Origin of the sequence: Delftia sp. WSY_16, assembly GCF_043104415.1 — a bacterium.
Taxonomy (GTDB): Bacteria; Pseudomonadota; Gammaproteobacteria; order Burkholderiales; family Burkholderiaceae_C; genus Comamonas; species Comamonas tsuruhatensis.
The window spans coordinates 224,593-279,983 of the sequence record NZ_JBICKS010000003.1; the positions used below are offsets into that span (position 1 = coordinate 224,593).

Genomic DNA, 55,391 nt, shown 5'->3' on the forward strand with positions numbered 1-55,391 from the left:
CAGCGCCGCCTGCCCGTGGCCCTGGCCATGGTGCTGGCCGGCGCCTTCGCGCTGTTCCACGGATACGCGCATGGCGAGGTCTTCCCCCACGCGCTGCCCGCAGCCGTGTTCTGGGCCTACATGGCGGGCATGGTCGCCACCACGCTGGTGCTGCATGCCCTGGGCGTGGCCCTTGGCCGGGCCATGCGCGGCGGCACGGCTTCGGCCTGGGCCGCACGCCTGGCAGGTGTGGCCGCCATGGGCTACGGTGCCGTGGCGCTGGCAGGCTGAGCGCGGGAGCCGCACATGACCGAGCGCATCACCCCCGGCGAGCTCCTGGCCGAGCCCGGCGAGATCCTGCTGAACGCAGGCCGGCCCGTGCAGACCCTCACGGTCACCAACACCGGCGACCGGCCCGTGCAGGTGGGCTCGCACTTTCACTTCTTCGAGGTCAACGAGGCCCTGCACTTCGACCGCGCCGCCGCACGCGGCTGGCGGCTGAACATCGCGGCCGGCACGGCCGTGCGCTTCGAGCCCGGGCAGGAGCGCACCGTGGAACTCGTGGAAATCTCCGGCGACCGCATCATCTTCGGCTTCAACGCCAAGGTGATGGGGCCTCTCTGAAAGGGAACATTCATGGCAAGCATCACGCGCCAGGCCTATGCCGAGATGTTCGGCCCCACCGTGGGCGACCGCCTGCGGCTGGCCGACACGGCCCTGGTCATCGAGATCGAGAAGGACCACACGATCTACGGCGAAGAGGTCAAGTTCGGCGGCGGCAAGGTCATCCGCGACGGCATGGGCCAGAGCCAGCGCATGGCCGCCGACTGCGCCGACACCGTCATCACCAATGCCGTGATCATCGACCACTGGGGCATCGTCAAGGCCGACATCGCCATCAAGAACGGGCTGATCGCAGGCATAGGCAAGGCAGGCAACCCGGACATGCAGCCGGGCGTGACCATCGTCATCGGCCCCGGCACGGAAATCATTGCGGGCGAGGGCATGATCGTCACGGCCGGCGGCATCGACACGCACATCCACTTCATCTGCCCGCAGCAGATCGACGAGGCGCTGACCAGCGGCGTGACCACCATGATCGGCGGCGGCACGGGCCCGGCCACTGGCACCTTCGCCACCACGGTCACGCCCGGCCCCTGGCACATGGAGCGCATGCTGCAGGCCGTGGACGGCTACCCCATGAACATCGGCCTGCTGGGCAAGGGCAACGCCAGCCAGGCCGCGCCGCTGCGCGAGCAGATCGCGGCAGGCGCCATCGGCCTGAAGCTGCACGAGGACTGGGGATCGACGCCCGCCGCCATCGACTGCTGCCTGGGCGTGGCCGACGAGACCGACACCCAGGTCGCCATCCACACCGACACGCTCAACGAGGGCGGCTTCGTCGAGGCCACGGTGGCCGCCTTCAAGGGCCGCACCATCCACACCTACCACACCGAAGGCGCGGGCGGCGGCCACGCGCCCGACATCATCAAGGTCTGCGGCGAGGCCAACGTGCTGCCCTCGTCCACCAACCCCACGCGGCCCTACACGGTGAACACGCTGGACGAGCACCTGGACATGCTCATGGTCTGCCACCACCTGGACGCCTCGATTGCCGAGGACATCGCCTTCGCCGAAAGCCGCATCCGCCGCGAGACCATCGCCGCCGAGGACGTGCTGCACGACCTGGGCGCCTTCTCCATGATCTCCAGCGACAGCCAGGCCATGGGCCGCGTGGGCGAAGTGGTGCTGCGCACCTGGCAGACCGCGCACAAGATGAAGGTCCAGCGCGGCAGCCTGCCGGGCGACAACGCGCGCCACGACAACTTCCGCGTCAAGCGCTACGTGGCCAAGTACACCATCAATCCCGCACGCACGCATGGCATCGCCCATGCCGTGGGCTCGGTGGAGGTCAGCAAGCTGGCCGACCTGGTGCTGTGGCGGCCGGCGTTCTTCGGCGTCAAGCCCAGCCTCATCCTCAAGGGCGGCAGCATCGCCAGCGCCGCCATGGGCGACCCCAACGCCAGCATCCCCACGCCCCAGCCCGTGCACTACCGCCCCATGTTCGCGGGCCAGGGCAGCGGCGTGGCGGCGGCCAGCCTCACCTTCGTCTCGCAGGCCGCCCAGCAGGCCGGCGTGGCCGACCGCTACGGCCTGCGCAAGCGCACCGTGGCCGTGGAAAACTGCCGCAGCGTCAGCAAGCGCGACATGGTGCACAACGACTGGCAGCCCGACATCAGCGTCGATCCCGAGACCTACCAGGTCGTGGCCGACGGCCAGCTGCTGACCTGCGAGCCCGCCACCGAGCTGCCGATGGCGCAGCGGTATTTTCTTTTTTAAGGGGGAGCAATGGGGTCAGCGGGGCAAGGGCGCACTGTGCTCACGTATCCAGAGGGCGAACCCGGCCTCGTCCAGTTCGCCTGCGGCCAAGGCCACCATGGTCAGCACACAGGACTCGTCACCCGCCGTCAATTCCCAGCCATTGAGATGGAGAAACAGCTCGGTCGCCACAAAGGCTGTGCGTTTATTGCCATCCGCAAAGGGATGGTTGCGCGCGATGCCAAAGCCATAGCTGGCTGCCAGCTCGGCCGCATCAGGCGCCCCATAAGCGGCCAGATGGCGTGGCCTGGCCAGGGCGGATGCCAGCAACCCGGCATCACGCACGCCCGCCGGGCCACCATGCTCGGTCAGTTGCTCTTCGTGAACAGCCAGCATGACGGCCTCGCTGAGCCAGACCCAAACCTGCATGTTCCCGGTCATTTCGCCAGCTCACGCAAAACACCACGCCGCTTTTTCATGATCAGGCGCGCTGCATCCATCTGCTGCCCGAAGTCCTCGTCATACGGAGAAAGCTTGATGCCACCGTCGGCAACCTCGGTCAGATACACCGTGTCGCCTTTGCCCAGGTTCAGCTTCGCCAGAATCTCCTTGGGCAGGATCAAGCCCACGGAATTGCCGACCTGGGTGAGTTTGAGAGTGGTCATGATGGAATCTCCAGGGAAGTCATTGACTTCGCAATGTTATAACGAACGTTAATACGAAACAATTCATGCTCACCGTCAACAAACACATGCCCCAGGGCGGCGGCCTTGCCGCCGTGCTGGTCAGGCGCGCCGCCACGCTGGAACTGGACTGGGACATGCGCCAGAAGAGCCGCTTTGCGGCCATCGATTCCACGGGGCGCGAGCTGGCCGTGGTGCTGGCGCGCGGCAGCGTGCTGCGCGGCGGCGACGTGCTGGTGGCCGAGGATGGCAGCCTGGTCGCCGTGCGCGCGGCGCCCCAGGCGGTGTTGCGCGTGACGGCGGCCACGCCACTGGGCCTGCTGCGTGCGGCCTACCACTTGGGCAACCGGCATATCCCGGTGGAGGTCACGCCCACGCACCTGCACCTGGAAAACGACCCCGTGCTGCACGACATGCTGCTGCGCCTGGGTGCGCAGGTGGCCCTGGTGGATGCGCCCTTCGAGCCCGAGGCCGGCGCCTATGGCGGCGGCCACCGCCACGGCCATGACGCCAGCTTTGCCGAGGACCAGGCGCTGGCGCAGAGCGTGTATGCGCTGCATGACCATGGGCACGCACACGGCCATTCCCACGGCCATTCCCACGGCCATTCCCACGGGCAAGAACATGGCCACGATCACAGCCATGACCATGACCACAAAGGCTGCTGCGGACACGGGCACGGCCACGACCATCCGCATGGCTGACCTATCGATACAGGGGCTGTGCGCCCTGCTGCACCTGGCATCGCCCCAGCTGCCCGTGGGCGGCTTCAGCTATTCGCAGGGGCTGGAGGCCGCCATCGAGCACGGCCTGGTCACGGATGCCGGCACGGCGCGCACCTGGATTGCCGATGCGCTGGCCCACGGCTTTGCACGCTGCGAGGCGCCGCTGTGGCTGCTGCTGCGCCGGGCCTGGAGCGCAGGCGACGAGGGGGTGGTGCGCGAATGGAACCAGTGGTTCATTGCCAGCCGCGACAGCCGCGAGGCCCGTGCCGAGACGCTGCAGATGGGCTGGTCGCTGCACAGCCTGCTGCGCTCCGTGCCCTGGGGCGGCGAGGCCTTTGCGCCCCGCATCGCACAACTGGGCGCGCTGGTGGACGACCCTGGCCTGGCCTATCCCACGGCCTTTGCCTGCGCCTGCGCCGCCGTGGATGCCGACGAGGACCATGCCCTGCTGGCCTATGGCTTTGCCTGGCTGGAGAACCAGGTGGCCGCCGCCATCAAGGCCGTGCCGCTGGGCCAGGTGGCGGGCCAGAGCCTGCTGCTGGCCCTGCATCCGCTGCTGGAGCAGGCCGTGGGCGAGGCACGCCGCCGCGCCAGCGAGGCGCCGCCCCGGCTGGACACCATGCTGCCCCAATGGAGCGTGCTGCAGGCGCGGCACGAACACCAGTACTCCCGGCTCTTCCGGTCCTGATCACTCACCCCAAGTCCACCATGAACACCCGCACCAAGAAACTCCCCCCGCTGCGCGTCGGCATCGGCGGCCCGGTCGGCTCCGGCAAGACCACGCTGCTGGAGATGCTGTGCAAGGCCATGCGCGCCCACTACGACCTGGTGGTCATCACCAACGACATCTACACCAAGGAAGACCAGCGCCTGCTGACGGTGGCCGAGGCCCTGCCGCCCGAGCGCATCATGGGCGTGGAGACCGGCGGCTGCCCGCACACGGCCATCCGCGAGGACGCCTCCATCAACCTCGAGGCCGTGGACCGCATGCTGCGCCAGTTCCCCGAGGCGGACATCGTCTTCATCGAAAGCGGCGGCGACAACCTGGCCGCCACCTTCAGCCCCGAGCTGTCGGACCTGACCATCTACGTGATCGACGTGGCCGGCGGCGAGAAAATTCCGCGCAAGGGCGGCCCCGGCATCACCAAGAGCGATCTGCTGGTGGTCAACAAGACCGACCTGGCGCCCTACGTGGGCGCCAACCTGTCCATCATGGAAGCCGACACGCAGCGCATGCGCGCCCACAAGCCCTATGTGATGGGCAGCGTGAAAAGCGGCAAGGGCCTGCGCGAGGTGATCGACTTCATCACCGAGCGCGGCCTGCTGCCGCCCATGCCCGATCAGGCCTGAAGTCGGCCGCGCACGGCCTTCAGCGCTGCGGCGTGCCGCTGGTGGCCTTGGCCTTGGGCAGAGTGGCCGCGCTGCTGGAGGACACCAGCGGGTGGCCGGTGGAGGAGGCGGCGCCATCGGTCTGGCGCCAGGCCGAGGGCTTGGGCGCCACCATGGGCTGGGGCGCGGCGGCAGGCGCCCGGCTGCGGTTCCAGGCCGGCAGCAGCACGCGGCGCACAAAGCCCATGTCCAGCGCCAGCCACAGCAGCACCGGGCACAGCGTGGGCACCATCAGCCCGCCCATCTGGTAGGCGTAGACGATGGCCTCCAGCTGCCATGTCTGTATGCCCAGCACGTTGAGGTCAAGCCGCGCCGCAAGGCACAGCTGCATCAGCACCTGCGAGACCACGCTGAAGGTCTGCAAGGGCAGCAGCGCCACATACCCCACCAGGATGCGCCACCACCGGCCCGGCCCCCAGGCCGCCAGCAGCATGGCCACCAGCACCGGCAGGCCGTAGCCGTAGCGGGCGGGATCGACCTCGACGATGGCCTCGGCGCGGCGCCAGCCGGTCTGCTCGTTGGAGACCTGGACCGAGGAATTGACGACCAGGTTGCGGGGCGTCTCCAGGTCCACGCGCTGCACCCAGCCGTTGGCGGCGTTCTCCAGCACCCACTTGCTCATGCCGGACACCGGCACGGCCAGCCAGCCGGCCGCCAGCGTCCAGGCCAGGGTCAGCACCACGATGCCGCCCATGGCCAGGCCCGCGAAGCGCGAGATGGGATTGCGTCCGATCATGGCCTGCTCCTCAGGCGGCCACGGCGGCGGAAGCTGCAGCGGCAGGCGGCAGCGGCGGCTGGCCGCCATCATCGTGCGACGGCGCCTTGCGGCCGCTCCAGCGCACCCACAGCAGCCAGAACACCAGCACGTCCAGCATGATCAGCGCCTGCCAGAGGTACTCATGCGCGAAGTTGAAGGCCGTGGTGCTCCACTGGCCCAGGTAGAACAGGCTGATGACGCGCAGCACATTGATGGCCTGCACGGCCACGAAGCCGGCCAGCAGGCCCACCAGCTTCTGGCGCCATGACGAGGGGAAGGCCATCACGGCGGCAAACAGCACGATGTAGGCCTCCAGGCCGTTGCAGCCGGCCTCGATGGAGACGCCGAAGCCCGTGGCCGTGTTCCACAGCACCTTGCCCGTGGCCGAGGCCGTGCTGTCGAACCAGGTCACCAGCGAGGCGCAGATGTGCGCCAGGAAGGCCGTCCAGGGCAGCACGATGTGCTGCTGCACCCAACTGAGCAGGTTCAGCCCGAACATCGTCAGCTGGATGGCCAGAAAGATCAGAAAGAAACGCAGCATGGCAGGTCTTGGAGTGTTGGTTGCCGGGCTTGCGACCTGGCGGTTGCGAAACAGTGTCCCTCTATAGGCTCGCATTATCTTCGGACCGCTCAAAGACGACAAAGGCCGGTGCGTGAAACACGCCACCGGCCCTTGTCGTCACGGGCGCATCACCGACGCTCGCGCCTGCGCATGGTTCCCAGCGCCATCAGCGCCAGCAGGGACGACATCAGCATCAGGCCCCACTGCGACAGCGTGGGAATGCTGGCCGTGCCGCCCGGCCCCGGCTTGAGCGGCGTGGTGGTCGTGCTCTTGTCGTTGTCGGGATTGCCGTCACCGGGCACCGAGACCGTTGCCGAGTTGACCAGCGGGCGGGCGCCCTTGTAGGGCTTGTCCAGCTTGGTCTCCAGCGTGAAGACGGCCGTGCCGCCCTGGGCCAGCTGCGGCACGCTGCAGGTCACGGTGCGCGTGCCGCTGGCATAGCTGCAGCCTGCCGAGGCCGAGACGAACTCCAGCCCTGCGGGCAACACGTCGGTCACCGAGCCGCCCGCGGGCGACTGCGGATCGCGGCCGTAGTTGGTGACGGTCAGCGTGTAGCTGGCCGTGTCGCCATCGTCCAGCGGGCCGGCGGGGCCCTGCTTGCCGATCCCCAGGTCCACGGCATTGCCCTGGCGGCTGGTGGAGGTGCGGTCGGTGGTGGTGTTGTTGACGATCACATCGCCGCCATTGCTCAGCCATTCCGTCTCGAAGGGCTTGACCGAGGCCTCGTGGTAGATGGTGCCGCCCGATGCCTTGTCGGGCAGGGTCTGGGCGCGCATCTTGAACTTGATGGTCATGCTCTGGCCCGGCGCCAGCGAGGGGATGGTGCACTGCAGAGGCCCGCTGGTCGCGTTCAGCGCCGGCTGCACGCCGCACCAGGATGCGGAGGCGCCGGGAATGCCGGCCAGCGCCAGGCCGTTCTGGTAGCTGAAGGTGGCCGTGGAGCCCGATGCGGGGAACTTGTCGGTCACGACCACCTGGGTGGCGTAGGAGGGGCCGGAGTTGGTCACCGTGATGGTGTATTCGGTGTCCTCACCCAGCACCAGGCCGTCCGCCGTGTGGCGCATGCTGATGTTCACATCCAGCTCGGCACGCTTGAGCCGGGCCTTGGCCTCGGCCTGGTTGTTGGCCTTGGTCAGTTCCTCGGTGGCGGTGTCCACGGCGACCGTGTTGAGGATCTCCGTGTCAGCCGCCAGATCGCCGCGCGAGCGCATCTTGTAGGTCACGGTGTACTGCGCGCCTGTGGGCAGCGGATTGGCCCAGGCGCACTCCAGCGTTCCGCCCTGCACGCCATCGGTGGCAGCCGGAGTGCAGGTGCCGCCGCCGGAGACCGTGGGCGTGCCGATGAAGATGGCGTCTGCAGGCAGCACGTCCTTGAGCGTGACATTGGCGGCCGACGAGGGGCCGTAGTTGGGCACCGTGACCGTATAGGTCAGCGGCTCTCCCGCAGCCGCCACCTTGGGCGAGACCTGCTTTTGCGCTGCGATTTCCGCGATGGCCTGCACGGTGATGCTGGCCGTCGAGGAGTCGTTGCCGGGATCGGCGTCATGGATGTCAAGGGACTGGGCCGAGGCCGCGTTGGCATAGGTGCCGGTGGTGGCGCGCTTGGGGCGGATCTTGACCTCGATCACCACCTCGGCCTCCGGGGCCATGGAGGTGATGTCGCAGGTCAGATCGCGCGTCTCGCTGTTGACGCCGCCCGAAGGAGTGCCGCAGCTGGCGTTGGCGCCGGAGACGATGCGGCTGGAGACAAAGCCGCCGCCCGGGTAGGTGTACGGCACGGGATTGCCGGCCTCGTCCACCGGGTTGCCGCCCACGATGCGCACGCCGTCGGTCTGCTTGACCAGGGACTGCAGCGCGTCGCGCACGCGGACATTCGTCACCGTCGTGCTGGCCGAGTGGTTCTTCACCACCAGCTGGTAGGTGACCTCCTCACCGCTCTTGATGGCAGCCGGCGGCACGGGGTTGACCACGCTCTTGACGATGCCCACATCCACCTTGTCTGCAGACACGGTGACGGTCGCGGAGGTGGTGGCCGATGCATTGTCCCGGCCGATCACGCCAGCGGAGGCGTTATTGGTGAAGTCCAGATGGCCCGAAGCCAGCGTGACCTTGGCCCTGACCTTGATCTGGCGGCTGGCGCCCACGGCCAGGCCCGCGGTCGAGGTGCAGCTCGGGGTGGTGCAGGTCCATTCCCCCGCGCCGGTGCCCGCACCGGACATGCTGACGATGGCCATGCGGCCGTCTGCGGGGTTGTCGGTCACAGTGATCTGCTGATTCGGCAGCACGGGCATGGGGCCGGTGTTGGTCACCGTGATCGTGTATTCGAACTCCTGGCCTGCCAGCACCGGGCGGCCAGGGCCTGCCTTGGCCAGCCTCAGCCGCGCATCGTTGCTGAAGTCCACGGCCGCGCTGGCCGTGTTGTTGGTCGTATTGGGCTCGTTGAGGCCGGGTGCCACCCCGATCACGCCCTGGTTCACCAGCTGCGTGCCGGGTGTCCCGCCCGCAGCCACGACGGCCTTGAAGCGGATGGCCTGCATGTTGGCGTAGCCGGCTACCGGGTACTCGCCCGCGTGGGTGCAGGTGATGGTGCCGCTGTTGTGGCCGCACAGCCAGGGCGCCGTGCTGCCGTCGAAGCCCGTGAAGGTCACGCCGGCCGGCAGGGTGTCGGTGACGGTGAGATCGCGCGGCACGAGGGAGCCGCCTTCGCGGCGCGGCTGCAGCGTGTAGGTGACCTCGGTTGCCTGCAGCGCATCCAGCACCGTGGGCGCCACCTGCTTGCGCAGCGAGACATCCACGAACTCGCTGCCGCTGGAGACCACGGCGGCGCTGGCGGTGTTGTTGCCGGACTGGCCGTCGGGCATCTCCGTGCTGGCGTCCTTGTAGCCCTTGACGCTGGCAGCGCCGGCAATGGTGCCGCTCATGTTGGCGATGGCCGGCACGGTGATGGCTGGCAGCACGGCGCCTGGCAGCACCGGGCCGCCGCGCGTGCAGTTGAGCTCGCCCGAGATCAGCGGATAGCCCGAGGCCGGCGTGCAGCTCCAGCCGCTGCCTGAGGGCACGCCCGTGACCACGGCGCCGTTGGGCACGGGGAAACGCACCACGGTACGGCCACCGGCGGGGACCTCGGACGGGCCCTTGTTCTGCACGTCGATGACGTACTGGAAGGCGCCGCCGTTGGCGACGCTGGCGGGAGCCGCTATCGCGATGGCCAGATCGGCGGCCTCGGTGGTGGTGAAGTTGCGGTCCAGCTGCGTGTTGTTCTGGTCGTTGTCGTAGTCGGGCGATGCCATGCGCGCGCTGGCCACGGCGCGCCAGTTGGTGCCGACGGTCGGCAGGATGACCTCGAAGCCCACGGACTTGAAGCCATCGGCGGGCGCCAGGTTGCCGATGTTGCAGACCAGCGTGTTGTTGCCTGCGGTGAGCACCGTGCCGGCAGCCGGTGCCGTGCAGGTGATGCCGCCCGGGCTGCTGCTGTAGCCCTGGAACACGGCGCCCACGGGCAGCACCTCGGTCAGGGTGACGCCTACGGCGTCGGGACCGATGTTGTTGTGCCTGACCTTGGCCACATAGGTGAAGGTGCCGCCGGCAGGCCCTGCCGATGCGTCCTGTCCGTCATAGAGACCATCCTGGTTGACCAGGATGTCGGTATCGGCCGGCGCCGCCACGGCAGCCGCTGTTGCCAGCAAGCCGCCGGACAGCAGCGCACGCGCCAGCCAGCCCTTTCTCGTGAAAGCCATACAAACCTCTCTTTTGCTTCGTTGACAGCGCCGAATGCCGCAGGCACGGACGCACGGGGTGCCCGGCTGGAACAGCTCTGTCAAAAAGCCGACAACCGGACGCACCAAAGGGAGGCATGATGGTTCTTTATTACCAAAAGTAAATATGATCTGGAATTTTTGACAAAAGTGAGTATTTAGAAGAATTTGTGAGTTTTTCGTGAGTCCACCGACGACTACCGGTTTTCCTCACGGATTGCAGACGTGAAAAAGCCGGTGGCAGCTTGGCTGGCACCGGCTTGGAAGGCTTGTCTGCCGTGCGCTGGCACGACAGTGAGCAGGCACTGAGGCCTATGGAATGCGCCTGGGCGATCCTTGTGAGGAACTCACGCGAGAAGAGCGTTCACGCGCTTGACGTAGGCGGCCGGGTCCTCGGGCATGCCGCCTTCGGCCAGCACGGCCTGGTCGAAAAGGATGTTGGCCAGGTCATGGAAATGCACCGATCCGTCCAGCTTCTTGACCAGCGGATGCTCGGGGTTGACCTCCAGCACGGGGCGGGCGTCCGGCGCCTGCTGGCCGGCCTGCTTGAGCAGGCGCGCCAGCTGCAGGCTCATGCCGCCGTCCTGCACCACCAGGCAGGCCGGCGAGTCGACCAGGCGCGTGGACACGCGCACGTCCTCGGCCTTGTCCTTGAGCGCCTCCTTGAGCTTGGCCAGCAGGGGCTTGAAGGCTTCGGCCGCTTCCTCGGCGGCCTTCTTTTCCTCTTCGTCCTGCAGCTTGCCCAGGTCCACGGCGCCCTTGGCCACGGACTGCAGCGGCGTGCCGTCGAAGTCGGTCAGGTAGCCCATGGCCCACTCGTCCACGCGGTCGGCCATCAGCAGCACTTCGATGCCCTTCTTGCGGAAGACTTCGAGCTGCGGGCTGTTGCGCGCTGCCGTCAGGGAGTCGGCCGTGATGTAGTAGATCGCGTCCTGGCCTTCCTTCATGCGGGCCTTGTAGTCGGCCAGCGAGACCATGGCGTCTTCCTGGCTGGTGGAGGCAAAGCGCAGCAGCTTGGCGATGCGTTCCTTGTTGGCGAAGTCCTCGCCCAGGCCTTCCTTGAGCACGGCGCCGAACTCGGCGTAGAACTGGCTGTACTTGCCTTCCTTGGCCTTGTCCTCTTCGCTGACCACGTCGGTGACGCCGTCCGTGCCTTCGCCGGCCTCGTGGCGATCGTGCTTGGCCAGGTCTTCCAGCATGGACAGCACGCGCTTGGTGGAGCCGTCGCGGATCAGGCGCACGTCGCGGCTTTCCTGCAGCAGCTCGCGGCTGACGTTCAGCGGCAGGTCGGCCGAGTCGATCACGCCCTTGACGAAGCGCAGGTAGCCGGGCATCAGCGCCTCGGCGTCATCCATGATGAAGACGCGCTTGACGTAGAGCTTGACGCCGGCCTTCTTGTCGCGGTTGTAGAGATCGAACGGTGCCTTGGCCGGAATGAACAGCAGCTGCGTGTACTCGGTGTTGCCCTCCACGCGGTTGTGGCTCCAGGTCAGCGGGTTCTCGAAGTCGTGGCTGATGGCCTTGTAGAAGTCCTGGTACTGCTCGGCCGTGATGTCCTTCTTGGGACGCGTCCACAGCGCGCTGGCCTTGTTGATGGTCTCCCACTCGCCGGTCTTGACCATGGCGCCGGGCTGGTCGTTCTCGCCGTCCTTCCATTCCTCCTTTTCCATGAGGATGGGCAGGCTGATGTGGTCGGAGTACTTGCCGATGACCTGCTTGATCTTCCAGGCATTGAGGAACTCCTCGGCCTCGGGACGCAGGTGCAGCGTGATGCTGGTGCCGCGCTGGGGACGCTCGATCTGCTCGACCTCGAACTCGCCCGTGCCGCCGCTGGTCCAGCGCACGCCTTCGGCGGCCGGCAGGCCCGCGCGGCGTGTTTCCACGGTGATCTTGTCGGCCACGATGTAGCCCGAGTAAAAGCCCACGCCGAACTGGCCGATGAGCTGCGAGTCCGACTTCTGGTCGCCCGACAGCTTTTCCATGAAGGCCTTGGTGCCGCTCTTGGCGATGGTGCCCAGGTTGTCGATGGCTTCCTGCTCGCTCATGCCGATGCCGGTGTCGGCAATGGTCAGCGTCTTGGCGGCGGCGTCGAAGGACACGCGCACTTCCAGGTTGGGCTGGTCTTCATACAGCGCGGCATTGTTCAGCGCCTCGAAGCGCAGCTTGTCGCAGGCGTCCGATGCGTTGGAGACCAGCTCGCGCAGGAAGATCTCGGGGTTGGAATACAGCGAATGCGTGACCAGGTGCAGCAGCTGTGCAACTTCGGCCTGAAAAGAATGGGTTTGCTTGCTCATGCAGACAGTGTCCTATGTCCTATGGGTTCACAACAGGGAAAAAATCAGCCCTCATCTCGGGTCGGCGGATGCAATTTCAAGAGCCCGCCGCCCCTGTGGCGACGCAGGCTGTGGACGATTGTTCACTTTCTTGCCCTCTCGGCAGGCCAGGCGCAGCGCTATAACTGCGCCACTTTCCGCCATTCGGCGGGCAGTGCGCGCAGGGCCCGGGCGCAGCGGCGGGCCTGTTTCAGGAGATTTCCCATGCACAGCTCTGTTCAAAAATGGTCCGCAGAATTCCTCGGAACCCTGTGGCTGACCCTGGGCGGCTGCGGTGCGGCCGTGCTGGCCGCCGCCTTCCCGCAGGTGGGCATCGGCCTGGTCGGCGTCTCGCTGGCCTTCGGCCTGACGGTGGTCACCGGCGCCTATGCCTTCGGTCCCATCTCGGGCGGGCACTTCAACCCTGCCGTCTCCGTGGGCCTGGCCATGGGCGGGCGCTTTGCCTGGAGCGAGCTGCCGGGCTACGTCGTGTCCCAGGTGCTGGGCGCCATCACGGGCGCAGGCATTCTCTACGTGATCGCCACGGGCAAGGCCGGTGCCGACATCGGCGGCTTTGCCACCAACGGCTTCGGCACGCATTCGCCGGGCGGCTACGGCATGACGGCTGCCCTGGTCACCGAGGTGGTGATGACGGCCTTCTTCATCCTGGTCATCCTGGGCGCCACGGCCAAGCGCGCGGCAGCCGGCTTTGGCGGCCTGGCCATCGGCCTGTGCCTGACGCTGATCCACCTGATCTCGATTCCCGTGACCAACACCTCGGTCAATCCCGCGCGCAGCACGGGCCCGGCCCTGTTCGGTCCCGAGATCGCCGTCTCGCAACTGTGGCTGTTCTGGGTGGCCCCCATCGTGGGCGCGCTGATCGGCGCCGTGATCTACAAGGCCCTGCTGTCCAATCCGGCCGACGAGTAAGGCCAGGCACGGGCGCAGCAGGCGCCCCGCAGCAAACCCCGGCGGCTGGCGACAGCCGCTTTTTTTCGTCCGGCAGCAGCCGCGTTTTCATTGGACCTTTGGTGAAACACGGTTTTCGTTTGTTGCATGGCGGCAACGCGAAGGACTTTTACCCAGGGCAAACAGGCCAACTTTACGAAGCAGAAACCGAACACTAGTGATTCGCAATAACAATCCGCGGGCTTTCATCGGAGTGAACATGAGCAAAATCCAACAAATCCTCCCCCCCGCGAACCTCACCCAGCTGGCCCTTGCCGCTGCCCTGTGCCTTGCTGGCACCCCGGCCTTTGCGCAGGCCAGCACCACGCTGGGCACCGTGAACGTGACGTCTTCGACCGAAGCGCCCGTGAAGACCGACAACGCCTCCTCGGCCAAGTTCACGGCCCCGCTGGTGGACACGCCCAAGACGGTGCAGGTCATCAACGAGGAAATCATCAAGCAGACCGGCGCGACCAGCCTGCAGGAAGCCCTGCGGTCCACGCCCGGCATCACCTTCGGCAACGGCGAAGGCGGCAACCCCTCGGGTGACCAGCCCTTCATCCGCGGCATGGATGCCCAGGCCAGCACCTTCGTGGACGGCATGCGCGACATCGCGGCCGGTACGCGCGAAGTGTTCAACCTGGAATCGGTGGAGGTCATCAAGGGTGCCGATTCGGCCTATGCAGGCCGTGGCGGCGCTGGCGGCTCCATCAACCTGGTGACCAAGAAGGCCAGGAACGAGAACTTCATCAGCGGCGACGTGGGCCTGGGCACGGACAGCTACCGGCGCGCCACCATCGACGCCAACCGCGTGCTGGGCGAAGGCGTGGGCCTGCGCCTGAACGCCATGGTGCACGACGCCGACGTTCCCGGCCGCAGCGGCCCCGAGAACAAGCGCTGGGGCATCGCCCCCACGGTGACCTTCGGCATGGGCACGCCCACCGAGGTATCGCTGTCCTGGCAGCACCTGCAGACCGACAACATTCCCGATGGCGGCGTGCCCTACCTGTACACCAGCACGGCGGCCGCCGGCCTGCCCGGCGGCAGCGTGGTGCGTCCCACCTACGGCAGCAACCGCGACAACTGGTACGGCCTGACCAGCCGCGACTACGAGAAGGAAAAGAGCGACCTGTTCACGGCCACCGTCGAGCACAAGTTCACCGACACGAACAAGTTCCGCAACAGCCTGCGCTACAGCAAGTCCGAACAGGACTACCTGTGGACCCAGCCCGACGACAGCAAGGGCAATGCCATCAACGGCTATGTGTTCCGCCGCGGCAATGCGCGCGTGGCCGACATCAAGACGCTGCAGAACCTGTCGGAATTCACGGGCAAGGCACAGACCGGCAGCGTGGGCCACAGCTACGCCTTCGGCCTGGAGCTGTCCAAGGAAAAGGCCGAGTCCCGCACCGCCGCGCTGCAGACCACCAACACCACCTGCACGGCCGCCAGCCTGTGGTGCGCCTCGCTGAACAACCCGGACAGCAGCCCGCTGTGGAACCTGCCCGTGACCCTGGGCGACCCCAGCCACAACAAGATCGACACCGTGGCGCTGTACGGCTTCGACACGCTCAAGTTCAACGACCGGTGGCTGCTCAACGCCGGCCTGCGCCTGGACCACTACAAGCTCAGCGCCTCCGGCCCCGCCGGCCGCAACACGCCGGCCTATGACCTGAGCCGTTCGGACACGCTTTTCAACTACCAGCTGGGCCTGGTCTACAAGCCGGCCACCAACGGCAGCATCTACGCCAGCCTCGGCACATCCTCGCGCCCCGGCGGCTCCATGCTGGGCAACGGCAACGAGGACCTGGGCATCTCCACCGACCAGCTGGCCAACCTGGCGCCCGAGAAGACCCGCTCGCTCGAGCTGGGCACCAAGTGGGACCTGATGGAAAAGCGCCTGGCGCTGACCGCCGCGCTGTTCCGCAACGACGTGACCAATGCGCGCATCACCGAAAACGGCGTCACCTACATGGGCGGCAACAAGGTGGTCAACGGCGTGGAGCTGGGCTTCACGGGCAGCGTGCTGCCGGGCCTGAGCGTCTTCGGCGGCTACACCTACATGGACAGCGAGCAGAAGAACGCAGGCGCAGGCAACGTGGCCAACGGCCAGCCCTTCCCCAACACGCCCAAGCACAGCTTCAGCCTGTGGACCAGCTACAAGCCCATGGCCAAGCTGACCGTGGGCCTGGGCATCTATGCCCAGAGCAGCGTGAACCAGAGCTACATCCGCTCCACCGTGGATGGCGGCATCGTCACCAAGGGCGCCAGCGGCTATGCACGCTACGACGCCATGGTGGCCTACCAGATCGACCGCAACCTGACCGTGCAGCTGAACCTGTACAACCTGGGCGACAAGGTCTACTACAGCGGCGTGCGTTCGCCCCACTACGCGACCATGGCGGCAGGCCGCTCGGCCGTGGCCTCGCTCAAGTGGACGTACTGATCTGCTGATCGCCCCGGGCGAACGCGCAGCGGCTTGACGCTGCGCAGATCACCGCAAAGCCCCGCAGGCCATCGCCGCCTGCGGGGCTTTTTTGCGGGACACTCATTGATTCCGCCCCTGAGGACCGCCTGCCATGATGCTCCGCATACCCGCCCTGCTCAGCCCCGACGAAGTGCGCCAGTGCCGCCAGGCGCTGGAGCAGGCCCCGTGGCAGGACGGCCGCGCCACGGCCGGCCCCCTGGCGGCCCAGGTCAAGGCCAACCTGCAGCTGCCGCTGGACAGCCAGGCAGGCCAGGCGATAGGCAACCTCATCCTCGACAGGCTGGGGGCCAGCGCGCTGTTCATGTCGGCCACGCTGCCGCTGAAGGTGCTGCCGCCGCGCTTCAACCGCTACGAAGGCGGCGGCACCTACGGCAACCACATAGACAATGCCATCTTCACCATCCCCGGCACGGCCATCAAGGTGCGCAGCGATGTCTCCACCACCGTATTCCTCAGCGAGCCCGACGAATACGAAGGTGGCGAGCTGGTCGTGGAAGACACCTTCGGCCACCAGAGCGTGAAGCTGGCTGCAGGCGACGCCATCGTCTACCCCGGCACCAGCCTGCACCGCGTCAACCCCGTCACGCGCGGCACGCGCTACGCCAGCTTCTTCTGGACCCACAGCCTCGTGGCCTCGGACGAGAAGCGCCGCCTCCTGTTCGACCTGGACCAGCAGATCCAGCAGTTGACGCTGCGCCACCCGGGCGACCCCGCCCTATCCGCGCTGTCCGGCACGTACCACAACCTGTTGCGGATGTGGTCGCAGGCCTAGTGGCACAGCCGCCAGGCAGCCGCATCAGAACCTGTAGCGGGCCGTGACCAGCACATTGCGCGGATCGCCATACACGCCCGTGCCGTACGAACCCAGGCCCGGCATATAGGTCTTGTCGAACAGGTTGTTGACGTTCAGCGTCACCGACCACTGACGGTCCACGTCGTAGCGCGCCATCAGGCCCACCAGCGCATAGGCACGCTGGTCGGCGCGCGCGTAGGGAGCGGCGGACTGCTGGTAGTAGGTCAGGCTCTGCCAGGCCAGCGACCCGCCCACGGTCCACTGCGGGTTGAGACGGTAGCTGGTGCTGAGCTTGAACAGGTGGCGCGGCTGGTTGGTGTTGACCGCGCTGAGGATCACGTCGGGCTGGGCCGGCGCACGCGAAGTGCGGTAGGTGTAGCCGCCGTAGATGTTCCAGGCCGGCGTGATGCTGCCCGACACTTCCATCTCCACGCCCTTGCTGGTCACGCCGTCGATGGCCGCATAGACCTCTTCCCCGGATTGCGGGTTGGCGCTGACGTACTGCGCGGCATTGCGCTGCTGGATGTGGAACAGCGCCAGCGAGGCGTTGAGCCGGCCGTCCAGGAACTCGCCCTTGACGCCCACTTCGCGGCTGCGGCCCGTGAGCGGCGGCAGCGGGCTGCCGGCAGCGTCCTTGTAGTAGGTCTGCGGATTGAAGATATCGGTCTGGCTGGCGTACAGCGACAGCTGGCGGTTCAGGTCATACACCACGCCCGCATAGGGCACGGTCTTGTGCGCCACGCGCAGCGCGTTGTTCACGACGTAGCTTCCGTTCAGGCCCGTGGTGTCGTCCAGCATGTCGTACCAGCTCACGCGCGCACCCAGGATCACCGACAGATCGTCCGTGGGCCGCAGGCGCGCGGCGCCGAAGACACCCTTTTCCACGATGCGCGTCATGCGGTGGTTGCGCAGCTGGAAATCGGGCCGGGGCACCTGGCCGTCCCACTCGAAGTAGTTGCCCACGGGGCCGTAGGCATTGCTGTAGCCGGGCGCATGGCGGCGCTGGCGCGACCAGCTGGCGCCGAACGACAGCTCATGCTCGCGCCCGAACAGCTGCAACGGCCCGGACAGCGCCGCATTCACGGCCTGCGTGGTGGCATCGGTGGGAATCTTGTTGGACAGCATGTTGATGCCCAGGCCGCTGACCGGGTCCACCATGCCGTGGGCTGCCACGCCGACCTCCACGTCGCGCGACTGGCGCAGCCGGCTGGCAGACAGGTCCATCTTCCAGCCATTGCCGAAGCTGTGCTTGAGTTCGGCAAACACGTTGGTGCTGTCGTTGTCCCAGTACGACCAGCGCGCCGCAGGGTTGAGCGAGGTGGGGAAATGCGTGCGGCTGCCATCCTTGAAGAACAGCGGGATGTGGCCGAAGCTGGCCCCGTTGGCGCGCGTCTGCATGTGGTCAATGCCCAGGCTGGCCACGGTGCCCGGGCCCAGGTCGGCCTCGATGATGCCGTACAGGCTGCGCACGTTGCGGCTGTAGTCGTCCACATGGGACCTGGCGTTCTGCGCCACGGCCACCACGCGGGCGCGCACGCGGCCGTCTTCGGTCAGCGGCGCGGAGATGTCGCCCACGCCGCGCAACCGGTCATGGCTGCCGATGGCCGCCTCGGCCGAGGCCTGGAAGGTCTTGGTGGGCCGCTTGCGCACCAGATTGACCACGGCCGACGGATAGCCCGCGCCCGTGAGCAGGCCTGTGGCGCCCTTGACCACTTCCACGCGGTCATAGATGGCGCTGTCGGCCAGCGAGGTCGTGTACTGGTTGGCCGAGTCCATGGTGTTGGGCACGCCGTCGAACTGGAAATTCTCGATGGCATAGCCGCGCGAGTAGAAGGTGGTGCGCTCGCTGTCGTTGCGGCCCACGGTGATGCCGGGCGTCTTCTCCAGCACCTCCGGCAGGCTGGTCAGGCCCTGGTCGTCCATCAACTGGCGCGTGACCACGCTGACCGACTGCGGCGTCTCGCGCTGCGACAGGCCCAGCCGTGTGGCCGTGCTGGACTGGCGCGTGGCGTAGGAGCCCGTGCCTTCGGAGACCGCGCTGCGCTCGGCAGCGGCCGTCACGTTGACCGTGGCCAGCGCCGTGCCCTCGGCAGCGGAGACCGGCGCCGTCGGCACCGCCGCGCGCCGCAGCGCGTAGCCCCCGCCCTGCCCCGCCTGGGGCACGGCTTCCAGGCCGCTGCCCGCCAGCAGGGCGGCCAGGCCCTCGCGCACCGAATAGCTGCCATGCAGGGCCGCGCCGGTCTTGCCTGCCGTCAGGCTGCCATCGGCGGTCAGCAGAATACCGGCCTGGGTGGCAAAAGCGTTAAGAGCACGGTCCAGCGGCGCGGCAGGCAGATCGAAGCGCTGGGCGGCAGCCGGCGCGGCCATGGTTTGCGCGTGGGCGGCAGTGGCGCTCAGGCCACCGACAGCGCAGGCCTGCAGGGCCATGGCGAGCACGGTTCTGGCGAAGGCAGGCGCCAGCGCGGGAGCCTGTGCAGGAGGTCGGAAGCGGACAAGAGCGCCGGGCACGGGGTGCGGCATGGAGGATTCCTTTCGATGGATGGCGGACATAGCCATTCACTGCAGAAAATGGCTGTTGTCTCTATCCCGAACGAGATCCGGAAAGCGGCACGCCCTGCCGCAAATATTTTTTTGCCGGATCTCAGGCCGGTCCCACCGTGACCCAGAAACGCGTGGTCCGGCGCACGCGCACCGGCAGCGCGCCCTGCAGCGCGGCCAGCGTGGCATCGCTGTCGTCCAGCGAGAACACGCCCGAGACGATCTGCCCGGCCACGGCCGGGTCGCAGCGCAGCACGCCACGGCGGTAGCGCGACAGCTCGGCCAGAAAGTCTTCGAGGCGCATGCGCTCGGCCACCAGCAGGCCGCGTGTCCAGGCGGCATCGCCCTGCGGCGGCAAGACGCCGGCCTGCACCGTCTCGGCGCCGAAGTCTGCCCACTCGCCGGCCTCCACGCGGCGCGACGGCCCCTGCAGCGGAGCGACGGCCACCGCCCCCTCGAATACTTCGACCCGGTCCCGCCCCGCTGCGCCGCCACCGTCCAGACGCACGGAAAACCGTGTCCCCAGCGCCTGCAGCGTGCCCCGGGGAGTCTCCACTATGAAGGGGCGATGCGCGCCGGCCGGATCCGACGCCGTGCGCACATGGATGGCACCCGCTCGCAGCAGCAGGCGGCGTTCCGTGGCCGTGTAGCGCAGGTCCAGCGCGCTGCCTGTGTCCAGCGTGACCACGGAGCCGTCGGCCAGTCGGTGCTCGCGCCGCTCGCCCGTGCCCGTGTGCAGCGCGGCCAGCTGACCGCTGCGCTCCAGTGCGCCATGACCGGCATAGAGCGCCACGCCCGTGCCCGCGCCCCAGGCCAGCACGCGCAGCGCCTTGCGCCTCCCGGCCGCGGGCGCACGCGCCGTGCGCAGCGTGCGCGAGGCCAGCTGCGGCGGCACGGCCTGCAAGCGCTGCTGCATTTGCATCAGCTGCTGCCAGGCCTCCTCGTGACGGGCATCGGCCGCGCGCCACGCGGCCAGGGCCTGGTGTTCGGCCTCGGTGGCGCTGCCCGACAGCAGCACGGCCATCCAGTCGAAGGCCTGGTCCAGGGCCTCGGTCGGATCGGCGGCAAGGAGTCCGGTGGCGGTGTGCGTCATTCCATCAGCGCCTGGAAACATGCCTGCAGCGCATCGCGCATGTGCTTGCGCACCGTGCGCTCGGCCGTGCCCACGCGCGGGGCGATCTCGGCATAGGTCAGGCCCTCGAACTGCGAGAGCATGAACACCTCGCGCACGCGCGGCGGCAGCGCATCCAGCATGGCGTCCACGCGCACCAGGGTCTGCAGCGCAATCGCCCGCTCTTGGGGCGAAGGCGCAAACGATTCGGGCAGCAGCGCCAGCGCCTCCAGATAGGCGGCCTCCAGCCTGCGCCGGCGCAGCAGGTCCACCACCAGTCCCTTGGCGATCTGCACCAGGTAGGCGCGCGGCTCCTCTTCCTGCCGGGGCAGGCGGCGCGAGACGATCAGGCGCACCCAGGTGTCCTGCGACAGGTCCGCAGCGTCGCAGGCGTTGCCCATGCGGCGCCGCAGCCAGCCCAGCAGCCAGGGCTGGTGGGCGACATAGAGCGATTGGATGGGGTCGGGAGCGGAGGGTGATGAGTGAGGCATCGGGGCAAGGCGCCATGGAGTGCCACGGCGCCAAAGACGAATGGTTCTTATTATCCATTCATCCCGGCGCCCTCCGCCCGCGCCGCAGTCGCCTACCAGCGATAGGTCACGCCTGCGGATACGGTGCGCGCCCTGCCGTAGTAGCAGCCAAAGGCGTAGTTGCAGCTGGAGACATAGTTCTTGTCGAACAGGTTCTGGACGTTGATGGTGCCCTCCAGCCCGCGCAGGCTGGCGTCGATCAGGCCCAGGTCATAGCGCAGCGCGGCATCGAAGACCAGGTAGGCCGGCGTGCGGAAGCTGTTGGCGGAGTCGCCGAAGGCGCTGCCCGACCAGCGCGCGCCCGCTCCCACGCTCAGGCCCGCATGCAGGTGGTGGTTGACCCACAGCGAGGCGCGCCAGCGCGGCGTCGAGGCCCATTGCTTGCCGATTTCTTCGGCATCGTTGGACCGCAGGGTGCGCATGTCGGCGTAGCTGAAGCCGCCGGCAATGTCCCAGGCCGCGCCCAGGCTGGCCTTGATCTCCATTTCCGCGCCCCGGGACTGCACCTCCCCGGTTTGCACCGAGTAGCCGGGGTGCTCGCGGTCCGTGGTGGTGAGATTGCGCTGGCGTATGTCGAACACCGCCAGGCTCAGCAGCAGGTTCTTGCCGGGTGGTTGGTACTTCACGCCCGCCTCGATCTGCTTGCCCGTGGTGGGATCGAAAGGCCGGCCATGGAAGTCCGTGCCCACGATGGGCACGAAGGACTCGGAATAGCTCAGGTAGGGCGCCACGCCGTTGCCGACCAGCCAGGTCACCCCCGCACGGCCCGTGAAGGCCTTGTGGTCCTGGCGGGTGCGCGTGGCCTCCATGAGGTCCTTGTTGTCGATGCCGGCCCAGTCATGGCGTCCGCCCACGGTCAGCACCAGATCGCGCCAGCGCATCTGGTCCTGCAGGTAGACCCCGGTCTGATCCACGGTGTTGTCCCAGCGTGTGGTCAGTGTGGGCGCAGCCGTGGGCAGGCCGTAGTCGGGCGCATACAGGTCGATGGGGGCAGAGGCGTAGTCGTTGTAGCCCTCGTACTTGCGCGAGAAGCGGCGGTAATCCAACCCGCCCAGCAGCGTGTGGCTCACGGGGCCGGTGCTGGCCTTGACCTCCAGGTGGTTGTCCAGGCTCAGCACGCTGTTGTGCTGCGCCCAGTCCAGCTTGGTGCGGGTGGCGCGGCCGTAGTCGATGGCTCCCTCGGCGTCGCGCGCAAAGGCGCGCAGGTAAAAGCCCTTCCAGCGGTCACGCACGTCGGTGAAAAGCAGCTTTTGCCGCCAAAGCACACTGTCGTTGAAGCGGTGCGCGAAGTCGGCGCCCAGCACGGCCTGGTTGCGCCAGAAGTCGTTGTAGCCAGGCTGGCCGTTGAAGAAGCTGCGGCTGATCCTTTTGCCGTCAGGTCCCTCGAACAGGCTGCCCACGGCCGGCATGGCCTGGTAATCCCACACGCCCTGGTCGCGCTGCAGTTGCGCATACAGGGTCAGCGAGGTGCGAGCATCGGGCCGCCAGGTCAGGCTGGGGGCCACGAACAGGCGGCTGCTGCGCGTGTGGTCGGCCTGCTGGCCGCCGCCATTGGCCACAGCCACCAGGCGGTAGAGCAGACCGCGCTCGGCATCCAGGGTGCCGGAGAGGTCCAGCGCCGCATCAGCGCGCCCGTGGCTGCCCACGCCCAGCCGCACCTCGCGCAAGGGTTCGGCCATGGGCCGCTTGCTGACCAGATTGATCACGCCGCCGGGCTGGTTCTGCCCGTAGAGCACCGAGGCCGGGCCCTTGAACACCTCGATGCGCTCCAGGCTGTAGGGCTCGATCTGGGCGGCACCTCCCAGGCTGCCCGCATACGGCAGGTAGGCGCCATCGAGGTACAGCGATGCCGGAGAGAAGCCGCGCGAGGCGGTTTCGTCGGCCTGCATGTAGTTCTCGGTATAGCCCGAGGAATCCACGCCCGGCGTATAGCGCAGCGCCTGGGAAACGCTGATGGCGCCCCGCGCGGCGATCTCGTCGGCGGTGACCACGTTGATGGTCTGGGGCACCTCGACGATGGCCGTATCGGTCTTGGAGCCTGCCGTGCTGCGCCGCGCCACGTAACCGGCCACCGGGCCTTCGCCGCCCACCTCCTCGGCGCGCGCGGTGACGATGACGGGCGCCAGCTCCATCCCGCTGCCGGCCGGCAGCTGCCGGACCTGCTCCACGCGCCGCAGCGCATAGCCGCCGCCGGCCTGGCGCACGGCCTGCCAGGCGGTGCCGGCCAGCAGCGCCTCGAAGGCAGCCTCCACCGTGTAGCTGCCGCGCAGTCCCGCGCTGCGCTGTCCGGCCGTCTGATCGGCCGTGAAGATCAGGGCCACGCCGGCCTGGGCGGCCGTGCTGCGCAAGGCGGCATCCAGCGGGCCGGCAGCGACGTCATAGCTGCGCTGGGCCTGGGCCAGCACGGCGGCGGGCATGAGCGCGATGGCCAGCGCCAGCGCGGGGCGGGGCATGAAAAGGGGTTGCATGGTCCTGGGTTCTCCCTGTGTTCCGATATCGAAAATCAAAGCTCTCGGAAACAAGGAAGCGCGGCGCGGGAAATCGGGTCACCCCCGGCGCAAAAAAAGCGAAAAGGAAGAAAAAAGCCTCAGCCGCGCACCTGCGCAGGCTCCACCACCACCCACCAGCGCGTGCGCCAGCGCAGCTGCACGGGCAGCGCACCGGGCAGCATGGCCAGCACGGCGTCCGTGCCATCGATGCCCCCTTCGTCCAGCGGGAACACGCCTGAGAACCGCAGCCCGGCCACGGCCGGATCGGCGTGCAGCCAGCCGGGGCGGTAGCGGTTGAGCTCGGCCAGGAAGTCGTCCAGGCGCTGGTTGTCCACCCACAATTGGCCCCGGCTCCAGGCGTCATCCGCAGGGCCTGCCGGCTGCACCGTGCCCCAGCCCGTGCGCGTGAAATCCATGGCCTCGCCCGCCTGCAGACGCCGTGCGGATGCGCCTGTGCCGGCCGGGCGCAGTTCCACGGCGCCCTCGAACACCGCCACGCGCGCACCTGCCTGGTTGCTGCGCACCATGAAGCGCGTGCCCAGGGCGCGCACGCGGCCGTGGGCGGTCTCCACCACAAAGGGCAGATCGCCCAGCGCACCTGCGGGATGACCGGTGGTAAACAGCGCCTCGCCGGCCAGCAGGCGCAGCCGGCGCTCGCTGCCGTCGAACTGCAAGGCCACGGCGCTGCCGGGGCCCAGCAGCATGTCCGTGCCGTCGGGCAGGCTCCAGCGGCGGCGCTGCGTGCCGGTGGAGTAGTCGGCCGCCATCTGCTGCCACTGCGGCGTGCGGCTGGCCAGCCAGCCCGCGCCCGCCGCCGTGCCCAGGCCCGCGAACAGGCCCAGCAGGCGCCGCCGCGCAGCCCGGGGAGCAGCGGACAGGCCGCGATAGCCCGCGCCACCGGGATTGAGCCCCGTCAGCGCGCCCGTGACGGCCTGCAGATGGGCCCAGGCGCGGCCATGGTCGGCGTCTTCATCGAGCCAGCGCTGCCAGCGCGCCCGGTCGGCGGCCGAGGCCTGGCCCGATTGCAGCAGCGCAAACCAGCCGGCCGCCGCCCGCGCCACGCCGGCCGGCAAGGGCCGGCCCAGCGCCTGGGGCGCCTGGATACTGCTGCCGGGTAGCGGCGCGGCGCTGGACAGGCGCCGAGGATCGGAAGGAGGCACCGGCGCCATCAGGACAGCGCCAGCACGAAGCAGCGCTCATAGCCCTGGGCCAGGTAGCGCTTGACGCTGGTCATGGACACGCCCAGGCGCGTGGCGATGTCCGCATAGCTCAGGCCTTCGAGGTGGGCCAGCAGGAAGGCCTCGCGCACCTTGGGCGCCAGCGCGTCCAGCGCCTGGTCCACGGCCTGCAGCGATTCGAGGGCGATCAGCCGCTCCTCGGGCGAGGGAGCCAGCTCGGCCGGCAGCAGGGCCAGGGTGTCGAGATAGGCGCGCTCCAGCAGCCGGCGCCGGTGCTGGCGGATCACAAGATGGCGAGCCACGGTGGCCAGGAAGGGGCGCGGCTGCTCGATGCGGCCGGCCATGCCCGAGGTGATCACGTTGACGAAAGTGTCGTGCGCGATATCGGAAGCCTCGAACACATTGCCCAGCCTGTGGCGCAGCCAGCCTTGCAGCCAGCCGTGGTGTTCGACATAGAGGGTGTGTACAGGATCGGCCGGTGCGCGCATGAAAAGACGGACGCGCCCCGGACTGGCGTGCCGCAGCGCTGAAGCTCGTTTGAGAATGGTTCGCATTCTAAACACGAGCTGTGCGCTCACTGAAACCGGCGCGGCCCAAGACCAGAGACACCAAGCAAGGGCCGCCCCGCCGCGAGGGTGTCGTCCCCCTCCCCCGCGAAGCGGGTAGAGAGGGGGAAGCGGCGCAAGCCGCTCAGGGGGTGCTAAAAGCCTTCGTGTGCACCCAAATAGCGCCACTGGCCCACAGGCAGATTGCCCAGCGTCACGCGGCCGATGCGGATGCGCTTGAGGCCCACCACGCGCAGGCCCACCAGTTCGCACATGCGGCGGATCTGGCGCTTCTTGCCTTCGGTCAGCACGAAGCGCAGCTGCTCGGGGTTCTGCCAGTCCACCTTGGCGGGCTTGAGTTCCTCGCCGTCCAGCGACAGGCCATGGCACAGGCGTGCCAGCTGCTCGGCCGGGAACACGGATTGCACGTCGATGTCGCGGTCGCCGTAGGTCACGCGTACCAGGTACTCCTTGTCCATCTCCGAGTCTTCGCCAATGATCTGGCGCGCCACGCGGCCATCCTGGGTCATGACCAGCAGGCCCACGGAATCGATGTCCAGCCGGCCGCAGGGCGCCAGGCCCTTGAGCTGCGCGAAGTTGAAGCGCGTGCGGCTGGTGTCCTGGTTCCAGTGGTTCTGGGGAGTGACCAGGACCACGGCCGGCTCGTGGCCATCCTCGGCCTGTCCGCTGACGTAGCCCATGGGCTTGTGGATCAGGATGGTGACCTGCTGGTCCTGGCGGTCACGTGCCTCGCGCTCGACCGTGATGTGGTCGGCGGCCACCACGTTCTGGCCCATGACGGCGAGTTCGCCGTTGACGCGGACCCAGCCCTTGTCCACCCACTCGTCGGCCTCGCGGCGCGAGCACAGGCCCATGTCGGCCAGGCGCTTGTTGATGCGCACGGCGCCCGGAACCTGCTCCTGCACGGGCGCGGGGGCACGCTTGACGGGAATCTCGCGGCTGGCGCCACCGTCGGCGGGACGGTAGGTGCGGATGCCGCTGAGCGGACGGTAGGCGGGTTCGGCCTGGGCCGGCGCATCGCGGCGCGGGCCGCGGGCGTCATCACGGCGGGGACCCCGGGCGTCGTCACGGGGGCGATCACGGAAGCCGCCCTCCCGGGGGCCGTCACGTTGCCCATCACGCGGACGCTCGTCACGCTGGCCATAGGGCCGGTCGCGGCGATCATCCGGGCGGGGCGGACGCGGGGGACGGGAGTCGCGCATGTCGCCCGCATGGCGCGTGTCACGCGCATCACGGGGATCGCGCTGCTCGCGCGGGGCACGGTTTTCGCCGCCGCCCTGGCCACGCCAGTCGCCACGCGGCTGGGAACGGTCCAGGTCCTCGGCACGGCCGAAACCGCTGCTGCGCGGGCGCTGATCACGGGCGTCGCCGCGGGGCGTCGCATCACGGGCATCGCCGCGAGGGCCTGCGTCACGGCGGTCGGAGCGCTCGTAGCGTTCATTGCGCCCGCCGCGTTCATTGCGGTCATTGCGGTCGTTGCGCGGGCCGCGTGCGCCCGCAGATCTGCCTGCGCCACCAGAGGGGCGGCGGGCATCGCCAGCCGGCTCGGCCTGTGGCTTTTCGGGGCGGCGCAGCACAGGGCGCGCGGAGGGCGCTGCCGCCTCGTCGGCGCCGGGCCGGGACGGTTTGGAAGAAGTAGGGGATGACATTAGGCCGCCATTGTCGCGCGGCACGGCCTGCAGCGGCAGCGCCCTGCGGCCAATACGGGCATTGCGCTCGGCTATCGGCCCCGCGCTGCCCCGGCCTGCCGGGCCCCCTGCCCGGCCCCGCAGCGAAGCGCCTGCACGAAGGACGGTACACCCGTTGTGCGAGCCCGATTCCCGTCCATGGCAATGCACCTGGCCCCCAGGCCCATCCCATTCGCTGTATCCGTCGCGATATGCATATTCATATGAATCCCCAATGAAAGATGGATCAGGATGAATCAACTCGCCACGAAAATTCGCCATCCGGCCAATGAGGAGATAACAGCCCATGGCATTGAATATGTAAAAAACTGTATTTCTCACGAGCGCATTCATTCATTTTCCATTGCAAACCAATCCATTGGGCTTGCCATTTCCCATGTATCTCCCCATAGAATGGCGCCCGTCCAGAGACAGGGGCCCTCTTTCGAGACAACAGCCCTGCGCGCAGCGCCCGCTGCGGCATCCAGACCATCACGCCCGGAATCCCGCCTCATTCAACAAGGAAAACCATGAGCGATACACCCAACCTATTGAATTCCATGCCCTTGAAAGAACAATTCAAGGCGCTGCTCATCACCAAAATGGACTTGACGGGAATCGAGTGGTCCGATATGGAGACCGCCATCGGCCCGAATGCCGACAAATACCGTCCGCTGTGGGAGCGCATGGTCGGCGGGAAAAAGGGATTCTTCGCCGCACTCAGTCCCTGCTGGACGGCCATTCCCTTCATGGGCGTGTCCTGGGCCATTGCCCGCCGCGTCTACGCCTATGCCATGGTGGCCTTCATCACCCTGTTGATCATCAACCTGCTGATGCCCGGCACGGGCGGCGCCGGGCGCGTGCTCGGCATCGCGGTAGCCATCTCGTTCACGGTCAAGCGCACCTACCTGCAATGGCTGGTCACGCGCATACAGCAGATCAACCAGAGGGGCCTGGTGGGCGCTGCGCGCGAAGAGGCGCTGCGCCAGATCGGTGGCCTGGACCAGAAGAACGGCTGGATCTCCTTCGGCGTGCTGCTGGCCATCGGCATCGTGCTGGCCGCCTTCTGAAGCGCCAGGCCCGCAGATCAGCGGTCCACGGGCAGCCGGTCGCACAGGGCCACCAACTGCGCCAACTGGGGGCCCACATCCCGGATCAGCGTGCGGGCCGGCATGCGCAGGCCCGGCACGGCGCAGTTGAACAGCAGCCGGCGCGACCCGTAGCGGATGCGCGAGGCCGCGCCCACCGCGCACACGCCCAGGCCGGAGTCGCCCATGTTGACTGCGAAGCCCCGGGCGGCATAGTGCGCCAGGCTTTCGCTGGCGTTGTCCCTGCAGCGCGCATATTCCTCGGGCCGCTGGCTGCGCACGCGGTCCAGGAAGCGCTGCAGTTCCCCGGCATCGAGCTGGGCAAGCCCTGCCCGGCCCATGGCCGTTTCCAGCACGCCGCGAACCGCGCCCACGCCGGGGCGCTTGAGCGTGCCGCCTTCCCAGGCGCAGGTGTCCAGGTAGACCACATCCAGGTCCATGACCACGCCCACCGACACCGCCCCCTTCACACGGTCGGCCAGCGCCTGCATGGGCAGGCGCAGCGGGCCGAGCAAGGGCGTGTTGATCACATAGGGGTAGCCCAGGGCGACGGCGGCCGGGCCGACGAAATAGCGGTCCAGCCGCTCGTCATGGTCCAGGTAGCCCATGGTCTGCAGGCTGCGGCACAGCCTGGACACGGTGGGGCGCGGCAGGCCCAGGCGGCGGGCCAGCTCGCTGTTCGCATGCGGGCGCGGGTCGCTGACGAAGCACTGCAGGATCATCAGCCCCTTGGCCAGCGTGCCTGCGAAATACGGGTCCTGCTCGCGGATGCGGCAGACATCCTGCGAGTCCCTGGGTTGGTGGGCAATGGGGGTGTGGGGCACGTGGCGATTGTGCGGACCACCGCCGCAAAGCCGCAACTGCATTTCAATATTTGAAACTGCATTGCAGCCCTGGTGCCCGCGCTTCCTACAGTGCGGCCCATGAGCCAAGCCCCCACCCCCCATCCCGCCGACGCCCGCCTGCAGGCGTTGATTGCAGACGTCCGCCATTTCGTGCGCCACCGCTGGCATCCGCTGGAGGAGCAGATCGAGCGCGATGACGAGATCCCGCCTGCCGTAGTCCAGGAACTGCGCGACAAGGGCTATTTCGGCTGGAGCATTCCCCAGGCCCATGGCGGCCTGGGCCTGAGCACCGAGGAGCTGGTGCGCTGCGCCTTCGAGCTGTCCCAGGCCTCGGTGGCGCTGCGGGCCCGCGTGGGCACCAACACCGGCATTGGCTCCGAAGCCCTCGTGGCCGACGGCACCGAGGCGCAAAAGCAGCGCTGGCTGCCGCGCATGGCGCGCGGCGAGCTCACGGGTTGCCTGGCGCTGACCGAGCCGGACGCGGGCTCGGAGGCGAGCAACATCCAGACCACGGCGCGCCGCGAGGGCGACCACTATGTGCTCAACGGCAGCAAGCGCTTCATCACCAATGCGCCGCTGGCCGATGTGTTCACCGTCATCGCCCGCACCGGCGAAGGCAGCACGGGCAGCGAGGGGCTGACGGCCTTCTTCGTGGAACGCTCGCCGGGCCTGGTGACGGGCCAGCCCTATCGCAAGATGGGCCAGGCGGGCTCGCCCGTGTCGGACGTGCATTTCCAGGACTGCCGCGTGCCGGCCGACCAGATCATCGGCGGGCGCGAGGGCCAGGGCTTCAAGACCGTGATGAAGGTGCTCAACAAGCAGCGCCTGCACCTGGCCGCGCTGTGCACGGGGCCGGCGATCCGCATGCTGGACCTGGCGCTGGCCCATGTGCGCCAGCGCGAGCAGTTCGGGCAGCCGGTGGCGAACTTCCAGCTGGTGCAGGCCATGCTGGCCGACAGCCGCACCGAGATCTTCGCGGCGCAATCCATGATCCTGGAGGCCGCCCGCGCCCGCGACCGGGGCGAGGACGTGGCGCTGTCCGCCTCCATGTGCAAGTACTTCGCCTCCGAGATGTGCGGCCGCGTGGCCGACCGCGCCGTGCAGATGTTCGGCGGCGCGGGCTATGTGGCCGACTTCAGCCCCATCGAGCGCTACTTCCGCGACGTGCGCCTGTTCCGCCTCTACGAAGGCACCAGCCAGATCCACCAGCTCAACATCGCCAAGCTCATGCTGCGCGACACCGGAGGCCCCCATGACACGCCCCCTCACCTCGAAGCACCTGGCCACCCTGGGCCTGCTGGCCGCGCTGTGTGCCTGCGCGCAGGCTGCCCAAGCGGCACAGACGGCCCAAGCGGCTTTTCCCGATCGGCCCGTGCGCGTGATCGTTCCCTTTCCCGCAGGCGGCAGCACCGACCTCGTGGCCCGAGCGCTGTCGGTGGAACTGGGCAAGGCCCTGGGACAGCCCGTGGTGGTGGAGAACAAGCCGGGCGCGGGCAGCCTGGTCGGCTCGGAACTCGTGGCCCGCGCCGCGCCCGACGGCTACACCCTGCTCATGGCAGGCCTGAGCAATGTCTTCCTGCCCCATGTGCACGCCAACCTCAAGTGGAATCCGCTGACCGACTACGAGTACATCGGCCTGGTGGCGGACCTGCCCAACGTCATCGCCGTCAACGCCAAGACCCCCTACCGCACGCTGGCCGAACTGGTGGCGGCCGACAAGGCCAGGCCCGGCACGCTGTCCTTCGGCTCGGCCGGCACGGCCACGCCCTCGCACCTGGTCTGCGAGATGGTCAACCACCGGCTCGGCACCAAGATGCAGCACCTGCCCTACAAGGGCAACGCCCCGGCCGTCAACGACCTCATGGCCGGCCACATCCCGGTGATGTGCAACAACCTGGGCGGCACCCTGCCCTACATGCAGGGCGGGCAGATCCGCATCCTGGCGCAGACCGGCAAGAGCCGCTCGCCCGCCGCGCCCGACATTCCCACCTTTGCCGAGCTGGGCGTGGCCGGGCTGGACACCGGCCTGTGGGTGGGCCTGGCCGCGCCCAAGGGCACGCCGCAGCAGATCGTGGCCACGCTCAACCAGGCGCTGGCCAAGGCCATGGCCTTGCCCAAGACACGAGACAAGCTGGCACGCCTGGGCGCCACGCCGCTGCCCACGCAGGCGGCGGACTTCCACCAGCGCGTGGCCGAAGACCGCCGCGCCTGGGAGCCCGTGCTGAAGAACGTGGACCTGAAAGGCAACTGATGCAGCGCCAAGGCTATCCGCTGGAGGGTGTGCGCATCCTCGACATGGCCACGGTGCTGGCCGCCCCCTTCTCGGCCACCCTGTGCGGCGACCTGGGCGCCGACGTCGTCAAGCTGGAGCTGCCCGGCGGCGGCGACACGCTGCGCAGCCTGGCCCCCGTGCACGACGGCCACGCCGTGTTCTGGAAAACCGCCAACCGGGGCAAGCAGGGCATCTCGCTGGACGTGCGCAAGGCCGAGGGCCGCATGCTGTTCCTGCGGCTGATCGAGGATTTCGACGTGCTCGTGGAGAACTTCCGCACCGGCACGCTGGACCGCTGGGGGCTGGACCTGGCCACCTTGCATGCCCGCAACCCGCGCCTCATCGTGCTGCGCCTGACGGGCTTCGGCCAGACCGGCCCCTATGCGCGCCGGCCGGGCTTTGCGCGCATCTTCGAGGCCATGAGCGGCTTCGCCCACCTCACGGGCGAGGCGGGAGGCCCGCCCCAGCACATGAACTACCCACTGGGCGATGCCGTGGCCGGGCTGTTCGGCGCCTTCTCCATCGCGGCCGCACTGGCCGAGCGCAATGCAAAGCCTCCAGGCGAACGGCGCGGCCTGGAGATCGACCTGTCGGCCACCGAAGCCATGCTGCGCCTGCTGGACCCGCTGGCGGCCGAGTACCAGCTGGGCGGACAGGCACGCAGCCGCACGGGATCGTGCGCGGGCTACACGGCGCCCTCCAACGTCTACCGCACGCGCGACGGCGCCTGGCTCACTGTGGTCGCCACGGGCGATGCCATCTTCGCGCGCCTGTGCCAGGCCATGGACCGCGCCGACCTGGCCGCCGACCCGCGCTTTGCGGACAACGCCGCGCGCATCCGCCACCTGCAGGCACTGGATGCGCTGATCGTGCAATGGTGCGCAGGCCTGGACTGCACCCAGGCCATGGCCGCGCTGGCCGCGCACGACATCCCGTTCAGCAAGGTCTGTTCGGCCCAGGACGTGCTGCAGGACCCGCATTTCGTGGAACGCGGCAGCTTCATCACCCTGCCCGACCCCGACCTGGGCCCCCTCACCGCCCCCGCGCCCGTGCCACGCTTCACGGGCCGCCAGGCCCCTTCGCCACGCAGCGGCCCGGCCACTGGCCAGGACAATGCACGCATCTATGCGGCGCTGGGCCTGGATGCGCAGCAGCAGGAGAGGCTGCGGCGCGAGGGCGTGATCTGAAGGTGTGCAGTGCTGGCGTCAGATGGCCAGCCATGCGGCCAGCAGGTCCGCCTGCTCGGCGAACTTGCGGGGATGGGACGTGCGCAGTTGCGCCAGGTTCTGCACCTTCCATCGCACGCCGGGCAGGTGTTCGAGATGGGCGATGTCCAGCGCCGGCCAGTCGGGGGCTCCAGCGGCCAGCGACAGCAAAAAGCGCCGCTCACTGGCATCCAGCCCTTGCTGAAGCTCCCGCAGCAACCGCTCGCGTGCTGCGAGCAGAGATTGCAGCGACACAGGCTCGGCCGTCATGCCCCGGAAGTTGTTTTCGAAATCGTGCCGGACATCACGCAAGGGAGGAAACAGCACTTCGTGCAACGGCCGGTTGCTGCAGGCCAGATAGACCACGAACGCGCGCCGGATGCCAGGAGTGATGCCGCCGTGCGCGAACAGCTGCATCACATCGAACAGATCACGCGGGTGCTGCCGGTCCAGGGCGGCCACAAGCTTGCCGCCGTACACGTCCTCTGCCGAGACCACGGGAATCTCCAGGTCGGCCATCAGCACATCGCGCGCAGCGGGCGTAAGCGATGCCCGCCGTACCGGCAGCACCGTGCCCCGCATGACATAGTTCACTTCGATCTTGACCTGCACGGAACCACGGCGCACCAGCAGCTTGGTCTGGCCCGCTGCAGCCACCGGCGCATGGGTCTGGAAGCCCCGCTTCGTCAGGCGTATAGCCGCTTGCCGGATGGCCTCATTGATCCGTTGCAGCGCCTCGTCGCGCGACGGCCTGTGGTCGGGAAACACCAGGTCCAGATCAACGGACAGACGCGGCATATCGCGCACGAACAGGTTGATCGCGGTTCCGCCCTTCAGCGCGAACGTGTCATCCACAAACACCAGCGGCGCGACCTGTGTCAACAGGCGCGCGGTATCGAGATAGGTCTGGTTCATGGCTTGAGCACCAACAGGCCCTCGGCCGACCGGGACACCCAGGGCCTGTCGCTTCCCGTCGGCAGCGAGGCCGTCTCCAGCCTGGCGACCCAGGGCAGCGCCCCCTCGCGCCCGAGTTGAAGGCACAGGCGCACGGTCTTGACGCTGGTGCAGCGCTGCAGAAGTTCACGCAGCACATCGGCGCGCAGGCTGTACGCGCTCTCCACCAGCTCCCTGGCTTCCTGCAGCGGCTGGCGCACGCCCACATCGCTCAGAAGCTCCAGCAGTGCACGCTCCGGCGCCGAGACCTGGGCGGCACCGCTGCGTTGTTCGAAGGGCCCGACATGCAGCAAGGCACCGGGTTGCTCGTCGAACAGCCTCTTGCGGTGGTATTCAGCGGGAAAACGCTCGGTGAACCATGGCGGCAGCTGCCCGGCGGCCCAGCCATACAGCTGCAGCACCGGCTGCTGCGCCACATACTGGCGCATGCCGTACCAGTCCAGCGCCGACTTGCCCCCCACATGCAGGCCCTCCAGGCGGCGCTGCAGCACGCCCAGGCTCGGATGCAGGGCCAGACTGTCGTTGGGCCGGCAGAAGACCCCCCGCATCAGGCGCTTCAGCCAGCCCGCGCGCACGTAGTGGACAGCCAGGTCTGCGGAGATGCCCAGCCCTGCCAGATCCTGCGAGGTGATGGGTGTGCCCGCAGGCAGCTGCGTGTAGAGCGCGTTTAATTTGCTTGCCCCGGTCGTAGTCATGCTGCGATTCAAGCACTTATTCCAAACACGGGCAACTTTGATATTTCCTTCCAATCGTAGTTCTACTACGATTTTCAATACTTTTCAAAATTTCATGGCGACATGCATCGGTACTGGTCCATGCCGATGGGTACGGCGCCAAAGCGGACGCCGCGCATGCTCAGGCCGCCCGCCGCGCCGTCGCAAACAGCCCGCTGCGCAGCGCTTCCAGGTCGAGCACGCGCAGGCCGCCGTACTCCACGACGATGGCGTTTTCGCGCTGCAGCACGGACAGCGCCTCGTTGACGCGCTGGCGCGACAGGCCCACCAGGTAGGCCAGCTCCTGCTGGGTGATGCGCAGCACCTCGCCCACGCCCGGGTACAGCAGCGGGTGAAAGAGCGCGGCCAGGCTGCGGGCCACGCGCAGGTCGGGGTTGGTGAGGCGGTCGATTTCGCGGGCCGAGATGAACTGGCCCAGGCGCTCGTTGAGCTGGCTCATGACGAAGCGGTTGAAGCCGATGGAGTGGTCCAGCAGCCAGTGGAAGGTGTCGATGGGCAGGCCGGCGACCACGCTTTTGCGGATGGCCTGCACGTTGTAGCGGTAGGGCTCGCGCTTGACGGCCGTGCCCTCGCCGAACCAGCCGCCCGGAGGCAGGCCGGCCAGCGTCATGCTGGCGCCATCGGCGCCATCGGTGTTCATCTTGAGCAGGCCTTCGACCACGCCGAACCAGTAGGTGGGCGCGCGGCCGGTGCGGCAGACGTAGTCGCCGGACTGTGCGTCGCCGACGACCAGCGCCTTGTGCGCGCGCTCGCGCTCGGCGGGCTGGAGCAGGGCCAGCCAGGGAATGCCATCGAGTTCCTCGGGTCGGGGCGCACGGCGGCGCTGGTGCAGTGACAGTTCTTGGCTCATGGAGTCGCGGCGAGGGTGCGCGGATGAATCAACAAAACCACCCAAGCATTGCCCGAGGCCAGTGGCTGGCGTGAGCGGGATTTCCAGAAGGACGGCGACCCGCTGCGAACGGGCTGGAGCGCAAGCCCCCCAACGGGCAATGAGACCGTTTTGGCACCATTTGTTACGGCGCGTTTTCCCGATGATGAGTTTCCCGAAGATTGTCGTCAAACAGACACCACGGCGTCAAAGCCAGTCCTACGATGCAGTCCAAGCCGGTGGGTCTCAGCCTGGGCATTTGCACCACGCGGCCACCATCCACGAACAACCAAGGACATGGAATGACGACCACGTTCCCGCACCTGCTGCTCCAGCATGCTGCCCAGCGCCCACAGGCACCGGCGCTGCGCGAGAAGGAATACGGCATCTGGCAGACCTGGAGCTGGAGCGAGGCCGCGCAGACCGTGCGCCACATGGCCTGCGGCCTGGCGGCGCTGGGCCTGGCACGCGGCCAGAATCTGGCCTTCATCAGCGACAACCGGCCCCATGTCTACATGGGCTTCCTGGCCGTGCAGGCGCTGGGCGCCGTGCCGATCCCGCTGTACCAGGACGCGGTGGCGGCCGAGATGCGCTTCGTCATCGAGGATGCCGAGATCGACTTCGCCTTCGCCGAGAACCAGGAGCAGGTGGACAAGCTGCTGGAGGTGCGCGAGAGCGTCCGCGGCCTGGGCCACATCATCTATGACGACCCGCGCGGCCTGCGCCACTACGACCAGCCGGGGCTGATCAGCACCGAGGCGCTGCTGCAAAAGGGCAAGGAATGGGAGGCCGCCCACCCGGGCGCCTGGGATGCCATGCTGGCGGCGCTGTCGCCCGACGACGTGTCCGTCACCCTCTACACCTCGGGCACGACGGGCAAGCCCAAGGGCGTGTGCCAGACCCACCGCAGCTTTGGCGAGTCGGCACGCGGCGGTGTGCAGGTGGACTGCCTGGGCCCTGGCGACAACGTGATCTCCTACCTGCCTCCGGCCTGGGTGGGCGACCACCTGTTTTCCTTCGCGCAGTGGCTGGTGGCGGGCTTCACCATCAACTGCCCGGAGTCGGCCTCGACCGTGTCCATCGACCTGCGCGAGATCGGCCCCAGCTACTACTTCGCGCCGCCGCGCATCTTCGAGGGCATGCTGACTTCGGTGTCCATCCGCATGGAGGATGCCGCGCCGTTCAAGCAGTGGATGTACGGCCGCGCCATGGCCGTGGCGCGGCGCGTGGGATCGGACATCCTGGACGGCAAGAAGGTGGGCGCGCTGGACCGCCTGAAGTACGCGCTGGGCGACCTGTGCATCTACGGCCCGCTGCGCAATGCCATGGGCCTGTCGCGCATCCGCGTGGCCTATACGGCGGGCGCGGCCATCGGGCCCGAGCTGTTCCGCTTCTTCCGCTCCATCGGCATCAATCTCAAGCAGCTCTACGGCCAGACCGAGACCTGCGCCTATGTGTGCATACAGCGCGACGGGCAGGTGGAACTGAGCAGCGTGGGCCAGGCCGCACCGGGCATCGAGCTGAAGATCGCCGACAACGGCGAGGTGCTGCTCAAGGGCGTGTCCGTGCTCAAGGAGTACTACAAGCGCCCCGACGCCACGGCCGAGGTGGTGGATGCCGACGGCTGGTTCCACACGGGCGATGCCGGCGTGATCGACGCTAGCGGCCAGCTGCGCATCATCGACCGCGCCAAGGACGTGGGCAAGACCAGCCGGGGCGCCATGTTCGCGCCCAACTACATCGAGAACAAGCTCAAGTTCTTCCCCCAGATCAAGGAGGCCGTGTGCTTCGGCCACGGTCGCGACCAGGTCTGCGCCTTCATCAACATCGACTACGAGGCCGTGGGCAACTGGGCCGAGCGCCAGGGCCTGCCCTACGGCGGCTATGTGGACCTGGCATCGAAGGCCAAGGTGCTGGAGATGGTGGCCGACTGCGTGGCCCAGGTGAACGCCGACCTGGCCGCCGAAGCCGGTATGGCCGACACGCAGGTGGCGCGCTTCCTGGTGCTGCACAAGGAGCTGGACCCCGACGACGACGAGCTGACCCGCACGCGCAAGGTGCGCCGCGGCTTCATTGCCGACAAGTACGGCGTGCTGGTCGATGCGCTGTACACGGGCAAGCGTGAGCAGTTCATCGAGACCCAGGTCAAGTTCGAGGACGGCCGCACCGGCAGCGTCAGCGCCACGCTGTCCATCATCGATGCCAAAACCCATTCGGTGGCTGCCACCGCCAGGGCCTGACCGGAGCCGCTGACATGACCCACAAGAAGATCGGCGATGTCATCCTCGACATCAAGAACATCAGCCTGCGCTTCGGCGGGGTGAAGGCGCTGACGGACATCTCGTTCGATGTGCGCGAGCACGAGATCCGCTCCATCATCGGCCCCAACGGCGCAGGCAAGAGTTCGATGCTCAACTGCATCAACGGCGTGTACACCCCGTCCGAGGGATCGATCACCTTCCGGGGCAAGACCTTCAGCCACATGAACAGCCGCCAGGTGGCCGAGATGGGCGTGGCGCGCACGTTCCAGAACCTGGCGCTGTTCAAGGGCATGAGCGTGATCGACAACATCATGACCGGCCGCAACCTGCAGATCAAAAGCGGCATCCTGATGCAGGCCCTGCGCCTGGGCCCGGCCCAGCGCGAGGAGATCCGCCACCGCGAGTTCGTCGAGCACATCATCGACTTCCTGGAGATCCAGGCCTACCGCAAGACCCCCGTGGGCCAGCTGCCCTACGGTCTGCAAAAGCGCGTGGACCTGGGCCGCGCCCTGGCCATGCAGCCGCAGGTGCTGCTGCTGGACGAGCCCATGGCCGGCATGAACGTGGAGGAAAAGCAGGACATGTGCCGCTTCATCCTCGATGTGAACGACGAGTTCGGCTCCACCATCGTGCTGATCGAGCACGACATGGGCGTGGTCATGGACATCAGCGACCGCGTCGTGGTGCTGGACTACGGCAAGAAGATCGGCGACGGCGCACCCGACGAGGTGCGCCAGAACGAAGACGTGATCCGCGCTTACCTTGGCACAGGCCATTGAGGGGACTGACATGGGATTTTTTCTGGAAACCTTGTTCGGCGGCCTCATGGTGGGCACGCTGTACGCGCTGATCGCCATCGGCTTCGTGCTGATCTTCAAGGCCTCGGGCGTGTTCAACTTCGCCCAGGGCGCGATGGTGCTGTTCTCGGCCCTGGCCATGGCGCGCTTTTCCGAGTGGATCCCGAAGTGGATCGGCATGGAGCCGGGCTGGTTCACCAACCTGCTGGCCATCTGCGTGTCGCTGGCCATCATGGTGGTCGTGGCCTGGGTGATCGAGCGGCTGGCGCTGCGCCACCTGGTCAACCAGGAGCCCATCACGCTCTTGATGGCCACGCTGGGCATCGCCTACCTGCTCGACGGACTGGGCCCGATGATCTTCGGCAGCGCCGTCTACAGCATCAACGTGGGCATGCCCAAGGACCCCATGTTCATCCTCGACGGCCTGTTCGAGGGCGGCGTGCTGCTGAGCCAGGAAGACCTGTATGCGGCCTGCATCGCCGCGCTGCTGGTGGCCGCGCTCAGCGTGTTCTTCCAGAAGACCAAGACCGGCCGCGCGCTGCGCGCCGTGGCCGACGACCACCAGGCGGCACAGTCCATCGGCATCCCGCTGTCGCGCATCTGGGTCATCGTCTGGTCGGTGGCCGGCGGCGTGGCCCTGGTGGTGGGCATCATCTGGGGCTCCAAGCTGGGCGTGCAGTACTCGCTGTCGCTGGTGGCCCTGAAGGCCCTGCCCGTGGTGATCCTGGGCGGCCTGACCTCGCTGCCCGGCGCCATCATCGGCGGCCTGATCATCGGCGTGGGCGAGAAGCTCTCCGAGGTCTACCTGGGCCCCATGGTCGGCGGCGGCATCGAGACCTGGTTCGCCTACGGCCTGGCCCTGTGCTTCCTGCTCGTGCGGCCCCAGGGGCTGTTCGGCGACAAAATCATTGATCGCGTTTGACCGTTACGGAGAACCTGCACATGTTTTATCGTGAGAACGGTCAATTCAAGACGACCTACGCATCCGACCAGCAGATCTTCGGCGTCGCCCAGGACCGCTGGGCCATCGTGGCGCTGCTGGCCGTCGCCTTCCTGGTGATTCCCTTCAGCGTCAGCGACTACACCTTCCAGGCCGTGCTGATCCCCTTCCTGATCATGTCGCTGGCGGCGCTGGGGCTGAACATCCTGGTCGGCTACTGCGGCCAGATCTCTCTGGGAACGGGCGCCTTCATGGCCGTGGGCGCCTATGCGGCCTACAACCTGCAGGTGCGTTTCGAGGGCATGCCGCTGCTGGTGGCCCTGATCGGCGGCGGCGTGCTGGCCATGGTCTTCGGCGTGATCTTCGGCCTGCCCAGCCTGCGCATCCGCGGCCTGTACCTGGCCGTGGCCACGCTGGCCGCCCAGTTCTTCGTGGACTGGCTGACCAGCCGCGCCGCCTGGGTGACGAACAACTCCTCCTCGGGCTCGGTGAGCGCAGGTCCGCTGTCCATCATGGGCTGGAAGATCGACACGCCCATGGAGAAGTACCTGCTGTGCCTGGGCATCCTGTGCCTGCTGGGCCTGGCGGCCAAGAACCTGGTGCGCGGCGCCATCGGCCGCGAATGGATGGCCATGCGCGACATGGACGTGGCCGCCAGCGTGATCGGCATCCGCCCGACCTACGCCAAGCTCAGCGCCTTTGCCGTGAGCAGCTTCATCGTCGGCGTGGCCGGCGCGCTGTGGGGCTTCGTACACCTGGGTGCCTGGGAGCCTGCGGCCTTCAGTCTGGACCGCTCGCTGCAGCTGCTGTTCATGATCATCATCGGCGGCCTGGGTTCGGTGGTCGGCAGCATCTTCGGCGCGGCCTTCTTCGTGCTGCTGCCGCTGCTGCTCACCCAGGTGCCTCACTGGCTGGGCCTGCCGCTGTCCACGGCCACGGCGACCTACCTGGAGCACATGATCTTCGGTGCGCTGATCGTGTTCTTCCTGATCGTGGAGCCGCACGGACTCGCGAAGCTGTGGGCAACGGCAAGGCAAAAGCTTCGCGTCTGGCCCTTCCCGCATTGATATGACACCCCCTGAGTCGCTTCGCGCCTTCCCCCTCTCTACTCGCTACGCGAGGGAGGGGGACGACACCCTCGGTGCGGGGCGGCCCTTCCTCGGTGTCCCTGACCTGGGGCTCGCCAGTTCCACAGATGGCGCCAGGAAACATGGAATGTTTGATTCTGATCGAGACAGGGCGCCACAGAGTGCCGGATAACCGGGGAATCTTCCCCAGCCAACTAGGAGACAACGTCATGATGTTCAAGAAAGTCGCCATCGCCGCCGCCACCGTCGCAGCCGGAATCGGCGGCCTCGTGGCCGCCCCCGCCGTCCAGGCCCAGGACCAGTTCGTGCCGCTGCTGGTCTACCGCACGGGCCAGTTCGCTCCGCTGGGCATTCCATGGGCCGATGGCAAGCAGGACTACATCAAGCTGGTCAACGCCAAGGGCGGCATCAATGGCGTGAAGATCGCCTACGAGGAATGCGAGACGGCCTACGACACGGCCAAGGGCGTGGAGTGCTATGAGCGCCTGAAGGGCAAGGGCGGCGGCGCGGCGGGCTTCGATCCGCAGTCCACCGGCATCACGTTCGCCGTGACGGACAAGGCGCCCGGCGACAAGATGCCCATCATCACCACGGGCTACGGCCTGTCGCAGTCGGCCGACGGCAAGGTCTTCGAGTGGAACTTCCCGCTGCTGGGCAACTACTGGACGGCGGCCGACTCCATCATCCAGGACATCCTCAAGAAGGAAAAGGGCAGCCTCAAGGGCAAGAAGATCGCCCTGGTCTACCACGACTCGCCCTATGGCAAGGAACCCATTCCGCTGCTGCAAAAGCGCGCCGCCAAGGAAGGCTTCGACCTGACGCTGCTGCCCGTGACGGCGCCCGGCGTGGAGCAGAAGTCCACCTGGCTGCAGATCCGCCAGCAGCGCCCCGACTACGTGCTGCTGTGGTCGGCCGGCGTGATGACGCCCACGGCCGTGCGCGAGGCGCAGGCCACCGGCTACCCGCGCGAGAAGATGTACGCCATCTGGTGGGCCGGCTCGGACCATGACGTGAAGGACATCGGCGCCGGCGCCAAGGGCTACAACACCGTGACCATCCACAACACGGCCGAGCACGACAAGGTGCACGACGAGGTCAAGGCCATGGTCTACGACAAGGGCCAGGGCACGGCCACCGACGCCAAGGAACTGGGCGCCATGGCCCATACGCGCGGCATGGTGATCTCCATGCTGCAGGTGGAGGCCATCCGCACGGCACAGGAAAAATACGGCAAGGGCAAGGTCATGACCTCCGAGCAGGTGCGCTGGGGCCTGGAGAACCTGAACCTCACGCAGGAGCGCCTCAACGAGCTGGGCTTCGGCAAGATCATCCGCCCCGTCAAGACCAGCTGCGACAACCACCTGGGCACCGACTGGTCGCGCATCGCCCAGTGGGATGGCGCCAAGTGGAAGGTGGTCTCCGACTGGTACCAGGCCGACAAGTCCATGGTCGAACCGCTGGTCAAGGAGTACGCGGACAAGTACGCCAAGGAAAAGAACGTAAAAGCTAGAACTTGCACCCCCTGAGGCGCTTGCGCGCCTTCGCCCTCTCGACCCGCTTCGCGGGGGAGGGGGACGACACCCTCGGTGCGGGGCGGCCCTTCCTCGGTGTCCCTGAGTTGGGGCATACCCCGCGCAGAGATGCTTCGAGAGTTGCGGCCCCGCACTCCGCTTTCGTATCAACGCCCATGGACGACGCCATGACCACCGCACCCACCTCCGCCCCGGCCGCCAGCGATCCGCTGCTCGTGGTCAATGGCATCGAAGTCATCTACAACCATGTGATCCTGGTGCTCAAGGGCGTTTCGCTCCAGGTGCCGCGCGAGAGCATCGTGGCCATTCTGGGCGGCAACGGCGCGGGCAAGACCACGACGCTGCGCGCCATCTCCAACCTGCTCAAGGGCGAGCGCGGCGAGGTGACCAAGGGCACGATCGAGCTGGAGGGCGAGCGCATCGAAAGCCTCACGCCCTCCGAGCTGGTGCAGCGCGGCGTGGTCCAGGTCATGGAGGGGCGGCACTGCTTCGCCCACCTGACCATCGAGGAAAACCTCATGACCGGCAGCTACACGCGCACCGACAAGGGCGAGATCGCGGCCAACCTCGAGAAGGTCTACAACTACTTTCCGCGCCTGAAGACGCGCCGCACCTCGCAGGCCGCCTACACCTCGGGCGGCGAGCAGCAGATGTGCGCCATCGGCCGCGCGCTGATGGCCAACCCGCGCATGGTGCTGCTGGACGAACCCTCGATGGGCCTGGCCCCGCAGATCGTCGAGGAGGTGTTCAACATCGTCCGCGACCTCAACAGCAAGGAAAAGGTCACCTTCCTGCTGGCCGAGCAGAACACCAACATGGCGCTCAAGTACTCGGACTACGGCTACATCATGGAAAGCGGCCGCATCGTCATGGACGGCGCGGCCTCGGACCTGGCCAGCAACGAGGACGTCAAGGAGTTCTACCTGGGCGTGGGCGGCGGCGAGCGGAAAAGCTTCAAGGACGTGAAAAGCTACAAGCGCAGAAAACGTTGGCTTGCATGAATACCCCCTGAGTCGCTTCGCGCCTTCCCCCTGAAAGGGGGACGACACCCTCGGTGCGGGGGCGGCCCTTCCTCGGTGTCCCTGGGGTTGGGCCGCGCCGGTTTCGCGGGCCAGGGGCGGCACAAGGATTGTTGGAATCTTTCTTTCACCGCTGGCCGGACTCCATCTGCCCTTTTCCACATACAGGACTAGCCATGAGTGCCTTCTACGACGCGCTGGAGACGCGCACCCCTGACGAACGCGAAGCGGCGCTGCTGGCCGCCCTGCCCCGACAGATCGCCCATGCGCAGCAACAGTCGGCTGCCTTCGCCCGGATCCTGGACGGCGTCGACGCCGCGCAGATCACCAGCCGCGAGGCCCTGGCCCGCCTGCCGGTGACGCGCAAGTACGAGCTGCTGCAGCGCCAGGCCGAGCAGCGGCCCGCGCAGATCTTCGGCGGCTTCAACGCCATCGGCCTGGGCCAGCCCATGCCGCGCCTGTTCTGCAGCCCCGGCCCCATCTACGAGCCCGAGAGCCGCCGCCCCGACTACTGGCGCATGGCGCGCGCGCTGCATGCCTCTGGCTTTCGGCCCGGCGAGCTGGTGCACAACTGCTTCAGCTACCACTTCGTGCCCGCGGGCTCGATGATGGAAAGCGGCGCCCATGCGCTGGGCTGCACGGTGTTCGCAGGCGGCACGGGCCAGACCGAGCAGCAGGTGCAGGCCATGGCCGACCTGCGTCCCGCCGGCTACGTGGGCACGCCCAGCTTCCTCAAGATCATTGTGGAAAAGTCCGTGGAGATGGGCCTGCCCATCCCGTCCGTGACCAAGGCCATGGTCTCCGGAGAGGCCTTTCCGCCCTCGCTGCGCGACTGGCTGGCCGAGCGCGGCATCGCGGGCTACCAGTGCTACGCCACGGCCGACCTGGGCCTGATCGCCTACGAGACCGAGGCGCGCGAAGGCCTGGTGCTGGACGAGCAGGTCATCGTCGAGATCGTGCGCCCCGGCACGGGCGACCCCGTGGCGCCCGGCGAGGTGGGCGAACTGGTGATAACCACCTTCAACCCCGACTACCCGCTGATCCGCTTCGGCACGGGCGACCTCTCTGCCGTGCTGCCCGGCCAGTGCCCCACGGGCCGCACCAATGCGCGCATCAAGGGCTGGATGGGACGCGCCGACCAGACCACCAAGGTGCGCGGCATGTTCGTGCACCCGGGCCAGATTGCCGACGTCGTGCGCCGCTTTCCGCAGGTGGGACGCGCAAGGCTGGTGGTCACGGGCGAGATGGCCAATGACCAGATGCAGTTGCTGGTCGAAACCCGCGAGACCTCGCCGGGCCTGGCCCAGCAGCTGTCCGACGCGGTGCGCGAAGTGACCAAGCTGCGCGGCGACGTGCAGATGGTGCTGCCGGGCACGCTGCCCAATGACGGCAAGGTGATCGAAGACGCGAGGTCGTACAAGTAGCCACCGAGGCGCGGGGGACGGTGGCCGCGCCGCCGCGCAGCCGGCGCAATCCCTGAAAACATGACGCCTGTCAAGCCTCCAAGGGTTTGCACTAGATCAATGGCAAGGGAATCTGCTGCGGCGCAATAGAAACAATTCTTAAAATTCGTCTCCTCGTGCATTCGGTTTCTTTTGCGTGTTTGCCCTTTAGGGCGAAAACGCATCGCCCCCTATCATTTGCACGCCATTCACCTGGAGACACTATGAAAGCATTGTTCAAGATCGCAGCCATCGCCCTGGCAGCCGGCGCAGCCATTGGCGCTCATGCGCAGGACTATCCTGCCGCAGGCAAGACGATCACCCTCATCGTGCCGTTCACCGCAGGCGGCCCGACCGACAAGGTGGCCCGCGATCTGGCCGAGTCCATGCGCAAGCATCTGAACAATGCCACCATCGTGGTGGACAACGCCGACGGCGCCGGCAGCACCATCGGCACGGCCAAGGCTGCACGTGCCCGCCCTGACGGCTACACGCTGCTGATCAACCACATCGGCATGTCCACGATCCCGTCGCTGTACCGCAAGCTGTCGTTCAACGTGCTCAACGACTTCGAGTACGCCGGCATCATCAACGACGTGCCCATGACCCTGATCGGCCGCCCCAGCCTGCCGGCCAAGAACTTCGCCGAGGTCAAGGACTGGATCGGCAAGAACCAGGGCAAGGTCAACCTGGCTAATGCCGGCATCGGTTCCGCCTCCCACCTGTGCGGCCTGATGCTGCAGGCGGCCATGAAGACCGAAATGACGCCCGTGCCCTACAAGGGCGCCGCGCCGGCCATCGCCGACCTGATCGGCAACCAGGTCGACCTGCTGTGCGACCAGACCACCAACACCACGGGCCAGATCACGGCCAAGAAGGTCCAGGCCTATGCCGTGACCACGCCCAAGCGCCTGGTCATGCCCGCACTGAAGGACCTGCCGACGCTGGCCGAAGTGGGCGTGCCTGACTTCCAGGTCACCATCTGGCATGGCCTGTACGCGCCCAAGGGCACGCCGGCCGACGTCGTCAAGAAGGTCAACGAGGCCATGAAGGCCGCCCTCAAGGACCCCGAGTTCATCAAGCGCCAGGAAGCCCTGGGCGCCGTGATCGCCAGCGACGGCCGCATCGAACCCGAAGGCCACAAGAAGTTCGTCCAGGCCGAGATCGAGAAGTGGGGCAAGGTCATCAAGGCAGCCGGCACCTACGCCGACTGATCCCGAGGACCACCACCGCGACGGATCGCCCAGTTGCAACCACGATCAAGCCCGGCTTCGGCCGGGCTTTTTCGTTGGCGGGGACGGCGCGACAGCGGCGATGCAGGGTTCAGGGCGCCGGCCCGCGCAGCGCCATCACGGCCTGCCAGCTGCCGCCGCGCTGGCTTGCGTTGTAGAGGTTGCTCTGCGTGTTGCCGGGACCTTCGTAGTAGCTGCCGCGCATCAGGCATTGCGATCCCGAGGCCGTGCAGTGCACAAGCTCGACGCCGAACATCAGCGCCGGCCGGCCGCTGGCCCGGTCCAGCACCTGCTCGCCGCCCTTGCCCACGTCGCAGGCCGAAGCCGGCCGCACCTGGCTCTGGCCGCTGAGCAGGGCCAGCGTGCCGGCATCGGGGTCCAGCAGCGCCCAGCCCCGGCCGTTGCCTATGCAGTAGGCCGCCGCCTTGGGGCCGAGGTTGGAGGCGTTGTCCAGAAACAGCAGCGAATACACGGCCGCCGCCGCTCCCGGAGGTGCCTGCGGGCCGGTGGGCGCCTTGGGCCTGTCGGCGCAGGCGGCCAGCGCCAGCGTGGCGGCCAGCGCGCCCAGCCAGGGCAGGAATCGGGAGGAATGACGGAGGCGGTGCATGGAAGTCCTTTCTTTCTCGCAATCTGCGTGCGTGTTTAACACGGCGCGCGGCCCCTGCTGCGGCTCAGGCCGGGCCTTCGAGTTCGGCATGCCGCCGCTCGAACAGTTCAATGAGGTGGTCCGCCACGGCCCGCACCCGCCGCGAATGGGCAAGGTCGGCATGCATGGCAAGCCAGATGGGCTGATCGGCGCCCAGCTGCGGCTCCACGCAGACCAGCCCCGCCTGCCGCGCCAGGAAATGCGGCAGCACGGCCAGGCCCAGGCCCGCCTGGGCCGCGGCCAGCTGCGCGGACAGGGTGTTGGTCTCCAGCCGGCAGGGACGCCCGCGCAGGGCGCGCGCCATCCAGCGTGCGGCGGGCAGGTGGGCATGGCTGTCGTCCCAGCCGATGAAGGCGTCGCCTTCGAAGGGGTCCGAGCCGCTTCGGCCAGCGCGGCCAGCAACATGGCCGGCCGATCCGTACAAGCCGAAACCCAGCGTTCCCAGGCGCCGGATCGTGACGTGGCCGGCCTCGGGCTGGGTCATGCGCACGGCCAGGTCGGCATCGCGCCGGTGCAGGTTCAGCGTCTGCACGCCGCTGACCAGCTGCACGCGCAGCCCCGGATGGCGCGCGAACAACTGCGCCAGCGAGGGCACGATCAGCGGGTTGGCCAGGTTCTCCGCCGTGGCCAGCCGCACCACGCCCGCCACCTGTGCCTGGCTGTGCGCTGCATCGCCCAGGGCCTGGGCCGCCTGCTCCAGCGTCTCGGCCGGGGCCAGCAGCGCCTGGCCGTCGGCCGTGAGCCGATAGCCGCTCTGGTGGCGGCTGAACAGCGGCATGGCCAGCGCGGACTCCAGCCGGTCCAGCCGGCGCGAGACCGTGGCCACGCCCAGCCCCAGCGCGGCCGAGGCGCCGCTCAGGCTGCCGGCGCGGGCAATGGCCAGGAAGATGCGGGCGTCGTCCCACTGCAATGAAGTGCTCCTTGGTTTTCCTGGAAAGCCCTTGCGGAGAGCCTTTGCGGAAATGTTTTCCGGAAATGGAAGATCGAAGCGCGATTTTCTCAGTAGGCAAGCCCACCCCGGAAAACCATACTGGCCCCTTGTTTCAGCAAGAGGATATGCAATGCAACAACGCACACTTGGCCACGATCTGCAGGTATCCGCCCTGGGCCTGGGCTGCATGGGCATGAGCGAGTTCTATGGTCCGCGCGACGACGCCCTGGCGCTGCAGGCGCTGGACCATGCCGTGGAGTCCGGCATCGATTTCCTGGACACGGCCGATGTCTACGGGCCGCACCACAACGAGGAGCTGATCGGCCGCTTCCTGGCCTCGCGCCGGCCGCGCGTGAAGATCGCCACCAAGTTCGGCATCGTGCGCAAGGCCGGCGAGTACCGGCGCAGCATCGACAACAGCGCACAGTACGCACGGCAAAGCTGCGAGGATTCGCTGCGCCGCCTGGGCGTGGAGCGCATCGACCTGTACTACGTGCACCGCGTCGATGCCACGCGCCCCATCGAAGAGACCATGCAAGGCCTGGCGCAGCTGGTGCAGGAGGGCAAGATCGCCCGCATCGGTCTGTGCGAAGTCAGCGCGGCCACGCTGCGCCGCGCCCATGCCGTGCACCCGGTGGCGGCGGTGCAGACCGAGTATTCGCTGTGGACGCGCGAGGTGGAGGACGAGGTGCTGCCCGCCTGCCGCGAGCTGGGCGTGGGGCTGGTGGCCTATTCGCCGCTGGGGCGCGGCTTTCTCACGGGACGCTTTCATGGCGGCACGGCCTTCGAGCAGGGCGATTTCCGCGCCAACCTGCCGCGCTTTCAGCCCGGCAACATCGACACCAACCAGGCCCTGGTGGGCGCCGTATCGGCCCTGGCGCAGCGCAAGGGCAGCACGCCCGCGCAGATCGCCCTGGCCTGGCTGCTGGCCCAGGGGCCTGACGTGGTGCCCATTCCGGGCACCCGGCGCATCGCCCATCTGCAGGACAACCTGGGCGCGCTGTCCGTGACACTGACGCCCGGCGAGCTGGACGAGCTGCGGCGCGCCAGCGACGAGCTGCCCGTGGCCGGGCGGCGCTATACGGAGGAAGGCATGAAGGGCATCAACGCCTGACGGGCCAGCGGGGGCCGCCGGCTTACCAGGTGACGTCGCTGTTCTCGGCGGCGCTGCGGCGCAGCATGTCGATCATGGGCGCAGCGCGCTGGCGCAGGCTGACGGCATCGCGTGCGCCCGGTGCGGCATTGTCCTGGTCGCCATCCTGCGCATCCTCTTCCTGGTTGGCCTTGCGGCGGGCATCGTCATCGGCCACGGCGGCTTCCAGCGCATCGATGGCGGCCGGGATCTGCTGGACGGTGATGATGCCGCTGGCGCCGGGCGTCTTGCCGACGATCTCCAGGACCTGGCGGCCGTTGGATTCGAGCATGATGACGTCGGCCGTGGCACGGGACTTGAACTTGTAGAGCATGGCTATCCTTTTTCTGTGTGGCGTGTCATGCACTCAGCGGTACATGTACTCGCGGTTGAAAGCATAGTCCGATTGGGCTCCCACCATGGACCCCGACTGCAGCCGTCCGTCGGGATGCGTGCACAGCATCTGGTGCAGGGCGATCCAGCCGCGCTCGAAGCCCATGGCGCAACCCGCCAGATAGAGCCGGTAGGCGCGCAGCACCTTGGCGGCACCTTCGGCATCGGCATGCTGCTCAAGGATACGCTGCGCCTGCGGCAGCTGGGCTTCCAGTGCGTCGGACCAGTTCCACAGCGTGCGTGCGTAGTGGGGCCGCAGGTTCTCCGTGTCCACCATTTCCAGCCCGCTGTGGCCCATGTCGTGCAGCACGCGGCTCACATGCATCAGCTCGCCGCCGGGGAAGATGTAGCGGTCGATGAACTCGCCCATGCCCGCGCCCAGCTGGGTGTTGTCCACGCCGCCCGCGGTGATGCCGTGGATCAGCGCCATGCCGCCCGGGCGCAGCAGGCGGTGCACGGTCTGGAAGTACTCGGGCAGCTGGGCCTGGCCCACATGCTCGAACATGCCCACCGAGCCTATCTTGTCGAAGGGCTGGCCGGGCGCCAGCGCGCGGTAGTCCAGCAGTTGCATGTCCACCCTGCCCTGCAGGCCGCGCTCGGCAATCAGCTGCTGCACATGGCGGTGCTGGTTGTGCGAGAGCGTGATGCCCGTGGCCGTGACGCCGTAATGCTCGGCCGCCCACAGCAGCAGCGCGCCCCAGCCCGCGCCGATGTCCAGGAAACGCTCGCCGGGCCGCAGGTCCAGCTTGCGGCAGATGTGGTCGAGCTTGGCCTCCTGGGCCTGGGCCAGCGTCATCTGCGGATCGCGGAAGTAGGCGCAGGAATAGACGCGGCGCGGGTCCAGCCACAGGCCGTAGAAGTCGTCGGAGATGTCGTAGTGGAACTGGATCTGCTGGGCGTCGCGCGCCAGCGTGTGCGCGGCCATGGAGCGCATGCGGGCCATGGCATGCACCCACCAGTGCGATGTGCCGCGCACCGGATCGGATTGCAGCAGGCTGGCGGCCACCGCCATCACGTCGCGCATGCGGCCATCGATGCGTACCAGCCCCTCCACGATGGCACTGCCCAGTGTCCCTATCTGCCCGGCCGCCAGGCTGGCCATGGCCGCCATGGACTGGAAATGCAGCACCACCTGCGCATCCGCAGGACCGGCGCGCTGGCCGGACGGCAGGATCACGGCCACGGGAACAGGGAGAGACGCCAGCCGCGCCTCGATGGAGCTCAGCACTTGTGTCATGGCGTTCATTTTTGACAGCAAGCCGCACTGCGTCAATCGCAGCCTGGGCTGTGCATGGCGGGGCATGGCGCCCCGCCACAGAGGTGGCGATCAGGCGATCAGCTGCCTGTAGTCGCGCCGTGTCTGGTCACTCACCGAAGCAAGCACTTGCTCGAAGGGCGTCTTGTGCCGTGCGACCAGCCGCAGGGATGCCACGGCGCGCGATTTGCAAAACCAATGACAGGTGTACTGCATGAGCAACAGCTCGGCCGTCATCATGAAGGCGCGCGCACGGCGTTCTTCCTCGGTGGCGCTGTCGGCCACGCGCACGGAGGCAATGCCGCGCGCATGCAGCTGCATGGCTTCGCGCAGATCGAAGCCGGACGACGGGAACAGCCGGTCCAGATAGGGCAGCGCCACGGGCAGCGTGCTCACGCGCGTGAGCTGCGGATCGGCCGAGGCCATTTCCTTGGCAAAGCGCTGGAACTGCTCGACCAGGCTGGTTTCGGTGTTGTCCAGCACGGTCCAGATCTGGGCGCGGCGCTGCTCGTCGTTCTCGCCCAGGGCGCGCAGATAGCCTTCGATCAGGCCGCCCATCAGCTTCTCTATCTGGAAACGCCCCAGATACTGGGCCAGCAGCAGGGTATGCCGGCGCTGCTCCTGCGTCTTGAGAAGGTAGATTGCGATGAAGACAATGATCGCCAGCGTGAAGAAGTCCATGAAAGCAGCAAGGGGGCCAAGGGTGCGTGAAGGCTTGAGTGTAGTCAGGCGCGGCCTGCCCGCGATTTTGGCGGGCATAGGCCTGCTGCTGGGCGGCTGTGCCAGCACGGGGGCCGGCGGCGACGGCCTGGGCTATTACTGGCAAAGCCTGCGCGGCCAGATACACCTGCTGCAGGCCAGCCGCCCCATTGACGACTGGCTGCAGGACGACAACCTGGCACCCGCGCTGCGCGAGCGCCTGCTTGCGGCCCAGCGCATGCGCAGCTTCGCCGTGCAACGGCTGGGCCTGCCCGACAACGCCAGCTACCGCCGCTACGCCGATCTGCAGCGGCCCTTTGCCGTGTGGAACGTGGTGGCCGCGCCGCCCGACAGCCTGGAGCTGCACCGCTGGTGCTTTCCCGTGGCCGGCTGCGTGGGCTACCGGGGCTACTTTTCCGAGGCAGACGCCGTGGCCCAGGCCCGGCTGCTGGCCGACCAGGGCCTGGAGTCCGGCAGCTACGGCGTGCCCGCCTATTCCACGCTGGGCTACCTGAACTGGCTGGGGGGCGATCCGCTGCTCAACACCTTCGTGGGCTGGGGCGAGGGCGAGTTCGCCGGCCTGCTGTTCCATGAGCTGGCCCACCAGGTGGTCTACGTGGCCGGCGATACCGCCTTCAACGAATCCTTTGCCACCACCGTGGAGCGCCTGGGCGCAACGCTGTGGCTGGCCACCGAGGCCGGCCCAGCCGCCCGCGCGCGCTGGGAGTCCAGCCAGCTGCGGCGTACGCAGTGGCGGGCACTGACCGGGCGCACGCGCCAGGCGCTGCAGCAGCTGTACCAGGACCCGCAGCAGCGCGGCCCCGCCATGCAGCAGGCCAAGGCGCAGATCTACCAGCAGCTGCGCAGCGACTACGCTGCGCTGCGTGCGCAATGGCGCAGCGCCGATGCAGCCTTGCTGACCACCGACGCGCAGCGCCAGTTCTACGAACGCCACCAGGCCCGGCTGGACCAATGGGTGGCCGATGCCAACAACGCCAGCTTCGGCGCGCTGGCCGCCTATGACGACTGGGTGCCGGCCTTCACCGCGCTGTGGCACCAGGCCCAGGCCCAAGCAAAGACCCAAGCTCCGGCCCAGGCCCAGCCCGGCAACGAGGCAATCCAGGGCTGGCAGCGTTTCTATGCCGAGGTGCGGCAGCTGGCCGCCCTGCCCGCAGCGCAGCGCAACGCCAGGCTGTGCAGGCACATGCCGGCCGATGCGCCCCTGCCGTCTGCCTGCGCCCCGGCTCAGGCCGGGGCGTCGGGATCCGCGGACGGATCGCGCCCCGGCAACTGAATGCGTGCCAGCAGGCCGCTGGAGCTGCCAGGCGGTGGCGACTGCAGCTGCAGGCTGCCGCCGTGCTGGGCCACGATCATGGACACGATGGACAGGCCCAGGCCATAGCCCGGCGATGCCAGTTCGCGCACGGCGCCCTGGGGCAGGCGCAGATCGTCCACATGGCGCACATGGCGCTCGCGCGCGGTGCCCAGCGCCACGGCGTCCATGCCCGGCCCCTCGTCGCGCACCTGGACGGTATGGCTGTCGCAGACTTCGAGCAGCACCTCCGAGCCATCGCTGTAGCGCAGCGCGTTCTCCACCAGGTTGCGCAAGGCAATGGCCAGCGTGTCCACGTCGCCCGCCACCGGCCCGCAGGGCTGCTCGGGCAGCACCACATCCAGCCGCAGCTGGGTGGATTCGTCCTGCTGCCAGAACTCGGAGGCCACCATGCTGGCCAGCGTGTCCAGCCGCACATCGTCCTGCGCCAGCGCCGAGCCCGAGGCCGCGCGCGACAGCTGCAGCAGCTTTTCCGTGCGCTGGCTCAGCCGCTCCAGCGCCTCGTGCGCGGCCCGCACGTCGGCGTTGTCCACGCCACGGTCCAGGGCCGTCTGCAGGCGCAGCGTGGCCACGGCCAGCGGCGTGCGCAGCTCGTGGGCCGCATTGGCGGCCATGGAGCGCTCCACCTGCAGCGCATGCGACAGGCGCTGCATCAGGTGGTTGATGCCCCGGCCCAGCCGCCACAGCTCGCGCGGCATGGCGTCCAGGTCCAGCGGCTCCAGGTTGGAGCCGCCGCGCTCGCTCAGCTGCAGCTGCATGTCGCGCAGCACGCGCAGGCGCCGCCGCGCGGTCACGCGCAGCGCCCAGCCCATGAGGGCGAGCATGACCACCATCACCGAGCCCAGCGCCAGCAGCGCCCGCTGCAGCGCCTCGCTGCGCTCGACCATGGGATCGGCCAGCATCAGGAACAGCGGCTGCCGGGGATGGGCCACCACATAGATGCGCCAGCCCTCGCGCTCGTAGAAGCCCTCGCGCATGGGCACGGCAAAGGCCGCCACGGGGGCGGCCTGGGTGCGCAGCAGCACGTTGCCGCGGCCGTCCTGCAGCTGGTAGACCAGATCCTCGGCCTCGTCGCCCGGCTGCGAGGCCACATGCGGACGCTGCACGCCCTCGCGCGAGTGGTCTTCCTGTTCCAGCTGGTGCACGGCCACCTCCAGCAGGCGGTGGCCGCTGTCGATCATTTCCTGGTCGAAGTTGTGGTGCACGATGTGGCTGACATACCAGGCCAGCGCCAGCACGCAGGCCAGCCAGACGGCGGCCAGGGCCAGTGTCAGCTCGCGGGCCAGCTGGTCGGCCAGACGGGGCGGCAGCGCCAGGCTGTAGCGCTGCGGCTCATCCATGCTCGAGGGCCAGGCGGTAGCCGGTGCCGCGCACGGTCAGGATGCGGTCGCGCCCGAGCTTGCGGCGCAGCCGGCTGATGAACACTTCCAGCGTGTTGCTGTCGGCCTCGGCATCGAAGCCGTAAAGCGCATCGAGCAGATGCTCGCGCGCGTGCACACGCTGCGGCTGGGCCGTGAGCACGCGCAGCAGCGCCCATTCCTTGGGCGTGAGCAGCAGGGTGCGGCCGGCGTCGCGCACCATTTCACGGGCCAGGTCGATCTCCAGCGTGCCCATGCGCAGCACGGCGTCCTGCCCGGCCTGCATGCCACCGCCGCGCCGGCTCACGGCGCGCAGGCGGGCCAGCAGTTCCTCGGGGTCGTAGGGCTTGACCAGATAGTCGTCGGCCCCCGCGTCCAGCCCGCGGATGCGATCGCTGACCTGGTCGCGGGCCGTCAGCACGATGGTGACGGGAGGCTGCGCCAGCCGGCGCAGCGTGGGCATGAGCGCCAGGCCGTCACCGTCGGCCAGGTGCAGGTCCAGCAGCACGGCCGCGTAGCTGGCACCGGCCAGGCAGGCGCGCGCCTGGGCCAGCGAGGGCACGCTGTCGATCAGAAAGGCCTTGGAGCGCAGATAGCTGCCCACCGCCTGGGCCAGGGCCTCATCGTCTTCGACCAGCAGGATTCGCATGGGAGGTTGGGCCTTCGCACATCAGGATGCGCACCGGATACGGACGGAACAAGCGTGGCGCAAGGGGGGGCGGCAGGGGTTCAAGCTGAACGGAGTCTGAACGTCGGGTTCAGATGTTCTTAAGCTGCGAATTCTACGCTCGCGGCCATGTCAGAACGCCTGCTCGCCCGCCCCCCCTTTGCCGGCTCCTCCGGCACCGGCCAAGCCCCGGCCCCATCTTCTGCCCAGCCTGCCCAGGCGGCCCCCGCCAGCCTCGTGGCGCGGCTGCGCAGGGCCTGGAGCGCACCGCGCTCGCCCCAGGCCGTGGCCCTGGTGCTGGCGCTGTGGCTGCTGGCCACCGCCAACTGGGCGCTGTGGCGGCGCCTGCCCCACCTGGAAGGCTATGACGGCAGCCTGGCCGCCCTGGTGCTGCGGCTGCTGCCCCTGGGCCTGGGCGGCCTGCTGCTGCTGCTGTCGCTGACGGCCTGGCCGCGCGGCATGAAGCCGCTGTGGATTGCCCTGCCCTGGATTGCCGGCGCGGCCCAGTACTTCATGACCGCCTACGGCACGGTGATGGACGGCGGCATGATCAACAACATCCTGCAGACCGACCTGCGCGAGAGCAGCGACCTGTTCAACCCCCAGCTGCTGCTGCAGCTGCTGCTGGTGGCCGGCCTGCCCACGGCCTGGCTGCTGCGGCTGCGCGTCATCCGCCCGCGCCGCGGCATGCAGACCGTGCTGCGCACGCTGGCGCTGCTGGCCGCCTCGGTGCTGCTGCTGGCGGCCTCGGTCTTTGTCTCGTACCGCGAGCTGGCGCCCGTGGTCCGCAACAACCTGTGGATGCGCCACATGCTCAATCCGGTCAGCCCGGTGCTGGCCTCGCTGGATGCGGTGCTCAAGCCCATCCTGCGGCCCAAGCGCCCGTTTGCCAGCATTGCGGCCGGCGCCACGCTGGGCGCCACCTATGCGGCCGAGCGCAAGCCGCCGCTGTTCGTCATCGTCGTGGGCGAGACGGCGCGCGCCGCCAACTGGGGCCTGAACGGCTATGCGCGCGACACCACGCCCGAGCTGGCCAGGCGCCAGGTGCTCAACTGGAGCAACGTGACCTCCTGCGGCACCAGCACGCGCGAATCCGTGCCCTGCATGTTCTCGCACCTGGGCCGCACGGGCTTCTACAAGAGCAAGGTGGACTACGACAACCTCGTGGACGTGCTGTACAGCGCCGGCCTGGCCGTGCTGTGGGTGGACAACCAGGCCGGCTGCAAGGGCGTGTGCGAACGCATTCCCAACGCCAGCACGGCCGACCGCCTGGACACGCCCGACGGCAAGGCGCTGTGCTCCAGCGATGGAGAATGCCTGGACGGCATCCTGCTCAGCGGCATCGACGAACGCATCGCCGCGCTGCCGCGCGAGCGCCGCGAGCGCGGCGTGGTGCTGGTCATGCACCAGATGGGCAGCCACGGGCCGGCCTACTACAAGCGCTCCACGCCGGAGACCAAGGTCTTCCAGCCCGAATGCCTGACCAATGCGCTGTCCAGCTGCACGCGCGAGCAGGTGGTCAATGTCTACGACAACTCCATCCGCTACAACGACCATTTCCTGTCGCAGACCATCGACTGGCTGACGCGCCAGCAATCGCGCTACCAGACCGGCATGGTCTACATGTCCGACCACGGCGAGTCGCTGGGCGAGATGGGCATCTACCTGCACGGCATGCCCTACGCCATGGCGCCCGACGAGCAAAAGCACATTCCCATGATTGCCTGGCTGGGCAACCTGGGCGAGCGCACCGGCGTGTCCGAACGCTGCGTGCGCGGCCAGCTGGACGCGCCGCTGTCGCACGACAACCTCTACCACACCACCCTGGGCCTGCTGGACGTGACCAGCCCCACCTACCAGAAGCCCCTGGACGCGCTGGCCGGCTGCCGCAGTTGAGCCGCCCGCGCAGGC

48 protein-coding genes and 1 pseudogene (1 of these 49 running past the window's edge) are annotated in these 55,391 nt (G+C 68.0%); 25 read left to right on the plus strand and 24 right to left on the minus strand.

From position 1 onward, the window contains the following. The 3 genes in view from ACF8O7_RS01835 to ureC are tightly spaced (at most 27 nt apart) and all read left to right on the plus strand, a layout consistent with a single transcriptional unit that may run on beyond the window. A protein-coding gene (locus tag ACF8O7_RS01835; protein ID WP_016451905.1) for a HupE/UreJ family protein crosses the window boundary here: on the plus strand, nt 1-270 show its final stretch. Its footprint begins 354 nt before the window's first position; the window shows 270 of its 624 coding nt (coding positions 355-624); the start codon falls outside the window, past its left edge; the stop codon is at nt 268-270. 27 nt (nt 271-297) lie between these two features. After that, on the plus strand, nt 298-603 hold the full coding sequence (locus ACF8O7_RS01840) for an urease subunit beta (RefSeq protein WP_191625523.1): 306 nt from the start codon (nt 298-300) through the stop codon (nt 601-603). Between the two features lie 12 nt (nt 604-615). Further along, nucleotides 616-2,319, plus strand: coding sequence for an urease subunit alpha (gene ureC / locus ACF8O7_RS01845; protein WP_126311262.1), 1,704 nt, complete (start codon nt 616-618; stop codon nt 2,317-2,319). 15 nt (nt 2,320-2,334) lie between these two features. On the opposite strand, the gene ACF8O7_RS01850 is transcribed toward ureC, so the two are convergent. Then, complete coding sequence (locus tag ACF8O7_RS01850; protein ID WP_034366858.1) at nt 2,335-2,739, minus strand: type II toxin-antitoxin system death-on-curing family toxin; 405 nt, start codon at nt 2,737-2,739, stop codon at nt 2,335-2,337. Further along, nucleotides 2,736-2,963, minus strand: a complete 228-nt coding sequence (locus ACF8O7_RS01855; RefSeq protein WP_016446570.1) for an AbrB/MazE/SpoVT family DNA-binding domain-containing protein — start codon at nt 2,961-2,963, stop codon at nt 2,736-2,738. The genes ACF8O7_RS01850 and ACF8O7_RS01855 overlap by 4 nt, the downstream gene beginning before the upstream one ends. A gap of 65 nt (nt 2,964-3,028) precedes the next feature. Between ACF8O7_RS01855 and ureE the strand changes: the two genes are divergently transcribed. The 3 genes from ureE to ureG are packed head-to-tail and all read left to right on the plus strand — an operon-like array spanning nt 3,029 to nt 5,056. Continuing rightward, nucleotides 3,029-3,685, plus strand: coding sequence for an urease accessory protein UreE (gene ureE, locus ACF8O7_RS01860; protein WP_126311261.1), 657 nt, complete (start codon nt 3,029-3,031; stop codon nt 3,683-3,685). Continuing rightward, nucleotides 3,678-4,394, plus strand: coding sequence for an urease accessory protein UreF (locus ACF8O7_RS01865; protein ID WP_126311345.1), 717 nt, complete (start codon nt 3,678-3,680; stop codon nt 4,392-4,394). Before ureE ends, ACF8O7_RS01865 begins: the two co-directional genes overlap by 8 nt. 20 nt (nt 4,395-4,414) lie before the next feature. Continuing rightward, nucleotides 4,415-5,056 (plus strand): urease accessory protein UreG, encoded by a 642-nt coding sequence (gene ureG / locus ACF8O7_RS01870; protein ID WP_392442115.1) that lies wholly within the window; start codon nt 4,415-4,417, stop codon nt 5,054-5,056. Between the two features lie 19 nt (nt 5,057-5,075). Here ureG and ACF8O7_RS01875 read toward each other — a convergent pair whose 3' ends face one another. The 4 genes from ACF8O7_RS01875 to htpG all read right to left on the minus strand — a co-directional run bounded on the left by ACF8O7_RS01875 (nt 5,076) and on the right by htpG (nt 12,463). Beyond that, complete coding sequence (locus tag ACF8O7_RS01875; RefSeq protein WP_126311260.1) at nt 5,076-5,831, minus strand: exosortase H-associated membrane protein; 756 nt, start codon at nt 5,829-5,831, stop codon at nt 5,076-5,078. 10 nt (nt 5,832-5,841) lie between these two features. Then, nucleotides 5,842-6,393, minus strand: a complete 552-nt coding sequence (gene xrtH, locus ACF8O7_RS01880) for an exosortase H (RefSeq protein ID WP_034366861.1) — start codon at nt 6,391-6,393, stop codon at nt 5,842-5,844. Nucleotides 6,394-6,542: 149 nt separating this feature from the next. Further along, complete coding sequence (locus ACF8O7_RS01885; RefSeq protein WP_280047550.1) at nt 6,543-10,151, minus strand: IPTL-CTERM sorting domain-containing protein; 3,609 nt, start codon at nt 10,149-10,151, stop codon at nt 6,543-6,545. Nucleotides 10,152-10,516: 365 nt separating this feature from the next. Next, the gene (gene htpG, locus ACF8O7_RS01890) at nt 10,517-12,463 is read right to left on the minus strand and encodes a molecular chaperone HtpG (protein WP_017407192.1); all 1,947 of its coding nucleotides are present in this window, start codon (nt 12,461-12,463) and stop codon (nt 10,517-10,519) included. A gap of 243 nt (nt 12,464-12,706) precedes the next feature. Here htpG and aqpZ point away from each other — a divergent pair, with 243 nt between their 5' ends. From aqpZ to ACF8O7_RS01905, 3 genes are all read left to right on the plus strand, one after another. Continuing rightward, nucleotides 12,707-13,411, plus strand: coding sequence for an aquaporin Z (gene aqpZ, locus ACF8O7_RS01895; RefSeq protein ID WP_016446578.1), 705 nt, complete (start codon nt 12,707-12,709; stop codon nt 13,409-13,411). A gap of 238 nt (nt 13,412-13,649) precedes the next feature. Then, entirely contained in the window at nt 13,650-15,875 is a 2,226-nt protein-coding gene (locus ACF8O7_RS01900) for a TonB-dependent siderophore receptor (protein WP_016451913.1), read from the plus strand. 133 nt (nt 15,876-16,008) lie between these two features. Further along, nucleotides 16,009-16,689 (plus strand): Fe2+-dependent dioxygenase, encoded by a 681-nt coding sequence (locus ACF8O7_RS01905; protein ID WP_046986753.1) that lies wholly within the window; start codon nt 16,009-16,011, stop codon nt 16,687-16,689. Nucleotides 16,690-16,713: 24 nt separating this feature from the next. Here ACF8O7_RS01905 and ACF8O7_RS01910 read toward each other — a convergent pair whose 3' ends face one another. The 7 genes from ACF8O7_RS01910 to ACF8O7_RS01940 form a co-directional block, all read right to left on the minus strand. Next, entirely contained in the window at nt 16,714-19,077 is a 2,364-nt protein-coding gene (locus ACF8O7_RS01910; RefSeq protein ID WP_337223185.1) for a TonB-dependent siderophore receptor, read from the minus strand. Between the two features lie 274 nt (nt 19,078-19,351). Then, entirely contained in the window at nt 19,352-20,341 is a 990-nt protein-coding gene (locus ACF8O7_RS01915; protein ID WP_070080687.1) for a FecR domain-containing protein, read from the minus strand. Continuing rightward, complete coding sequence (locus ACF8O7_RS01920) at nt 20,338-20,850, minus strand: sigma-70 family RNA polymerase sigma factor (protein ID WP_047218485.1); 513 nt, start codon at nt 20,848-20,850, stop codon at nt 20,338-20,340. Before ACF8O7_RS01920 ends, ACF8O7_RS01915 begins: the two co-directional genes overlap by 4 nt. Nucleotides 20,851-20,942: 92 nt before the next feature. Beyond that, a complete protein-coding gene (locus tag ACF8O7_RS01925) occupies nt 20,943-23,357 on the minus strand; it encodes a TonB-dependent siderophore receptor (RefSeq protein ID WP_227472479.1) in 2,415 nt (804 codons plus the stop codon). A 119-nt stretch (nt 23,358-23,476) separates the two neighbouring features. Then, a complete protein-coding gene (locus ACF8O7_RS01930) occupies nt 23,477-24,547 on the minus strand; it encodes a FecR domain-containing protein (RefSeq protein WP_126311255.1) in 1,071 nt (356 codons plus the stop codon). Continuing rightward, on the minus strand, nt 24,547-25,044 hold the full coding sequence (locus tag ACF8O7_RS01935; RefSeq protein ID WP_016451916.1) for a sigma-70 family RNA polymerase sigma factor: 498 nt from the start codon (nt 25,042-25,044) through the stop codon (nt 24,547-24,549). Before ACF8O7_RS01935 ends, ACF8O7_RS01930 begins: the two co-directional genes overlap by 1 nt. 212 nt (nt 25,045-25,256) lie before the next feature. Continuing rightward, nucleotides 25,257-26,771, minus strand: a complete 1,515-nt coding sequence (locus ACF8O7_RS01940; RefSeq protein WP_392442124.1) for a pseudouridine synthase — start codon at nt 26,769-26,771, stop codon at nt 25,257-25,259. 270 nt (nt 26,772-27,041) lie between these two features. On the opposite strand from ACF8O7_RS01940, the gene ACF8O7_RS01945 reads away from it, so the two are divergent. After that, entirely contained in the window at nt 27,042-27,323 is a 282-nt protein-coding gene (locus ACF8O7_RS01945; RefSeq protein WP_126311254.1) for a hypothetical protein, read from the plus strand. Next, nucleotides 27,320-27,859: a hypothetical protein gene (locus tag ACF8O7_RS01950; RefSeq protein ID WP_126311253.1), complete on the plus strand. Its 540-nt coding sequence runs from the start codon at nt 27,320-27,322 to the stop codon at nt 27,857-27,859. Before ACF8O7_RS01945 ends, ACF8O7_RS01950 begins: the two co-directional genes overlap by 4 nt. 17 nt (nt 27,860-27,876) lie before the next feature. Here ACF8O7_RS01950 and ACF8O7_RS01955 read toward each other — a convergent pair whose 3' ends face one another. Further along, complete coding sequence (locus tag ACF8O7_RS01955; RefSeq protein WP_322737934.1) at nt 27,877-28,890, minus strand: helix-turn-helix domain-containing protein; 1,014 nt, start codon at nt 28,888-28,890, stop codon at nt 27,877-27,879. Between ACF8O7_RS01955 and ACF8O7_RS01960 the strand changes: the two are divergent. From ACF8O7_RS01960 to ACF8O7_RS01970, 3 genes and pseudogenes are all read left to right on the plus strand, one after another. Further along, nucleotides 28,801-29,964 (plus strand): annotated as a pseudogene (locus ACF8O7_RS01960) (acyl-CoA dehydrogenase family protein); the annotation flags it as partial. The gene ACF8O7_RS01955 and the pseudogene ACF8O7_RS01960 overlap by 90 nt on opposite strands. A 10-nt stretch (nt 29,965-29,974) precedes the next feature. After that, on the plus strand, nt 29,975-30,973 hold the full coding sequence (locus ACF8O7_RS01965) for a tripartite tricarboxylate transporter substrate binding protein (protein ID WP_126311341.1): 999 nt from the start codon (nt 29,975-29,977) through the stop codon (nt 30,971-30,973). Next, nucleotides 30,973-32,181 (plus strand): CaiB/BaiF CoA-transferase family protein, encoded by a 1,209-nt coding sequence (locus ACF8O7_RS01970; RefSeq protein ID WP_126311340.1) that lies wholly within the window; start codon nt 30,973-30,975, stop codon nt 32,179-32,181. The genes ACF8O7_RS01965 and ACF8O7_RS01970 overlap by 1 nt, the downstream gene beginning before the upstream one ends. 18 nt (nt 32,182-32,199) lie before the next feature. On the opposite strand, the gene ACF8O7_RS01975 is transcribed toward ACF8O7_RS01970, so the two are convergent. The 3 genes from ACF8O7_RS01975 to ACF8O7_RS01985 form a co-directional block, all read right to left on the minus strand. After that, nucleotides 32,200-33,114, minus strand: coding sequence for a nucleotidyl transferase AbiEii/AbiGii toxin family protein (locus tag ACF8O7_RS01975; RefSeq protein ID WP_126311252.1), 915 nt, complete (start codon nt 33,112-33,114; stop codon nt 32,200-32,202). Continuing rightward, nucleotides 33,111-33,848 carry a type IV toxin-antitoxin system AbiEi family antitoxin gene (locus ACF8O7_RS01980; protein WP_016446591.1) on the minus strand — a complete coding sequence of 246 codons (738 nt, stop codon included), beginning with the start codon at nt 33,846-33,848 and terminating at the stop codon, nt 33,111-33,113. Before ACF8O7_RS01980 ends, ACF8O7_RS01975 begins: the two co-directional genes overlap by 4 nt. 160 nt (nt 33,849-34,008) lie before the next feature. Next, the gene (locus tag ACF8O7_RS01985; RefSeq protein ID WP_016446592.1) at nt 34,009-34,737 is read right to left on the minus strand and encodes a Crp/Fnr family transcriptional regulator; all 729 of its coding nucleotides are present in this window, start codon (nt 34,735-34,737) and stop codon (nt 34,009-34,011) included. A gap of 320 nt (nt 34,738-35,057) precedes the next feature. Here ACF8O7_RS01985 and ACF8O7_RS01990 point away from each other — a divergent pair, with 320 nt between their 5' ends. The 8 genes from ACF8O7_RS01990 to ACF8O7_RS02025 all read left to right on the plus strand — a co-directional run bounded on the left by ACF8O7_RS01990 (nt 35,058) and on the right by ACF8O7_RS02025 (nt 45,048). Further along, nucleotides 35,058-36,995, plus strand: a complete 1,938-nt coding sequence (locus ACF8O7_RS01990; protein ID WP_392442130.1) for an AMP-dependent synthetase/ligase — start codon at nt 35,058-35,060, stop codon at nt 36,993-36,995. A 14-nt stretch (nt 36,996-37,009) separates the two neighbouring features. Continuing rightward, entirely contained in the window at nt 37,010-37,795 is a 786-nt protein-coding gene (locus tag ACF8O7_RS01995) for an ABC transporter ATP-binding protein (RefSeq protein ID WP_012203089.1), read from the plus strand. Between the two features lie 10 nt (nt 37,796-37,805). Further along, nucleotides 37,806-38,735: a branched-chain amino acid ABC transporter permease gene (locus tag ACF8O7_RS02000; protein WP_016446594.1), complete on the plus strand. Its 930-nt coding sequence runs from the start codon at nt 37,806-37,808 to the stop codon at nt 38,733-38,735. Between the two features lie 20 nt (nt 38,736-38,755). Beyond that, nucleotides 38,756-39,820 carry a branched-chain amino acid ABC transporter permease gene (locus tag ACF8O7_RS02005; protein WP_016446595.1) on the plus strand — a complete coding sequence of 355 codons (1,065 nt, stop codon included), beginning with the start codon at nt 38,756-38,758 and terminating at the stop codon, nt 39,818-39,820. Between the two features lie 230 nt (nt 39,821-40,050). After that, nucleotides 40,051-41,367 carry an ABC transporter substrate-binding protein gene (locus tag ACF8O7_RS02010; RefSeq protein WP_126311250.1) on the plus strand — a complete coding sequence of 439 codons (1,317 nt, stop codon included), beginning with the start codon at nt 40,051-40,053 and terminating at the stop codon, nt 41,365-41,367. Between the two features lie 173 nt (nt 41,368-41,540). Further along, nucleotides 41,541-42,374 (plus strand): ABC transporter ATP-binding protein, encoded by an 834-nt coding sequence (locus ACF8O7_RS02015; RefSeq protein WP_016446597.1) that lies wholly within the window; start codon nt 41,541-41,543, stop codon nt 42,372-42,374. Nucleotides 42,375-42,568: 194 nt separating this feature from the next. Further along, on the plus strand, nt 42,569-43,816 hold the full coding sequence (locus tag ACF8O7_RS02020; protein ID WP_016446598.1) for a phenylacetate--CoA ligase family protein: 1,248 nt from the start codon (nt 42,569-42,571) through the stop codon (nt 43,814-43,816). Between the two features lie 242 nt (nt 43,817-44,058). Continuing rightward, the gene (locus ACF8O7_RS02025; protein WP_016446599.1) at nt 44,059-45,048 is read left to right on the plus strand and encodes a tripartite tricarboxylate transporter substrate-binding protein; all 990 of its coding nucleotides are present in this window, start codon (nt 44,059-44,061) and stop codon (nt 45,046-45,048) included. A gap of 109 nt (nt 45,049-45,157) precedes the next feature. On the opposite strand, the gene ACF8O7_RS02030 is transcribed toward ACF8O7_RS02025, so the two are convergent. After that, entirely contained in the window at nt 45,158-45,673 is a 516-nt protein-coding gene (locus tag ACF8O7_RS02030; RefSeq protein ID WP_016446600.1) for a hypothetical protein, read from the minus strand. Between the two features lie 64 nt (nt 45,674-45,737). After that, a complete protein-coding gene (locus ACF8O7_RS02035) occupies nt 45,738-46,622 on the minus strand; it encodes a LysR family transcriptional regulator (protein WP_047218497.1) in 885 nt (294 codons plus the stop codon). 151 nt (nt 46,623-46,773) lie between these two features. Here ACF8O7_RS02035 and ACF8O7_RS02040 point away from each other — a divergent pair, with 151 nt between their 5' ends. Then, nucleotides 46,774-47,757, plus strand: a complete 984-nt coding sequence (locus ACF8O7_RS02040; protein WP_126311249.1) for an aldo/keto reductase — start codon at nt 46,774-46,776, stop codon at nt 47,755-47,757. Between the two features lie 22 nt (nt 47,758-47,779). Here the strand turns inward: ACF8O7_RS02040 and ACF8O7_RS02045 are convergent, their stop codons facing one another. The 3 genes from ACF8O7_RS02045 to ACF8O7_RS02055 are packed head-to-tail and all read right to left on the minus strand — an operon-like array spanning nt 47,780 to nt 50,104. Further along, a complete protein-coding gene (locus tag ACF8O7_RS02045) occupies nt 47,780-48,109 on the minus strand; it encodes a DUF1840 domain-containing protein (protein WP_016446603.1) in 330 nt (109 codons plus the stop codon). Nucleotides 48,110-48,142: 33 nt separating this feature from the next. Continuing rightward, complete coding sequence (locus tag ACF8O7_RS02050; RefSeq protein WP_016446604.1) at nt 48,143-49,471, minus strand: class I SAM-dependent methyltransferase; 1,329 nt, start codon at nt 49,469-49,471, stop codon at nt 48,143-48,145. A gap of 24 nt (nt 49,472-49,495) precedes the next feature. Continuing rightward, nucleotides 49,496-50,104, minus strand: a complete 609-nt coding sequence (locus tag ACF8O7_RS02055) for a hypothetical protein (protein WP_016446605.1) — start codon at nt 50,102-50,104, stop codon at nt 49,496-49,498. Nucleotides 50,105-50,126: 22 nt separating this feature from the next. Here ACF8O7_RS02055 and ACF8O7_RS02060 point away from each other — a divergent pair, with 22 nt between their 5' ends. Next, nucleotides 50,127-51,416 carry an aminopeptidase gene (locus ACF8O7_RS02060; protein ID WP_034368213.1) on the plus strand — a complete coding sequence of 430 codons (1,290 nt, stop codon included), beginning with the start codon at nt 50,127-50,129 and terminating at the stop codon, nt 51,414-51,416. On the opposite strand, the gene ACF8O7_RS02065 is transcribed toward ACF8O7_RS02060, so the two are convergent. Both ACF8O7_RS02065 and ACF8O7_RS02070 read right to left on the minus strand, forming a co-directional pair. Next, a complete protein-coding gene (locus tag ACF8O7_RS02065; protein WP_017406669.1) occupies nt 51,368-52,795 on the minus strand; it encodes an ATP-binding protein in 1,428 nt (475 codons plus the stop codon). The genes ACF8O7_RS02060 and ACF8O7_RS02065 overlap by 49 nt on opposite strands. Then, nucleotides 52,788-53,462, minus strand: a complete 675-nt coding sequence (locus ACF8O7_RS02070) for a response regulator transcription factor (RefSeq protein WP_016446608.1) — start codon at nt 53,460-53,462, stop codon at nt 52,788-52,790. Before ACF8O7_RS02070 ends, ACF8O7_RS02065 begins: the two co-directional genes overlap by 8 nt. 147 nt (nt 53,463-53,609) lie before the next feature. Between ACF8O7_RS02070 and ACF8O7_RS02075 the strand changes: the two genes are divergently transcribed. After that, on the plus strand, nt 53,610-55,376 hold the full coding sequence (locus ACF8O7_RS02075) for a phosphoethanolamine transferase (RefSeq protein ID WP_126311248.1): 1,767 nt from the start codon (nt 53,610-53,612) through the stop codon (nt 55,374-55,376). Nucleotides 55,377-55,391: the final 15 nt, after the last annotated feature.

Coding starts and splice junctions, on each gene's coding strand:
- ureC (WP_126311262.1), top strand. CDS start 616: ATGGCAAGCATCACGCGCCAGGCCTATGCCGAGATGTTCGGCCCCACC.
- ACF8O7_RS01850 (WP_034366858.1), bottom strand. CDS start 2,739: ATGACCGGGAACATGCAGGTTTGGGTCTGGCTCAGCGAGGCCGTCATG.
- ACF8O7_RS01855 (WP_016446570.1), bottom strand. CDS start 2,963: ATGACCACTCTCAAACTCACCCAGGTCGGCAATTCCGTGGGCTTGATC.
- ureE (WP_126311261.1), top strand. CDS start 3,029: ATGCTCACCGTCAACAAACACATGCCCCAGGGCGGCGGCCTTGCCGCC.
- ACF8O7_RS01865 (WP_126311345.1), top strand. CDS start 3,678: ATGGCTGACCTATCGATACAGGGGCTGTGCGCCCTGCTGCACCTGGCA.
- ureG (WP_392442115.1), top strand. CDS start 4,415: ATGAACACCCGCACCAAGAAACTCCCCCCGCTGCGCGTCGGCATCGGC.
- ACF8O7_RS01875 (WP_126311260.1), bottom strand. CDS start 5,831: ATGATCGGACGCAATCCCATCTCGCGCTTCGCGGGCCTGGCCATGGGC.
- xrtH (WP_034366861.1), bottom strand. CDS start 6,393: ATGCTGCGTTTCTTTCTGATCTTTCTGGCCATCCAGCTGACGATGTTC.
- ACF8O7_RS01885 (WP_280047550.1), bottom strand. CDS start 10,151: ATGGCTTTCACGAGAAAGGGCTGGCTGGCGCGTGCGCTGCTGTCCGGC.
- htpG (WP_017407192.1), bottom strand. CDS start 12,463: ATGAGCAAGCAAACCCATTCTTTTCAGGCCGAAGTTGCACAGCTGCTG.
- aqpZ (WP_016446578.1), top strand. CDS start 12,707: ATGCACAGCTCTGTTCAAAAATGGTCCGCAGAATTCCTCGGAACCCTG.
- ACF8O7_RS01900 (WP_016451913.1), top strand. CDS start 13,650: ATGAGCAAAATCCAACAAATCCTCCCCCCCGCGAACCTCACCCAGCTG.
- ACF8O7_RS01905 (WP_046986753.1), top strand. CDS start 16,009: ATGATGCTCCGCATACCCGCCCTGCTCAGCCCCGACGAAGTGCGCCAG.
- ACF8O7_RS01910 (WP_337223185.1), bottom strand. CDS start 19,077: ATGGCCGCGCCGGCTGCCGCCCAGCGCTTCGATCTGCCTGCCGCGCCG.
- ACF8O7_RS01915 (WP_070080687.1), bottom strand. CDS start 20,341: ATGACGCACACCGCCACCGGACTCCTTGCCGCCGATCCGACCGAGGCC.
- ACF8O7_RS01920 (WP_047218485.1), bottom strand. CDS start 20,850: ATGCCTCACTCATCACCCTCCGCTCCCGACCCCATCCAATCGCTCTAT.
- ACF8O7_RS01925 (WP_227472479.1), bottom strand. CDS start 23,357: ATGCAACCCCTTTTCATGCCCCGCCCCGCGCTGGCGCTGGCCATCGCG.
- ACF8O7_RS01930 (WP_126311255.1), bottom strand. CDS start 24,547: ATGGCGCCGGTGCCTCCTTCCGATCCTCGGCGCCTGTCCAGCGCCGCG.
- ACF8O7_RS01935 (WP_016451916.1), bottom strand. CDS start 25,044: ATGCGCGCACCGGCCGATCCTGTACACACCCTCTATGTCGAACACCAC.
- ACF8O7_RS01940 (WP_392442124.1), bottom strand. CDS start 26,771: ATGTCATCCCCTACTTCTTCCAAACCGTCCCGGCCCGGCGCCGACGAG.
- ACF8O7_RS01945 (WP_126311254.1), top strand. CDS start 27,042: ATGAATCAACTCGCCACGAAAATTCGCCATCCGGCCAATGAGGAGATA.
- ACF8O7_RS01950 (WP_126311253.1), top strand. CDS start 27,320: ATGAGCGATACACCCAACCTATTGAATTCCATGCCCTTGAAAGAACAA.
- ACF8O7_RS01955 (WP_322737934.1), bottom strand. CDS start 28,890: ATGCCAGCGGTGGCGCACGAAATGGCGGACGTCTGCAATCAACGCCTG.
- ACF8O7_RS01965 (WP_126311341.1), top strand. CDS start 29,975: ATGACACGCCCCCTCACCTCGAAGCACCTGGCCACCCTGGGCCTGCTG.
- ACF8O7_RS01970 (WP_126311340.1), top strand. CDS start 30,973: ATGCAGCGCCAAGGCTATCCGCTGGAGGGTGTGCGCATCCTCGACATG.
- ACF8O7_RS01975 (WP_126311252.1), bottom strand. CDS start 33,114: ATGAACCAGACCTATCTCGATACCGCGCGCCTGTTGACACAGGTCGCG.
- ACF8O7_RS01980 (WP_016446591.1), bottom strand. CDS start 33,848: ATGACTACGACCGGGGCAAGCAAATTAAACGCGCTCTACACGCAGCTG.
- ACF8O7_RS01985 (WP_016446592.1), bottom strand. CDS start 34,737: ATGAGCCAAGAACTGTCACTGCACCAGCGCCGCCGTGCGCCCCGACCC.
- ACF8O7_RS01990 (WP_392442130.1), top strand. CDS start 35,058: ATGACGACCACGTTCCCGCACCTGCTGCTCCAGCATGCTGCCCAGCGC.
- ACF8O7_RS01995 (WP_012203089.1), top strand. CDS start 37,010: ATGACCCACAAGAAGATCGGCGATGTCATCCTCGACATCAAGAACATC.
- ACF8O7_RS02000 (WP_016446594.1), top strand. CDS start 37,806: ATGGGATTTTTTCTGGAAACCTTGTTCGGCGGCCTCATGGTGGGCACG.
- ACF8O7_RS02005 (WP_016446595.1), top strand. CDS start 38,756: ATGTTTTATCGTGAGAACGGTCAATTCAAGACGACCTACGCATCCGAC.
- ACF8O7_RS02010 (WP_126311250.1), top strand. CDS start 40,051: ATGATGTTCAAGAAAGTCGCCATCGCCGCCGCCACCGTCGCAGCCGGA.
- ACF8O7_RS02015 (WP_016446597.1), top strand. CDS start 41,541: ATGACCACCGCACCCACCTCCGCCCCGGCCGCCAGCGATCCGCTGCTC.
- ACF8O7_RS02020 (WP_016446598.1), top strand. CDS start 42,569: ATGAGTGCCTTCTACGACGCGCTGGAGACGCGCACCCCTGACGAACGC.
- ACF8O7_RS02025 (WP_016446599.1), top strand. CDS start 44,059: ATGAAAGCATTGTTCAAGATCGCAGCCATCGCCCTGGCAGCCGGCGCA.
- ACF8O7_RS02030 (WP_016446600.1), bottom strand. CDS start 45,673: ATGCACCGCCTCCGTCATTCCTCCCGATTCCTGCCCTGGCTGGGCGCG.
- ACF8O7_RS02040 (WP_126311249.1), top strand. CDS start 46,774: ATGCAACAACGCACACTTGGCCACGATCTGCAGGTATCCGCCCTGGGC.
- ACF8O7_RS02045 (WP_016446603.1), bottom strand. CDS start 48,109: ATGCTCTACAAGTTCAAGTCCCGTGCCACGGCCGACGTCATCATGCTC.
- ACF8O7_RS02050 (WP_016446604.1), bottom strand. CDS start 49,471: ATGCCCCGCCATGCACAGCCCAGGCTGCGATTGACGCAGTGCGGCTTG.
- ACF8O7_RS02055 (WP_016446605.1), bottom strand. CDS start 50,104: ATGGACTTCTTCACGCTGGCGATCATTGTCTTCATCGCAATCTACCTT.
- ACF8O7_RS02065 (WP_017406669.1), bottom strand. CDS start 52,795: ATGGATGAGCCGCAGCGCTACAGCCTGGCGCTGCCGCCCCGTCTGGCC.
- ACF8O7_RS02070 (WP_016446608.1), bottom strand. CDS start 53,462: ATGCGAATCCTGCTGGTCGAAGACGATGAGGCCCTGGCCCAGGCGGTG.
- ACF8O7_RS02075 (WP_126311248.1), top strand. CDS start 53,610: ATGTCAGAACGCCTGCTCGCCCGCCCCCCCTTTGCCGGCTCCTCCGGC.